Consider the following 55,667-nt stretch of genomic DNA (forward strand, 5'->3'; position numbering starts at 1 on the left):
CTTGCCGGCACATAGGAGGACCCAATGAGCAGCGGCCACACCGGGGACCTGGCGACCCAGGACATCCAGGAGAAGGTCGAGAAGATCTGGAACGACGTGCTCGCGGTGCGCGTCGGCGAGGAGAACGCGACGTTCTTCGAGCTGAACGGCGAGTCGATCGCGGCCACCCGCATCGCCTCGCGCGTCGGCGACGAGATCGGCGTCGAGATCGAGGTCGCCGACATCTTCGAGGACGACCCCACCCTCGCCCAGTTCACCCGCACGATCCTGGCGAAGGCGAGCACCGTCTCCCGCGCCTGAACCACCCCACGGCGTCGTGACCATCCCGGCGCCACACCACCGAAGCCCCTGGCGCGGGACCACTCCCGCCCAGGGGCTTCGTCATGCCTGTGGCCGTGTGGCGCGTCGCGCCGCCGGGACGGCCATGAGGGGCCGGCTAGGCGATGGAGCCGGTCCAGTAGGCCTCGGCCTTGCGGTAGACCGCGTAGGTGTCGCTGTTGAAGTAAGGGGAGACGCCGGTGTCGAACCGGTCGTCGCCGTCGGTGTCGGAGACGCTCATCGTGATGCCGTTGAGATAGCCGGTACGGGTGTCGCTCGCGTAGTCGGTCAGCCACGAGGAACCGAGGGAACCGTCGCCGGTGAACGGGGAGTCCACGCCGACGGGCCGGTCCGCGAGCGGGTTCGTGACGTTCATCGTGAACGTCGGTCCGGTCGAGCGTTCGAGGGTGTCGCCCGTGTAGGGCAGGCTGCCGTCGGGGTTCGGGCCGGCCGGATAGCCGAAGACGTCGACCGCGGGCGCGAGCGGCCGGTTGAACGCGAGCCCCTGGCCGCCGGTGTTGTCGGCCAGCCGTCCGGCATTGGTCAGCGTGTCCGGGGAGGAGAAGACGACACCGCTGTACACGTTGACGAAGGCGTAGTCGCGGTCGTGGTCGCGGACGTCGTCGAAATCATAGTGAGTGACGCCCTGCTTCCCGACGTACAGGCCGAACGGGGTCGTGCCGTCGGTGTAGCCGGGGACGAAGACCCACTTGGTGAGCGGGCCGGCCGGGGCTTCGATGTCCAGCAGGCAGTGACCCGCCGTCGCGACGACGTTCCGGTAGCGCCCCTGCACGGCGGTGCCGGTGCACCAGTGCGGCTGGAGGTCACTGCCGATGAAGAACACCTTGCCCGAGGTGGTGGGAACCGACCCCTCCGGCGAGGACGGCCCCTCCACCGGCGGGACGGAAACCGGGGGGCCGTCCGGAACGATGTCCGTGGACAGGCGCTCCCCGTCGGCCGCCGTCCGCACGGTGTACGGCGTGGCGTTCCTCAGATTGGCGGCTCCGTCGGCGAGCCAGAACCTCGCGACCTCCTGGGCCGCCGCCGTCGTGCGGGACAACGGGACCACCAGTACGGCCGCGGCCTCCGCCGGCGCGGCGACGATGGCGGAACTCAACACGCTCAAGCCGGTGCCTAACGCGATCAGTGCACGCCTCAAAGTCGATCTCCCGTCCGGTTCTGGGTGCCTTCGCGCCCGGTCAGCGTGGAGAGCCGGCCGATCAACGGAAACGGCCGGCGAGCAGGGAGATCGTAACCGCGCCCGGGGCCCTCGTCCTAGATGTTTTTAGATCACGTGTTCGATACAAGTCCCCGTGGAGCGCCGACAGCCACCCGGGGGTGCCTGGTGGCTGTCGGGGGAAGGAGGGTCAGGCGGTGAAGGGGGAGGCGCCGCCGATGTGGCGGAGGTGGTCGAAGGAGGAGAGGTCGGGGACGGTCCAGCCGTCCAGGTCGTACTCGTCGAGGCACTGCTGGACGAAGTCCTTGTAGCCGTCGATCTGGCCGTTGCCGAGCTGGTGGTTCAGCAGTTCCACGCGGGTGTTCTCGTGGTTGCCGGCGTAGTTGCGCTCGTACAGCTCGTGGCGCCCGCCGAACTCGGTGCCGACCGCGTCCCAGAGGAGCTTCATCACCTTGATGCGCTCGACGGCGTCGCTGCCGTCCGAGCCGCGGATGTACTTGTCCAGGTACGGCCGGATGTCGGGGTTCTTGAAGTCCTCGGCGCTGGAGTTGATGTAGATCAGGCCGCTGGCGATGTCCTGCTGGATGATCTCCTTGACCCGCGGGTAGCCGACCTGCAGGAACCACCGGTACGCCAGCCCGTAGGCCGGGTTCGGCAGCAGGGCGCCGTCCTTCCACTCCACCGGGTTGCGCGCGGCGGCGTCGGAGAAGGCCCAGAACAGGTTGCGCCAGGCCAGGACCTCGCCGATGCGGGTCTGGACGCCGCGGAAGTCCTTGGTGCCGGTCATCTCGGTGGCCCGGATGAGCAGGCCGGCGATGAACTCCAGCTTCACGGCCAGGCGCGTGCAGCCGTGGAAGGTGAACCGCTCGACGAAGCCGGAGCGGCCGGTGAAGAGCATGGCCTTGCCGAGGTGCCCGTAGACGAAGACGTTCTCCCAGGGGATGAGCACCTTGTCCAGCACGAGGATGGTGTCGTTCTCGTCCAGCCGTGAGGACAGCGGGTAGTCGAACGGGCTGCCCATCACGGTCGCGTTGGCCGTGTACGACGGGCGGCAGATCAGCTTCATGCCGGGCGCGCCCATGGGCACGGTGGCGACGAGCGCGAACTTCTTGTCCTTGATCGGCAGGCCGTAGTGGGCGATGAAGTTGTAGTGCGTGAGCGCCGAGCCGGTGGCGACGACCTTGGCGCCGCTGACGATCAGGCCCGCGTCGGTCTCCTTCTCGACGTGGATGAACACGTCGGCGACCTCGTCCGGCGGCCGGTTGCGGTCGACGGGCGGGTGGACGATGGCGTGGTTCCAGAACAGCACCTTCTCCTGCGCCTCGCGGTACCAGCGGCGCGCGTTGTCGGAGAACGGGTCGTAGAACTCGGCGTTCGCGCCCAGCGTGCCGAGGAAGGACGCCTTGTAGTCGGGGCTGCGGCCCATCCAGCCGTAGCTCATCCGCGCCCACGCGGCGATGGCCTGCTGGTCGGCGACCAGGTCCTCCACGCTGTGCGGCGTGGTGAAGAAGCGGTGGGTGTAGCCGTCGCTTCCGGTGTCGGTCGGCTTGGTCAGCACGTCGCGGGTACGCGGGTCGTGCAGGGCGTCGTACAGCCGCGCCGTCATCCGGATGGGGTTGTGGAACGCGGGATGCGTGGTGACGTCGCGCACCCGCTCGCCGTACAGGTAGATCTCGCGGTCGTCGCGGAGGCTTTCGATGTACTCGTCACCCGTGAACGGGCGAGTCTTCGGCCGCGTGGCGGCCGCCGGGTCGCCGTTCCCCGGGCTGGTTTCCTCTACTAGCACCTCAGCTCCTCGGTGGTTCAGTGGCCGTCGAGCGTCGCCGTCCGCGGATCTCCATGCTCACCCGGGCCGTGAAATAGGGCATCTCTCACATTGCGCTTCCCGGCGCTCCGGGGCCCTCGCGCACCGCAATCCAGAAGATGCGTCTCCCGGGGGCGAATGCGACCGTTCAGTGGTGAGCATCGGCGGACGGCCATTCGGCTGCGATTGTTTTACGGCTCTGCGGCGCAATTCGCCGGCTCCCCGATGGTCCGTCGGAATTCTTTTTTCCAGGAGGAAGAGAAAATGGTGCTGACGACCGATGTTCCGACGCGGGAACAGATTCTCGCCCGGGTTCAGGAGACGCTCCCAACCCTGCGCAAGAACGCGGACTGGAACGAGGAGAACCGCCGCGTCCATGAGGAGTCCATCGAGGCCCTGGCCGAGGCCGGCGTCTTCAAGCTGAGGACGCCCATCCGCTACGGCGGCTACGAGTCCGACACCCGCACCCTCGTCGACGTCGCCAGCGCGATCGGCACGGCCGACGGCTCCACCTCGTGGGTGGCGTCGGTCTTCTGGATCCCGACCTGGATGGCCTGCCTGTTCCCCGACCACGTCCAGGACGAGGTCTTCTCGACCCCCGACGTCCGCATCTGCGGCACGCTCAGCCCGACCGCCATGGCGGTCCCGGTCGACGGCGGCATCGTCGTCAACGGCAAGTGGGGCTTCATCAGCGGCGCCCACCACAGCCAGTGGCAGGTCATCGTCACGGTCCTGGTCGCCCCCGAGGGCGAGCCGCAGCCGATGATGGCGCTGGTCCCGATGTCGGACCTTCAGGTCATCGACGACTGGCACACCTCCGGCCTCAAGGCCACCGGCAGCGTCAGCACGGCCGCCCAGGACCTGTTCATCCCCGCGGACCGCGTGCTGCACATCGGCCAGGTCCTGACGGGCCTGGGCGTCTCGGCGGCCAACGCCACCAGCGCGATCTACAACGCCCCGCTGCTCCCGGTCGCCTCGGCCTCCTCGGTCGGCGCGCTGCTGGGCATGGCCAGGGGCGCGCGGGCCGCGTTCTTCGAGCGCCTGCCCGAGCGCAAGATCACCTACACTGGCTACACCAGCCAGGCCGAGGCCCCGCTGACCCACCTGCAGGTCGCGGACGCCGAGATGAAGATCGACGAGGCGGAGTTCCACGCGCACCGCCTCGCCTCCCTGGTGGACGCCAAGGCCGCCGAGGCCGCGCAGTGGACGATGGAGCAGCGGGTCAAGGCCCGCGCCGACATGGGCGCGGTCGTCCGGCTGGCCAAGGAGGCCGTGGAGATCTACGCCTCCGCCAGCGGTGGCTCCTCCATCTACAGCCACCAGCCGATCCAGCGGTTCGCCCGCGACGTGCAGGCCGTGAACCTGCACGCGCTGATGCACCCGAACACCAACGCCGAGCTGTACGGCCGCCTGCTGTGCGGGCTCCAGCCCAACACTCTCTACGTCTGACCGCCGGCCGGGAACGGCGGCCACGCCCGCCGTCCCCGGCTTTCCCGGCATCTCCGTTCAGGGAATCCACCGAAAGGGCTTGAGTCATGGCCACACCCACCGCCGAACTGGAGAAGGCGGCCGTCGCCGCCGTCCCGTTCCGTATCGTCACCGCCTGGGCCCGTCAGGACGCCAAGGCGTTCGCCAACGTCTTCACGCCGGACGGGACCATGATCCTTCCCGGCTCCTACAACAAGGGCACGGCGGAGATCGAGGCGTTCATGGCGGACGCGTTCAAGAACAAGTACAAGGGCACCACGGTCACCGGCACGCCCCTTGACCTGCGGTTCCTCACGCCCGACACCGCGGTGATCACTACCGGGGGCGGCGTGCTGTCGCCGGGGGAGACCGTCGTCTCGGACAAGGAGGCCATCCGGGCGACCTGGGTGATCACCCGGTACGAGGGTGACTGGAAGCTCGCCGCCTACCAGAACTGCTCCCGCGACGAGGTCTGATCCGCCGCGGGCGCCCGACGGACATCGGCCCGGCGCCGCCGCCCGTGACCGGGGAGACCCGGCCGCGGGCGCGCGCCGGGCCGGTGGTACGTCCCCCGCGCGCCGGGCACGGCGCGGCGCGCTTTTCATTTCCCTGTGCGGCGGGCGCGCCGTACGAGATCGATCACACCGCGGCCACGGGGACTCCCGCGCGGGAGAAATGCCCGGCCACGGGATTTCTTCCATGTTGCTGGATGGGTCCTTACTTGTTGACGTGCGCTTTCGCGGGCGTGGAGCATTGGTGGTGTGCCAGTGCCTTGCGTGGTCCGCGGCACGTGCCGGGTGCTGGACGCCGGGCGAATCGGTCGCGCGGTCCGGTCGGCGGCACGAACCTTCCGGCGGCGGCAGGGGGCCGCGAGCCGAAGGGCCCGCCGCCGGGCCCTTCCCATGTCCGGACCGTCGCGAGGAGTGACTGATGGCGCCCATTCCCGACAGCCCGCGATCGGCGATCTCGGCGTCGCGGCCGCCGGTCCACTCGGGCGACGTGCACGCCGCGCGCGGCAGGGACGTCAGGGACGACACCGAGGTCACGACAAGCGCGGATCGCGCAGAGCGCACAGAGCACACGGAGGGCACGGAGGGCACGGAGGGCACCGCCGAGGTGCTCGGCGGTGAGGTGCACCTGGCGTACGCGCGGCGCGCCGCCTCGGGCCTCGTGACCGTGGCCGCCGGCTTCACCCCGCGCGCCGCCCGCGCCCGCGCCGAGAGGCGGGCCACCGCCCTGGACGCGCTGCACGCCATCCCCGGCTCCCGGCCCGACCCGGACGACGACGTCAGGGAACTGAGCCTGGCCGACTTCATGCCCGAGCCGCCGGCCGACATCGAGGCGCGGGTCGCCGGCATCGGCCTGCTGAGCGGCGACCGCTACGCGCTGCCCGCCGAGATCGTGTGGCTGGGCGACAGGGACGGCCGCGTCGAGCCGACCGCGGTCGGCGTGCCGGACGACGGCGAGGACGGCGCGATCGCCGACCTGCTCGCGCACGACATGGTGACCCGCTGGTGGACGAGCCCGCGCGCGCCGCTGCTGCGCGTCTCGGAGCACCTGGCGCGCCTGATCCCGGAGGGCGCCGCCGCGGCGGCGTCGTTGCTGGGACTGCGGGTCTCGGTGTTCCTGCTGCCAGGACCGGACTTCCAGATCGCGGTGGCGGGGGTGAGCGGCGACGGCGCCACGATCGCCGCCGCGGCGGCGCGCACGGCGCGCGCCGCGGTGGAGGAGGCGTTCCTGCGCGCGATCGCCGCGCGGGCGCAGCCGTGGAGCACCTTGCCCGTGGCGGACTCGCTGCGCAGGCTCACGGTGTGGCACCGCGAGAACGACTACCTGGCGTATCTGGAATGGTCGGCGCTGGAGGCCGACCCGGCGGCGGTCGAGGCGATGGGCGTGGGCGTCGCGTCGCCGAGCTGGGCGGAGATCGCCACGCGCCGGTTCGGGCACGAGCCGGTCCTGGTGACGGCGTTCGGCCACGCCGTGAAGGTGGTCTGCCCGGGAGCGGCCTGCTACCGCACCGCCCCGCCGGGCACCCCGCTGCCCTGTCCGGTGCCGTAGGAGCCGCCCGGCCCGGTGCCGTGGGACGCCGAGCCCGCAGGCGGGAGGCGGCGGGAAGAGGCGGGGTCAGAGCCCGGGCGAGAGGCGGGTCAGGGCTGGGCGGGCCGGTCGCGGTCGTGGACCAGGCGCCACAGCAGGGTGTTGAGCCGGGCGCGCTCGTCGGCGTCCAGCGGCGCCAGGAAACCGTCCAGGGCGTTCAGCATGACCGGGGCCAGCTCGTCGTGCAGCAGGGCCTGGCCTTCGCCGGTGAGTCCGATCGCGTACTTGCGCCGGTCGTCGGGGTTGCGGGCGCGTTGCACCAGGCCGAGCCTTTCCAGGCCGTCCACGACGCTGACCATTGTGGTCCTGTCGATTCCGTGAATGCGGGCCAGTTGCTGCTGGGACTGCGGGCCCATTGAATCGATGGCCGCGAGCACGATGAAATCCTTGGCGCGCAGGCCGAAGGGCTCGACCGCCGTTTCCAGGATGTCGCTGAAAAGATCGTCGGCCTTGCTCAGCAGAACGCTCGTGGAACTGGACAGGAAGGCCGGGAGGAGGACATCGGCATGCGGGGAATCAGCGCTCACGTGAATGCCTTCCGTGGGGAACTGTCCGGAAATGCGTGGCATGCCGTTATTGCTACGCCGCCATATGGCAAGAGTGTCACATGTGCTCATGTGCGACGCAACAGCGGGAGACAAACCGTCAGGATCACTGATTGACAAGTTTGCTGATGATCTGCCAAGCTACCTATTGGCGAGGGTCGAAGCGCCTTGCCCGGTGTTCACCGCCGTGTGGCGAGGAGGGTTCCCATGTCCGAAGACGGGCGCGGCGGCCCCGACGCCGGCACCACCTGGGACGAGCTGAGCGCCATCTGGGAAGAGGTGCGCGACATCGTGTCGGCGTGGGAGCAGTCCCAGCCGTCCGCGAGCGCGTGGGCCAAGCCGCCCCTGGGTCCCGAGGTCCTGTGAAGGAGGGGAAGGCATGGGCGGAACCCGGCGCGAGCCCGCGCCGGCCGCGCCGTTGCTCGCCGAGTCCACGGCCTGGCTGCTGAACGGCGCCGCGCGCGAGGTCACGCTGAGGTTCGAACGGGCGCTGCGCGGCGACGAGCTGCGCTGGCGCGACTACGGCGTGCTCGGCGTTCTGGAGGCCGCGGGCTCGCTGTCCCAGCAGGAGATCGGACGGCGCCTCGGCGTCGACCGCTCCACCATGGTGCACATCATCGACGTCCTGGAAGGGCGCGGGCTGGTGGCGCGCGGGCGCGACCGCGCCGACCGCAGGGCCTACGCCATCGAGCTCACCGAGGCCGGGCGCGCGTTCCTGCGCGACACGCTGCATCCCCTGACCGCCGAGGTCCACGAGGAGCTGATCGGCGGGCTCTCGGCCGAGGACCGCGCGCACCTGGACCGCATCCTCGCGCTGCTCGCCTCGCCCGGCGCGGGCGAGGAGCGCACGATGTGATGGTATACGAACCATCTGATGTCTGATAATTTGTGATTACACATATCCTGGGGAGGCGGGGCGGGAACCCCGGCGTCCACCCCGGGTGAGGTACATGGCCAGGAGGCGCGCCATGGACGTTTCCGTGATCGGGCTCACCGATGAGGCGGTGGAGGTCTATCGCTACTTCCTGCGAAACCCGGGCGCCGGCGTCGGCTCGATCCGGCAGGGCCTCGACCTCGACCCCGACAGCGTCGAGGCCGCCATCGACACGCTGGCCAACCTGCAGTTGATCGACCTCGCCGACCGCCACCGGGTGGTCGCCACCGAGCCCCGCATCGGCATCGAGCGACTCATCGAGGAACGCCTCAACGAGCTGAACACCGCGATCCGCCGCGTGCTCGCGGCCCGCGACGCCATCGCCGCCTTCGTCGAGGACCAGCGGCACGGCGAGAACGCCACCTCCATGCTCGACATCGAGCGCGTGGAGGGCCTGGACCGGGTCCGCCAGCGGCTGGACGACCTGGGCTTCTTCTCCTACCGGGAGACCCTGTGCCTGCACCCGGGCGGGCCGCTGTCGCCCGGGGCCATCGAGACCGCGCTGCCCCTGGACACCCGGTCCCTGCGGCGCGGCCTCGCGGTCAAGGCGGTGTACCACCCCAAGGCCCTGGACGACCCGCTGATGTCCGCGTACCTGCGTGACGTCGTGGGCCTCGGCGGCCAGATCCGCATCACCGAGGACCCCATGGACCGTATGGTGATCTTCGACCGCAGCGTCGCGGTCGTGCCGATCCACCCCAAGGAGAGCGCCAGGGGAGCCCTGCTGGTCCGCGAGGCCGGCCTGGTCTCCCAGCTCGTCACCTACTTCGACGGCGTCTGGGACGCCGCCGTCGACTTCCGCGAGTTCACCGAGCCCACCACCGACGGGCCGCTCCTCTCCGACCTCGAACGCCGGGTGCTCGCCGTGATGGCGACGGCGGACAAGGACGAGATCGCGGCCCGCGAGATCGACGTCTCGGTGCGCACCTACCGGCGCTACGTCGCCGACCTGATGGCCAGGCTCGGCGCCGTCAACCGTTTCCAGGCCGCGCTGCGCGCCAAAGAGGAGAACTGGATCTGAGCCCCCGGCTCACACCTGTGGAGACAAGGTCCGGCACGCCGCCACCTCCCACTCGCCGACCTCCGGATTGGTGAGCACGGCGGCCACTTCCTCGCGAATTCGCGCCGCCGGGAGCACGTCGGCGTACACGCGAAGCGCCATTCCCTCGCCCGTCTGCTGCAGGTCCTTGCGCCAGTTCCGCGGCAGCAGCGAGAGAATTCTGATTCCCGCGACCAGGGAATTGGGCGCGGCGTTTCCGTCCCTGCGGCGAATCGCCAGCTCGACCAGGATCGGCGCGTGCCCGGCGCCGTCGTCCTCCGCGGGGGAGGGCATGGAGTCCCAGGTCGTGCCGGGTACGGTGGCGGTCCGTGCGCTGCCCTCACCGGTGCCGGAGGGCGCGCTGACGGTTGGCGGAATTTTCGTGGGCGTCATTTCCCGATCCGTTTTCTGCGTGTGCGATGCCGGTTCTCATACGACAACTTTGGGGGGTCGGGGACCGCCCGGCCACCCGCTGCACGGGCAGCAAGTTGCCTGCCCCATAGCAGCTTGCTGCCATGGAGGACCACTTGCGCCGTGGTTTCGAAAGGCGGTCGCGCCGCGTCCCGGGCGATCAGCACACTCGGAGATGCGAGCCGGGAGCGCCAGGCATTTCACTGGTCTGGATCAGAGGAGATGATCTGATGCTGGTAAGCGTGACCGGCGGCACCGGATTCGTCGGCGCACATTCGGTCGCGGCCTTCGTCCGTGACGGCCACCGCGTCCGCATGCTCGTGCGCGACCCCGCGAAGGCCGCCCGCGTCCTCGCGCCGCTCGGCGTCGACGCCGGCGACGTCGAGCTGGTCCCGGGCGACGTCACCGACGAGCCGAGCGTGGCGCGGGCGACGCGCGGCGCCGAGGCCGTGCTGCACGCCGCCTCGGTGTACTCCTTCGACAGCAGGCGGCACGCCGAGATGCGCCGCACCAACGAGCGCGGCACCGGCGTCGTGCTCGGCGCCGCCCGCCGCGCCGGCGTCCGGCGGATCCTGCACGTCTCCAGCGTCGCCGCCCTGTTCCCCGGAACCCCCGGCCCCGGCGGGCGGGTGATCGACGCGGACTCGCCGGTCGGCCGGCCCCGCGAGACGTACATGGCGAGCAAGGCGGCCGCCGAGGCCGTCGCCCGCGCCCACCAGGAGGACGGGGCGCCCGTCGTCATCACCTATCCGCCCGCGCTGCTCGGCCCGCACGACCCGAACCTCGGCGACCAGACCTCGCGGGTGCGCGCCGTGCTGCGCGGCCTCACGCCGATGTGGCCGGGCGGCGGCTTCCCGGTCGGCGACGTGCGCGACACCGCCGAACTGCACGCCCGGTTGCTCACCGCGCCGGACGGCGTGCCCGGCAGGCACTTCGGCCCCGGCCGCTACCTCACCACCCGCGCGTACGTGGACGTGCTGCGCGAGGTCACCGGCCGCGCCCTGCCCGCGGTGTTCCTCCCGGCCGCGGCGATGCTCCCGGCGGGGGCGCTCACCGGCCTGCTGCAGCGCGTGTGGCCGTGGCACATCCCCGCCGAGTACGGCGCCATCTACACCTGCGCCTGCGCCACCCGGGTGGCCGGGCACGCCAGCACCTACGGGATCACCCCCCGGCCCGTCGCCGAGACCGCCGCCGACACGGTGCGCTGGCTGCATGAGACCGGCTGCCTGACCGCCGGTCAGGCCGGGGCGGCGGCCCGGCGGCCGGGCCTTGTGTCTGGAGGAGCGCGATGAGGGGAGAAGCCGCCATGGGCGAGCGGACCGCGACCGGCCCGGGCCTCGACCCCGCCGACGTGCCGATCGAGCCGCTGACCCCGCTCGGCCCGGTGAGCCCGCTCGACTTCGTCCCGGTCCCCGTGCCCCGCCACGAGCAGGACGGCCCCGCCAGGCCCGCCGAGACCTCCGCTCCGGCGAGCATGGCGGCGCTGCGCGAGCGGCGCGACGGCCTGCGCGACCGCATCGTCGCCGGCCGTCCCGACGGCGTCGCCCGCCAGCACGCGCTCGGCAAGCTCACCGCGCGCGAGCGCATCGACGCCCTCCTCGACGAGGACTCGTTCATCGAGCTGGACATGTACCGCCGCCACCAGGCGCACGGCCTGCGCATCGAGGAGAACCGCCCGCACACCGACGGCGTGGTCACCGGCTCGGGCACCATCCACGGCCGCCGCGTGTTCGTCTACGCCCAGGACTTCACCGTCTTCGGCGGCTCGCTCGGCGCGGCGCACGCGGCGAAGATCCACAAGGTGATGGACCTGGCCATCTCCACCGGCGCGCCGCTGATCGGCCTGCTCGACAGCGGCGGCGCCCGCATCCAGGAGGGCGTGGTCGCGCTCAGCGGATACGGCGGCATCTTCCAGCGCAGCGTGCAGGCCTCCGGCGTGATCCCGCAGATCAGCGTCGTGCTCGGCCCGTGCGCCGGGGGAGCGGCCTACACCGTCGCGCTCGCCGACTTCGCCTTCATGGTGCGCGACATCGCCCAGATGTACCTGACCGGGCCCGACGTCGTGGCGGCCGTCAGCGGCCAGCGGGTCAGCCACGCCGAGCTGGGCGGCGCCGACGTGCACGGCGGGCGGTCCGGCCTCGCGACGTTCGTGTACGACGACGAGCGGAGCTGCCTGGCCGAGGTCAGGTACCTGGTGTCGCTGCTGCCCGCCAACAACATGGAGTTCCCCCCGGCCGAGCCGCCCCGCGACGCCACCGCCGACGTGCGCCCCCGGCTGGCCGGCATCGTCCCCGTCGAGCCGAACAAGCCCTACGACATGCGGCTCGTCATGGCCGAGATCCTCGACGACGGGGACTTCATGGAGGTGCACCAGGACTGGGCGCAGAACGTCGTCTGCGCGCTCGGCCGCCTCGACGGCGAGGTGGTCGGCGTGGTCGGCAACCAGCCCATGGTGCTCGCGGGCGTGCTGGACGTCACCGCCTCCCAGAAGGCCGCGCGCTTCGTCCGGTTCTGCGATGCCTTCAACATCCCCCTGGTCACGCTCATCGACGTGCCCGGCTTCCTGCCCGGCGTCGACCAGGAGCACGCGGGCATCATCCGGCACGGCGCCAAGCTGCTGTACGCCTACTGCGAGGCCACCGTGCCGCGCGTCCACGTCATCGTCCGCAAGGCCTACGGCGGCGCGTACATCGTCATGGACTCCCGCACGATCGGCACCGACCTCTCTCTGGCGTGGCCCACCAACGAGATCGCGGTCATGGGCGCCGAGGGCGCCGTCAACGTCATCTTCCGCAAGGAACTGGCCGCCTCGATGGACCCGGCCCGGCTGCGCGCCGAGCTGGTCGCCGAGTACACCGAGCAGCTCATGCACCCGCACTACGCCGCCGAGCGCGGCCTGGTGGACGACGTCATCGACCCCGTGCAGACCCGCGCGGCGGTCGCGCGCGGGCTGGCGATGCTGCGCAACAAGCGCAGGCCCGCGCCGCAGCGCAAGCACGGCAACGTGCCGCTGTGACGCGTGGGGCGTTTATGGGGCCGCCCGCATCGGCTTTCCGCACCGCGCCATTTCCCGGCGGAAGGGAAACCCTTCCACATACCCCGTCCGGGAAAGTGAGCATATGAGAAGAAGACCCGGCGGGTCGTCCCGCCGACAATTGACGTGATTTCCCGCGCCGCACGAGAAACGCGCGGCCGGGATCCCCCGGCGCGCGATCACCCGTACGCCGGTGTACGGCCATGAACGTGGAAATCGAGGTTCGCCCCATGGCTACAGAGACCGCCCGGCTCGGTTCCGTCGATTCCGGATCGGCGCTGAACGGCCGCCATCACAAGGCCGCCCTGTACGTCTTCTCGTTCGTCGTGCTCGCCCACTGGGCCGAGCACATCGCCCAGGCGATACAGATCTACGCCCTCGGCTGGCCGCTGCCCGAGGCCCGCGGCGTGCTCGGGCTGCCCTTCCCGTGGCTCGTGAAGTCGGAGTGGATGCACTACGGCTACGCGCTGCTCATGCTCGTCGGACTGATCATGCTGCGCAAGGGCTTCACCGGCAGGTCGCGCACCTGGTGGAACATCTCGCTCGGCATCCAGGTCTGGCACCACTTCGAGCACCTGCTGTTGCTCCTGCAGGCGATCACCGGCAACAACCTGGCCGGCAAGCCCGTCCCGACGAGCATCATCCAGCTCCTGGTCCCGCGCGTGGAGCTGCACCTGTTCTACAACACCGTCGTCTTCATCCCCATGGTCGTGGCCATGGTGCTCCACCTGCGCCCGAACGCGGCCGAGCGCGCCGAGGCGAGGTGCAGCTGCGCCCTGCCCGTGCCGGCGCGGGCATGACGTCCGGGAGGCGGAGGCGTTCTCCGTTCCTCACCATCGTCCTGACCTTCATCGGCGCGCTGCTGCTGTACCTGGCCGTGCCGAGCATCGGCCCGACCCTGCGGGCCGCGCGGGCGGAGGGGACGCCGGGCGAGTTCACCGCCCGGCAGCTCTACTGCATCCAGCACCCCGGGCACGAGAGCTGCACCTGGCTCGGGGACTTCCGCACGAAGTCCGGGGAGATCCGCACCGACATCGCCCTGTACGGCAGTGATCGCACTACGCTCCGCGCCGGGGAGAGCACCAGGGCCATCGACGTGGGGCGGCCCAACCAGGTGTACGGCCCCGGCGGATCCAACGAGTGGATCTTCACGGGCCTGCTGCTCCTGGCCGGCCTGGCGATCCTGGTGTTCCTGTACCTCCCGCGGTCGCGCGGACCGGCACGCGGGCGCCCCGCCGAGGAGGCGGCGGCCGGAGTCTGACGGAGGCACGCCATCCCGGGGACCGACACCACGATCATGATCGTGGGAGACTCGATCAGTCAGGGCCGGGAGGGCGACCACACCTGGCGCTACCGGCTGTCCCGGAGCCTGACCCGCCACGGCGTCCCGGCGCGCTTCGCCGGGCCGTGGCGGGGCACGTGGGTGCCCTCGGCGGCGCAGCCGCCCGGCGGACGTCCCGCGCCGCCCGGCCACCCCGCCTACGCGGGACCGTACCGGGAGGGGCTGCGCTTTCCCGACAGCCGGCACTACGCGTGCTGGGGGCGGCGGCTCGACGAGGCCAAGGACAACATCGCGGACGCGGTCGCCGAGCACCGCCCCGACTGGCTGATGGTCGCGCTCGGCTTCAACGACCTGGCCTGGGGCGTCTGCGGCCCCGACCGCCTGCTCGCCGCCATGGCCGCCTTCGTCCGCCGGGCCAGGCGGGCCGCCCCCTCGATCGGCCTGCTGGTGGCCGACGTCGTGCACCGCACGCCGCTGGAGGAGCACCCCCACCTGGAACGCGACGTCGCCGCCTACAACCGGCGGCTGCCCGCGCTGCTGGAGGGCCTGTCGACCGCCCGCTCGCCGGTGGCGCCGGTGGGCCTCGGCGTCGTCTACGACGCGCGGACCGACAGCTACGACGGTCTGCATCCGAACGAGCTCGGCGAGATCAAGATCGCGCGGGCGTTCGCCGAGGCGTACCAGGCCGCGGTGCGCAGGCCGGCGCCCGTCCCGGGCTGACCGGCTCGGCGAGCGGGCCGGTCAGCGGGACTCGGATGCCAGCGAGGCGCCGGAGGCGATGGAGCTGAGCAGGGTGACGAGCTGGTCGGGGGCCGAGACCATCGGCCAGTGGCCGGTGTTGAGGGTGTGGAACGACCAGTTGGGCCGGCCGCGCATCGCGGCGACGTCCGGGGAGATCTTGCCGCCGAAGTGGTCCTTGGCGCAGACGACGTAGGTCGCGTGCTGCTGCTCCAGCGGGCGGGTGAGCACCGCGGGCTCCGACAGGGTGTGCCCGGGGTGGCCGACGAAGCGATCCACCAGCCAGTTGGCCTGCTGGATCGACAGATCCTGCCCGTCGGCGACGATCGTGACGTCGGGGGTGGGCCAGCGCCCGCGGTTCTCGGCGATCAGGCGCAGCTCGCCGGCGCGCTGGCGTTCAGGGAAGGCGTGCAGCATCGACTTGCCGTGGTGGGGCAGGAAGCCCTCCACGAACACGGTGTGGGCGACGCGGCCCGGCGCGCGGTCGGCGACCTGACCGGCCACGATGCCCGAGTAGCTGTGCCCGACGAGGATGACGTCCCGCAGGTCGTCCTGCTCCAGCAGGGTGAGGACGTCCTCGACGTGGGTGGCGAGGCCGACGGCGGACACGTCGGCCTCGGCGTTGGCCAGCCCGGAGAGAGTGACCGGACTGACGGGATGCCCCCGGGCGCGCAGCCCGCGGGTCACCGGCTCCCAGACCCATGCGCCCATCCAGGGGCCGGGGACCAGGACGAAATGATTTCTCACGGAGCGGGCTTCCTCTCCTTTTCACCTGGACTGCCACTCGATAAGCGCGAAATCGGCCTGGCGGCGCGTTTTATGTATCGGGCCCAGAGGGCCGTGCCGGCGGTGAATTACCGTGGTTATTCATTCAACAGTCTTGTGCCGGATCGCGTCAACGGTCATGCGGCCAGAGGCGCGGCGGCGGGGAAGTCGGCGGGCGCCAGCTCCGCCGCGTTCCTTTCGACCACCGTGATCGGCAGATGGTCGGTGATGATCGCGACGGTGCCCGTGTACCCGTCGCCGGGGAAAAGGGTGCGCAGTTGCAGCGCGGCCGGAGGGATCTCAAGCGGCCAGGCGATCAGTTCCGGGTGCTCGGTGGCTTCGCTGACCTCCACTTTGTTCGGGGCGATCCGCAGACCGTGACCCGTGGCCTTCAAAACGGCCTCTTTGCGGGTCCACAGCCGGGCGAAGCCGGCGTGCCGCTCGCCCTCCGGCAGGGTCTCCAGCGCGGCGGACTCGGCCGGGCTCAGCGCGCAGCGCACCAGTTCGCGCAGCGGGGCGTCCGGCACCACCTCCACGTCGACCCCCACCGGGCCGGTGGCCGTCAGCGCCACGGCCACCCGCTCTCCCGAGTGGGACACCGAGACGTGCAACGGGTCCGGGCTCAGGATCCGCGGGCGGCCGTGCGGCTTGCCGCAGCCGTCACAGCCGCGCTCGACGGGCACCTCTTCCGGCGCCACGCCGAGCTGCGCGCCCGCCGCCGTGCGCAGCAGCCAGCACGCCGTGACGAACCGGAGCCGGTCCTCGTCGCGGCGGTACGTCGGCACACGTGTCAGCTCGACGGCGTCGAGCACGCCGATCAGGCTCTCGATCCGGCGGTCCTGCGGGCGTGCCCACCAGACGTGGCACTCGCCGGCCTTGAGGGAGGGGGCGTTCACGGATTCTCGTCCTTCGCGTCGGGGTCTCAAACGGTCACGGGCTCGCAGGCCAGCACTGCCCAGTCGCTCACCTCCGGGTTGGTCAAAATCTCTGTCACCTGGTCACGGATCTGCGTGGCGGTCACGTGGTCGTCGGTCTGCACCCTGATGGCGATCTCGTCGGTCACGTGCCTGAGGTCCTTGCGCCACCGCGGGGGCAGCAGCGCGAGGATCCGGATCCCGTCCACCGGCGAGTTCGGCGACGGTTCTCCGGCGACCCTGCGGAGCGTCAGTTCGACCAGCATGGCGACCCCACTCAGTCCCACGTCGTTCCGGGCGTGGCGGTGGCGGGCTGCCGGGCGGCGCCCGGGATGCCGGCGGCGGTCGCGGCCGGGGGGATTCTGGAGGGAGTCATGGTCGATCCGTGTCTTCGTCGGTTGTCTGTGTCGGTTGCCGGTCGGTCGTCCTTGGTGTCGCACTTCCCACTGTGCGGGCTCACCAGGGCCCGGACCAGGCGAAACGGAGGCAGCAAGTTGCACGGCCGCAGCAGCTTCCTGCCACGCCGCACAAGTGGCCCGCCGCGGCGGGAGGCCCGGCGTCGGAGGGGCAGAGGGGGGAAGGTACAACGGAGAGGGATCAAGGCCGGTGGACGGCCTCAGGAGGTGGACGGTGCGGCAGCTCAGCGCGCTCGACGCGCAGTTCCTCAACTTCGAGAGCGAGACGAACGTCGCGAACGTCGCCGGGCTGTCGATCCTCGACGGCGAGGTGTCCCGCGACGACCTGCTGAAGCTCGTCGAGGAGCGCTCGGCCCTGGTGCCGCAGCTACGGCAGCGGCTCGTGCCGGTGCCGCTCGGCCTCGACCATCCCTACTGGGCGCAGGACGAGGCCCTCGACCTGGACTACCACGTGCGCGAGATCGCCCTGCCCGCGCCCGGCAGCGACCGTCAGCTCGCCGCGCAGGTCGCGCGGCTGCACGCCCGGCTCCTCGACCGCCACCGTCCGCTGTGGGAGATGTACCTCATCCACGGCCTGACCGGCGGCCGTACGGCGCTCTACACCAAGATGCACCACGCGGCGATCGACGGCATGGGCGGCGCCGACGTGCTGGCCGCGTTCATGGACATCGAACCGGACCCGCCGCGCCGCGAGCCCGAGCACCCCGTGGAGCCCGACCGCGCCCCCGAGGCGGCCGAGATGGTCGTCAGGACCGCCGCCCGGCTGGCCGCCAACCCCGCCTACCTGCTCCGGTTCCTGGTCGAGGCCGTCCCGCACCTCGACGAGATCCCGATCGTCTCCCGGCTGCCCGGCGCCGTCCCCGTCTCCCGCGCGATCCGCGGGCTGAGCGCGTGGCTGCGCGGCGCCGAGGAGGAGGTGCCCGAGCTGCCCCGGCTCGCGGTGCCGCGCACGCCCTTCAACGGGCCGGTGTCCGCGCACCGCCGCTTCGCCTTCACCCAGCTCCCGCTGGACGAGATCAAGCAGGTCAAGAACGCCTTCGGGTACACCGTCAACGACGTGGTGATGACGCTGGTCGCGACCGCCGTGCGCCGCTGGCTGGCCGACCACGACGCGCTGCCGGACGAGCCGCTGGTGGCGGGGGTGCCGTTCTCCCTGCGCGAGGACCCCCGGGCGCCGGGCAACCAGGTCACCCTCATGATCACCTCGCTGGACACCCAGGTCGCCGACCCGCGTGAGCGGCTGCGCGCCGTCCACGAGGCGATGGGACGGATCAAGGACCGCTTCAACCTGGCTCCCGCCCGCTGGCTGCGCACGCTGAGCGAGAGCATGCCCGCCGCGCTCACCGGCCTCGCCCACCGGGCGGCGTTCGGCCTGGCCGCGCAGACGACCCCGGCCGTCAACCTGATGGTCTCCAACGTGCCGGGCCCGCAGATCCCGCTGTACGTGTGCGGCCGGCGGCTGCTCGCCCAGTACCCCGTCTCCGTGATCTCCGACGCGAGCGGCGGCGTCAACATCACCGCCTTCTCCTACGACGGGCGCGTGGACGTCGGCGTCATCGCCTGCCGGGCCATGGTGCCCGACGTCTGGTCGCTCGCCGCCTACCTGCACGAGGCGCTGGAGGAGCTGAAGGCCCTGAGCTGACCGGCGGGCCCCAGGGGGACCGGCTCAGTGGGCCAGGCCGAGCAGCAGCTCGGTCCACAGGTGGTCGGCCTCGCGGTACCGCATGCGCGCGGTCTCGTGGTTCTGCCCGGTCTGCTTGTCCGAGCGCCGGACGTACGCGAGGCCGCCGCCCACCACCAGGTAGTACACGCGCGTCCGGCACTCGCACGTCCACCGCAGGATGCGCCGCCGGCTCTCGGCGTTCATGGGCGCGTGCCAGGCGACGCGCCGGCAGTCCTCACGGGGCTTCGGGACGTGCGGGCCGTGGTCGGCGTGCCCCGAGGACGAGGTCAGCGCCGTCAACGCGAGCCCTCCATGCGCGCGGCGATGAGGGCGGAGAGCCCCTCGGCCGTGGGGGCGTGGACCAGCCGGGCCTCCAGCCAGGGGCCGCACGCGTACCAGGTGGGGCCCGAGACCCACACGCGCCACCCCGGGTGGGCCCGGCGCAGCGCCCCGACCTCGCCCTCGACGTCCCGCCGCGCGGGCCCCGCCGGCGCCGCGCCGTGGACCACGCGCGTGACGTGCTCCCGAGGGGCGGGCGGATCGGAGGGGAGGGGAGGCTCCTCGCGGCGCGGGCGCGGGCGGCCGTGTGCGAGACGGGCACGGCAGGCGGCGTAGTAGGCGAGGGCCCCGGCCATCCAACCCCCTTGGCGTCTGCGGCAATCGGTTGACATATACGACAATGGCGAGACGATAAGGTGCGTGTCAACTAGATGACACCACCTGGAACCCCCGGCAGATGGGACACCCGCACGTGTCTGGGCACGCCTACGAGCACATCGCGGCGGAACTGCGCGATGCGATCCTCGCCGGCGGACTCACCCCCGGCGCCCGCCTTCCCCGCCACGCCGACCTGGCCCGCCAGTACGGTGTCTCCGAGATCGTCGTGCGGCAGGCGATCGACGACCTGAAGAACGCGGGCCTCGTCGAGACGCGCGGGCGGGGCGGCACCTGGGTGCGTGAACGGCCGCCGGTGCGCCGCATCTCCTCCGAGCGGTACCTGGCCGACCTCGGCCCGCAGACCGTGCCGCAGACCTCCTTCACCCGCGACCAGGGGATCACCTGGGAGCAGTACCGCCTGGACACCGCCTACCGGTGGATCGGCGCCGACGAGCGCCTCGCCGGGCTGTTCGGCGTCGAGACCGGCGCGCGGGTGCTCGAACGCCACTTCGTCTTCTACGCCGCCGGCGTGCCCGCGCAGGTGTCGCGGGCCTGCCTGCTGGCCGCCGACGTGGAGCGCACGCCCGTGGCCGACTCGCGCAACGAGCCCTGGCCCGGCGGCACGATCAACCAGCTCCGCACGCTCGGCATCGAGGTCGACGACATCAGGGAGTCGGTGACGACGCGCATGCCCACCCCGCAGGAGGCGCAGACGCTGCGCGTCGCGCAGGGCGTCCCGGTGTTCGCGATCACCCGCCTGATGCTCGCGGCCGGGCGCGTGGTGGAGGTCGCCGACCCGATCGTCATCCCGGGCGACCGCGCGATCCTCGACTACAGCATCCCGCTACGGCGCTGAGGTCCGCCGCCCGCGACGGCGGGGACGCCCCCGCGGCCCGATCCTGGGGATGGGGTGAGAAAGAGGTCGGGCGCGCTGTCGTGACGGGGGGCGCGTCGTAGAGTTCGGCCATGGAGTACACGCGGTTCGCCGGGTTAGGCATGGTTTGTACCATCGACCACCTGGCCACGACGGCCGGGGTGACCATGCTCGGCCGCGGCGGCTCCGCGGCCGACGCCGCCATCGCCGCCAACGCGGTGCTCGCCGTGACCGCTCCCCACGCCTGCGGCCTGGGCGGAGACCTGTTCGCGCTCGTCCACGACGGCGCGGGCCCGCCGCGCACCCTCAACGCGTCCGGCCGCGCCGGGTCCGGGGCCGACCCCGACCGGCTGCGCGCCGAGGGGCACGAGCGCATGCCGTTCAAGAAGGACATCAGGTCGGTGCCCGTGCCCGGCTGCGCCGACGGGTGGGTCGCCCTGCACGGCCGCTACGGCCGTCTCCCGCTGGAGGAGATCCTCGCCCCGGCCGTGCGCTACGCCGAGTCCGGGTTCCCCGCCTCGCCGCTGCTCGCCCCGGCGGCGGCCGCGCTGCCGGGCGTGGACGGCCCCGTGGCGCCGGGCGCGCCGCTGCGGCGGCCCGGTGTCGGCCGCGCCCTCGCCGCCCTCGGCGCCGACGGCCGCGACGGCTTCTACCTCGGCGAGTTCGGCGCGGGCCTGCTGGCGCTCGGCCGCGACCCCGAGGCCGGCGGCACCGCCGCGGGGGAGTACTCCGAGGCCGACCTCGCCCGCGTGAACGCCGACTGGGTGGAGCCGGTCGGCGTCCACGCCTTCGGGCACGACGTGTGGACGGTGCCGCCGAACTCGCAGGGATACCTGCTGCCGCTCGCGCTGGCCATCGCCGAGGGCCTCGGGCTGCCCGCCGCGCCCGGCGACCCGCTGTGGGCGCACCTGCTGGCCGAGTCCGCGCGGGCCGCCGGGCACGACCGGCTCGACGTGCTCTTCGAGGGCGCCCCGGTGGACGGCGTGCTGGCCACGGCGAACGAGCGCCGCGCGGGTATCGACCCCGCGCGCAGGTCGCGGCTGCGCCACCTGGTCGCGCCGGGCGACACGACGTACCTGTGCGCCGTGGACGCCGAGGGCATGGGCGTGTCGCTCATCCAGTCCAACGCGGCCGGGTTCGGCAGCATGCTCTTCGAACCGGCGACCGGGATCAACCTGCACAACCGGGGCCTGGGGTTCTGCCTGACCCCCGGCCATCCCGCCGAGTACGGCCCCGGCCGCCGTCCCCCGCACACGCTGGCCCCCGCGCTGGTGACCCGGCCGGACGGGTCGCTGCGCGCGGTGCTCGGCACCATGGGCGGCGACTCCCAGCCCCAGATCCTGCTCCAGGTGCTCGCGCGCCTGCTGGTCTCCGGGCAGACGCCCGGCGAGGCGATCGCCGCCCCCCGCTGGCGGCTCGGCCCGGGGGAGAGCGGTTTCGACGCCTGGGCCGACCCGGACGAGGCGACGCTCGACATCGAGGAGGGCGCCCCATGGGCGGAGGGGCTGCGCGAGCGCGGCCACGACGTCCGGCGCCTGCCCTACGGCGGCGCCTTCGGACATGCCCACCTCATCGACATACGCCCCGACGGCACCCTCGCGGGCGCCGCCGACCCCAGAGCGCTCATCTCCAGCGCCGGCGGCCTCTGACCCCCGGCGGCGTGCCGCTGCCCCCCGCGCACTCCGGCCGTGCGGGAGAGCGTGGTACAGCGCCGGGGCCGTGAGGCGGGGTGGGCTCAGGGCTTCGGGGGCGTGGCCGGAAAAAATACGGCGGGGCGGGAACATCTGCCGCGAGGGCGTGGTTACATTACTCGTGGCTGATGTGTCTGGTGTCCCCGGGCCTCAACTATCGCCTTCGCGGACTACCGTTCGGCTGGAGCCGCGTTGAGCTTTTCGCCGAGAGGCGACCCGCACATCGGCCCACTACGTGGGGGCCCCGCCCGGGATTCTTTCCCGGGCGGGGCCTTCGCGTGTCACCGGCGCACTCGGGCGGTTTCCGCGCACCCGGTTGAGGGTGTTGAGGTGATTCTCGGTATGTATAGGTAGTTGCCACCGTGTTCAGGCGTGTTTCAGTACCTTTCAGCGGTTCTTAGGCTGTTCGTGCTGATTTCAGTGCAACCGGGTGGTTTCCTGGGTGTCCAGGTGGTTCTTGGCCTGTTCAGGCGAGGGAGACCAGGCGGGCGCCGCCGTCGGTCTCCAGAACGGTGCCGGTCACGTTGGGGTTGGTCGCCGCGAGGACGACCGCCTCGGCGACGTCGTCGGCGGTGGCGATGCGGCGGGTGGGCAGCAGCCCGGCCGCGTGCGCGAAGTACGCCCGCCGCGCGTCCTCGGGCATCCCGTCCCACCAGGGCGTGTCCACCAGGCCGGGGGAGACGGCGTTCACCCGGATCGGGGCCAGCTCGACGGCCAGCGGCCTGACGAGCGACTCCACCGCGCCGTTCAGCGCCGCGAGCCCCGCCGTCCCGGGCATGGCCATGCGGGCGCTGCTCGCACTGATCAAGGTGATCGAGCCATCGGGCGCCAGGCGCGGCAGGGCGGCCTTGAGGGTGGTGAGCTGTGCCCAGAACTTGGCGTCGAAGCCCCGGCGCAGGGCGTCCAGGTCGAGCTCGGCGATCGGGCCCATCCCCTCCCCGCCGGACAGGCTCAGGATCAGCCAGTCCACCGTGCCCAGCTCGCCGAGCAGCTCCGTCACCTGGGCGGCGTCCCCGCCGTCCGCCTGATGCACGGCGATCTTGGGGTCGCTCGCCGCGACGGCGTCGAGCCGGTCCCGGCTCCGGCCCGCGACGTGGACCTGCGCGCCCAGCGCGTGCAGCCGCCGTGCCGTGGCCAGCCCGATCCCGGACGTCCCGCCCACGATCAGCGCGGTCTTCTCGGTCATCCTCACGCTCCAAATCGAACCGTATCGTCTCGAATTACGCTAGCATGGGCGGCGATGAACGACCACAGTGTTTTCGGCGTGCCCGGGCCACCGGTTCCGCCCGGCGATCCCGGCCGGGACGCCGCCGCATTGCGTGCGGTCGGGGCCGGTGCGGGCGCGCCGGAGGGGCGGCCCGGCCGTCCGGGGCGCAGGCGCAGCGACGACAGCCGGCGGGCGATCCTCGCCGCCGCGTTCGAGATCGTGAGCGAGGTCGGGTACGCCCGCCTCACCGTCGAGGGCATCGCCGCCCGTGCCGGGTGCGGCAAACAGACGATCTACCGGTGGTGGCCGGCCAAGGCCGACGTGCTGCTCGACGCGCTCGCGGAACAGGCCGACCTGCACGTTCCCCTGACCGACACCGGAAGCTACGCGGGCGACCTGCGCGCCTTCCTCGCCGCCTCCTTCGCGCTCGGCGGTTCCCGCGAGGTCGCCGGCGTGCTGCGGGCTCTCATGGCCGAGGCCCAGATCGACCAGGACTTCGGCGCGCGCTTCCGTGCCGCCTTCCTTCGGCGCCGCCGCGAGGCGCTCGGCGTCATCCTGGACCGGGCCCGCACGCGGGGCGACCTGCCCGCCGCTCCGCCGCCCGGCACCGTCGCCGACATCGTCTTCGGCACGCTGTGGTACCGGCTGCTCGCCACCCGCGAACCCCTGGACGAGGCCCTGATCGGGGACCTCGTGGGTGTCCTGACGGCGGCGTGAGGAAGCCCTCGCCGAGCACCGTGCCACCCGGCGAGGGCCTTGGTCTCACGGACGCGCCCGGCGCGCCGATCACGGCCGGGCGCGGTCCCTTTCTCGCGCGGGGTCAGGCTCCCGCGTACACCCGGTGGATGAACTCCGCGAGCTGCTCGTCCGGAAGCTCCTTGGCCAGGTCCGCCTCGCTGATCATGCCGACCAGGCGGTGGTTCTCCACGACCGGCACCCGCTTGATCTGGTGCTCGGTCATCGTCACCAGCGTCTCCTCGATGCTGGCCTCGCCGTCGATCCAGACCAGGCCCGCGGCCATCTCGCCCACGGTCGTCTGGTCCAGATCCTTGCCTTCGGCGTCGCACTTCACGACGATGTCGCGGTCGGTGATGATCCCCTTGAGCCGGTCGTTCTCCCCGCAGATCGGCAGTGCGCCGACGCTCAGGTCGCGCATCATGCGGGCCGCCGAGCGCACGCTGTCGTGCTCGCCGACGCACTGGGCCCCCGGATGCATCACGTCGTGTGCCCTTTTCTCGGCGCTGGGTGTGCTCATGGCTACCCCTTGAGTCGATGGTCCGGTCCAGAGCTACATACCCGGAATGTCGATATTTGGGGCTAATGTTCCGTTCAAACCTCTCTCACCGTACGAAGACCGGCGGCACCCGGTCCCGCCACGGCATGGCCTCCTCCAGGAGGGCGGCGACCCGGAACAGCAGGTCCTCACGGCCGTACGGGGCCACGATCTGGACGCCGACCGGCAGGCCGCCCTGGCTCTGTCCGAGCGGCAGGCTGATCGCCGGCTGCCCGGTGACGTTGAACAGCGCGGTGAAGGGGCCGTAGGCGAACATCGACTCCTGCCAGCTTCGGAAGGTGTGCCCGGGATCGTCGTAGCGCAGCGTGCCGTGCGGCGCGGGGAGTCCCGCCAGCGTGGGGGTGACCAGCAGGTCGTACCGGGTGAAGAACGCCCACACCGACCGGCTCAGCCGGTTCTGCGCGTCGAACGCGGCCGCCAGGTCGAGCGCGGTCATCCGCCCGGCCTCCTCCAGCAGGCGCCGCGTGACCGCCTCCAGCAGGGCCGGGTCCGGTCGCCGGGGGGCGTTCAGCAGCGGCGCCGCCGTGGAGATCACTCCGAACGGCACGGTGACGCCGAGCACGTCCTCCCAGTCGAGGGCGGGCGTCGCCTCGCCGATCTCGTGGCCCATGCGCGCCAGCACGCCGCACACCTCGACCGCCACCACGGCCACCTCGGGGTCCACGGGCACGCCGGACCAGGCGCGGGTCGTCACCGCCACGCGCAGCCTGCCCGGGTCCGCGCCCACCTCCTCGGCGTAGGGGCGTGCCGGGGGAGGGGCGGTGTACTTGTCGCCCACCCCCGGCCCCTGGAGGGCGTCCAGCAAGCGGGCCGAGTCGCGCACCGTCCGGGTGAGCGCGGACTCGCACGCCATGCCGAAGAACGCCTCGCCGATGTCGGGGCCGCACGGCGTGCGCCCGCGGCTCGGCTTCAGGCCCACCAGGCCGCAGCACGACGCCGGGACGCGCACCGAGCCCGCCCCGTCGTTGCCGTGCGCCACGGGGACGGCGCCCGCGGCGACCAGCGCGGCGGCGCCCCCGCTCGAACCGCCCACGCCGCGCGTCAGGTCCCACGGGTTGCGGGTGGGGCCGTACCTGACCGGCTCGGTGGAGAAGCTCAGGCCCATCTCGGGGACGGTGGTCACTCCCAGGGTCGCCAGACCGGCCGCCCGGAACCGGCCCATCACGTCGCTGTCGTGCCGGGCCGTGACGCCGCGCAGGGCACGGCTGCCCAGGGAGAACGGCACGCCCTCCGCCATCGGCGCGCTGTCCTTGATCAGAAACGGCACCCCGGCGAACGGCCCGTCCGGCGAACCGGCGAGCGCCTCGGCGAACAACGGCAGCGCCAGCCCGTTGACCTCGGAGTTCACCGACTCCAAAGCCTCCCGCGCCGCCTCTTCGACCTCTGCCCGCCCCACCTCTCCCACCCGCAACGCCCTGGCGAGCCCCGTGGCGTCGAACTCCGCGTACTCCTGCGGCTTCACACTTACCTCCTGCGATCCCGAGACGACGCGACCTCCCCCGCTCCCACGCCGGCCTCCCGCGCTCGTGACGGGTCGCGGTCTCCCACTCGCCTGTCGCGGGCCGGCGCGGCGCGGCCGGGCGTCCCCCTGTGCCCGTGGTCGCGCGAGAACCGTCCTATGCGAGCGGGCCTTCCGGGTCCACTCGATTTCCGGTGGTACGCGGACCGTTATGCGCCTGACGGATGTCCGTTTCCCGGGGGAGCGCGGGCGCGTCGTTCGGGGGGTTCGGCGGGGAGCGGGGATTGGCGGTCTCTTTTCCGCTGGAGAAGGGGGTCCGAATCGCGCCGGGGCGCCGCAGGTCAGCGGCCATAACGTCGTGCCAGGCCGCGAAGAGCGGCACCGCCGCGGGACGGCTCACGAGGGCCGCGACGTCCGAACCGGACGTCGCCCGGCCGTCGTCCGGCGGCGTGTGATGATCGAGGAAAGGCACCACCATGGATTTGCAGCTCGCCGGACGCGTCGCGGTCGTCACCGGGGCGTCCAAGGGCATAGGACTGGCCGTCACCAGCACGCTGCTGGCGGAAGGGGCCCGGGTCGTGGCGACCTCCCGCACGCGGGGCCCGGGGCTGGAGGCGCTCGCCTGCCCCGATCTCGTGCACGTGCCCGCCGACCTCATGGACCCGGCCGCGCCGGAGGAAGTGGTGGCGCGGGCGGCCGAGACCTTCGGCGGCCTGGACATCCTGGTCAACAACGCCGGAGGGCCGCCGCCGGGCGTGACGCTGCCGCGCGGCTCGTTCCTGGACGCCGGCGACGAGGAATGGCGTGCGATGTTCGAGTTCAACCTGTTCTCCGTCGTCAGGGCGGTGCGCGCGGCGATCCCGCTGATGCTGGAGCGCGGCGGCGGCGCGATCGTGAACGTGTCCTCGGGCAACGCGCGGCAGCCGTCCCCGATCAACGTGGACTACGGCGCCGCCAAGGCCGCGATGACCAACCTCGGCAAGGCCCTGTCGGTGGAGTTCGGGTCGCGGGGCATCCGGGTGAACACGGTCTCGCCCGGGCCGGTGCGCACGCCGTGGTGGACCGACCAGGGCGGCGTGGCCGACATGATCGCCGCCCAGGCCGGCGCCGGACGGGACGACGCGCTCGACAAGATCGCCCCCGAGATGATGAACCTCACCACGGGCCGCCTGGCCGACCCGCAGGAGATCGCCGACGCGGTCGCCCTGCTCGCCTCTCCCCGCTCGGCCAGCACCACCGGCGCCGACTTCGCCGTGGACTCGGGTTTCCTGAAGGAGATCTGAGCCCGGCCACGGCGGCCACGGCCTCATGCCTCGCTGTCCAGCGAGCGCATCTGGGCGAGGGCGTAGCGGTCGCCGGCGGCGGCGCCGTCGGGGACGGCCTGTTCGATGGCGGTCAGGTCGCCGGGGGTGAGCTTGATGAACTCGGCGGCCAGGGATTCGGCCAGACGGTCGCGGCGGCGGGCCCCGATCAGAGGGACGATGTCCTTCCCGCGGTCGGCGACCCAGGCGATGGCGAGCTGGGCGACGGTGACGCCCTTGGCCGCGGCCACGGCGCGCAGGCGCTCGGCCAGGTCGAGGTTGCGGCGCAGGTTGCCGTCGGAGAACCGCGGGCTGGTGGCGCGGAAGTCACGCGCGCCCAGCTCGCGCCGGGGACTCCAGTGTCCGCCGAGCAGGCCGCGTGACAGCACGCCGTAGGCGGTGACGCCGATGCCGAGCTCGCGGGTGGCGGGCAGGATCTCGCGTTCGACGCCCCGCGACAGCAGCGAGTACTCGATCTGGAGGTCGGCGATGGGATGGACGGCGGCGGCGCGCCGGATCGTCTCGGCGCCGACCTCCGACAGGCCGATGTGGCGGACGTGCCCGGCCTGGACCAGCTCGGCGATGGCGCCGATGGTGTCCTCGATGGGGACGGCCGGGTCGAGCCGGGCCGGGCGGTAGATGTCGACGTGGTCGGTGCCGAGCCGGCGCAGGCTGTAGGCGAGGAAGGTCTTCACGGCGGCGGGCCGCGCGTCGAAGCCGGCCCAGGCGCCGCCGGGATCGCGCAGGGCCCCGAACTTGACGCTGATGACGGCCTGGTCGCGGGCGCGGCCCTTCAGCGCCTCGCGCAGGAGCATCTCGTTGTGGCCCATGCCGTAGAAGTCGCCCGTGTCCAGGAGGGTGACCCCGGCGTCGAGCGCGGCGCGGACGGTGGCGATCGACTCGGCCTCGTCGGCCGGGCCGTACATGTCCGACATGCCCATGAGCCCCAGCCCGAGGGCGGACACGGTGGGGCCGGTGCTGCCGAGAGTGCGGGTGCCCATGGCTTCGTCCAATCCTCCCGGCACGCCGGGACGTCACGATCATCGCTAACGCAATGACGGTAGCACCGCTACGCCTAACGTCGCTACCTTGAATCTGTTAGCTTTGGTACATGCCCACCGAGACCCTCAGCACCAGAGACCGAGTCCTGCGCGCGGCGGCCGACCTGCTGGCGGAGGGCGGCCGGGACGCCGTCTCGACGCGCGCGGTCGGCGCCGCCGCCGGGGTGCAGGCCCCGACGCTGTACCGCCTGTTCGGCGACAAGGACGGCATGCTGGCCGCCGTGGCCGCCTACGGTTTCGAGGAGTATCTGACGAGCAAGGCCCGCATGGGCCGCTCCGAGGACCCGGTGGCCGACCTGCGCCGCGGGTGGGACCTTCACGTCGACTTCGGCCTGTCCCGCCCGGCCTTCTACGTGCTGATGTACGGCGACGCCCACCCGGGCGTCTGCTCGCCCGCCGCGCGCCGGGCCGCGTCCATGCTGGAGCAGATCATCACGCGCATCGCCGACGCCGGACGGCTGAAGACCAGCGTGGGCAGGGCGGCGGGCATGGTCCACGCCGCGGGCATCGGCGTCACCCTGAGCCTCATCGCCACGGCCCCCGAGGAGCGGGACCCGGAGATGTCCACCGTGACCCGCGAGGCCGTCCTCGGCGCGATCGTCACCGGGGACGAGGCGCCGGGCCCCGATCCGCACGCCGGCGTCGCGGGCCGCGCGATGGCGCTGCGCGCCGCGCTCTGCGGGCACGAGACCCCGCTCAGCCCCGCCGAACGCGTCCTTCTCGCCGAATGGCTGGACCGCCTGGCCCGCTGAGCCCGGTCAGGAGCCGAGGAGGTGTACCAGGGCCGTCGCGCGGTCGGTGCGTTCGACGTGGATCTCGCGGCCGGACCGTTGCCGGTGGATCAGGCCCGCCGTCTCCAGGCGGTCGCAGTGGTAGGTGACGGCGTTCGGGGCGTGCCGGGTGATCTCGGCGAGCCTGCCCATGGTCAGCGGCCGCTCCAGGCTGGTCAGGATCGCCGCCCGCGCCTCGCCCATCAGCAGCACCAGCGCGTCGCCGTCGCGCCTCTCCCTGGGGGCCCGGGACGCCAGCGTTCCCGCCAGGGGGAGGGGGTAGCCGATCCACACCACCTCGGGGCCGTCCAGGTTGCTCACCATCGAGGTCGGCCCGGTGATCATGGGCATGAGCACGAGCCTGCGCGACCCGATGTGGAAGCGCGCCGGCTCGGTGTCGGGGAAGCTGAAGGCGCCGTCCTGGAACATGCACCCCGCGTGCAGGTCGTTGAGCACCGCGTCCATGGACCCCCGGGCGGCGGCGATGGCGACCCGCTCGATCTCACGGTCCATCAGCGGCCGGGCGCGCGTCCACACGTCGCCCATGACCGACCAGACGCGCTCCAGCAGGCCGGCGTAGCCGTGCAGCCACGCCTTCGGGCGCTCGGCCGCGGCGCGCCAGTGCGGCGGGACGCGCCCGCCGGTGATCGCCGCGAGGTCGTCGAGCAGCGCCTGGCCGGGCAGGTCGCGCAGGATCTCGATCTGCGTCTCGATGGGGATGTCGCCGGTCGGCGTGCCGGGGAAGACGAGGTCGGGCACGACGCTGTAGCCGGGGGTCGCCAGCGAGCGCACGATCGGCCCGTCGCCCGGCACGGCGACCGAGCGGATCATGCGGCGCCATGACTCGGGCGCTCCGCGCAGCCGCCCGCCGAGCGCGTCGGTGATCAGCGCCAGCATCGACACGCCGGGAGCCAGAGCCACCGCCACCGGCACGCTCTGGGGCCGCTCCACGCTCAGGGTGGTACGCACGCGCTCTCCAGTCACCCAGGATCCCCTCGTCTCCCTTTGAACCTAGCCATATATCGAACACTTTCGCAGCTCCCTCCGGACCACTCAATGTCCGGAAATCTGACCCTGTCGTCAGCGTGACCGGCGTATCGCCCCCTGTCGCCGACTGTCAGCGCCGTGTGAGCGGGTTGTGAGGACGGGTCCCTAATTTCGACGTCGACCGCCCCGAAGGAGGGGCGCAGAACGAAGGGAGTCGCCATGCGCACGACACGACGGACGGCCGGCGGTACGCCCGTTCCCGCCCTCGGACGCGCGGGCGTCCGGGTCACCCGCGCGGGCGTCCGGGTCACTCGCGCCGGCGTCCGGGTCACTCGCGCCTGATCCGGCGCCCGGCGCGGGCCACAGGGGCGCCCGCGCCGGATCAGTAAGGGGGGTTCAGGCCCGGCGGGGATCGGAGGAGCGGGGGCCGGTCTTCGCCGGGCCGCCGGGCGGGCGGGCCGGGTGGTCGTCGCCGAGTTCGGCCACGATCGCCGCGGCCTCCCGCCGGCGGGCCCGCGCGCCGTCCCGGTCGCCGGAGGCCGCCAGCACGTCGCCGAGGCGGCTCAGCACGCCCGCCTCGCCCCGGCGGTCCTCGAAGTCCCGCATGATCTCCAGCGCCGCGTCGAACGCCGCGGCGGCCTCGGCCAGGCGGCCGAGCGCGGCGTGCGCCGTGCCCAGCGTGCGCAGCGCCTCGGCCCGGTGGTAGCGGTCGCCGAGCTCGGTGTAGATGGCGAGCGCCTCGAGGCTGCCGCGCGCCGCCTCCTCGTGGCGGCCGAGGCCGTTGTCGTTCTCGGCGATGTGGTTCAGCGTGCCGGCCTCCAGCCGCCGGTCGCCGCCGCCGCGCGCGATGGTCAGCGCCCGGTCGTGGCACTCCACCGCGCGGTCGTGACGCCCGAGCCGGAAGTACGCCCGGCCGAGGTGGGTGAGGGCCTCCCCTTCCAGGTCGCGGTCCCCGGTGCGCCGCGCGACCGCCAGCGCGTCGCCGTAGCGGGCGGCCGCCTCCTCCAGCCGCCCGAGCCGCGCGTAGGTCGCGGCCAGACCGGCCAGCGCCCAGCCCTCCTCGACGGCCGCGCCGCCGCGCCTGCACGCGCGCACCGCGGCCCGCCGCACGTCGAGCCACGCCGGTCCCGGCACGTGGAACTCGGCGAACGGCGCCATGGCGCGGCCGAGCCGCCAGGCGGCGTCGTGCCACTCGCGCGCCGCGGCGTGGCGGACCGCGGCGACCAGGTTGGGGAACTCCTCCTCGTACCATCCGACGGCACGCTCGGCGTCGTCGAACTCCTGCGGGACCACGCCCGCCCCCTCCGGCTCCGGGGGCAGCTCCCGCCCGCCGGGGGGCAGATGGGCCGCCGCCTCGCGCGCCGTGCGGACGTACCACTCGACGACGCGGCGCAGGGGATCCGCACCGGACTGCGGATCGGCGTCCCCGGCGAGGCGCGCCTGCTCGGCCGCGTAGTCGCGCAGCAGGTCGTGGAAGTCGTACCGGCCGGGGGAGCGGGAGCGCAGCAGGTGGTCGGCGGTGAGCCGGTCCAGGAGCCGGGTGACGGCCGCGGCGTCCTCTCCCGCCAGCGCGGCCGCCGCGCCCACGCCGACCTCCGGGCCGGGGTGCAGGCCGAGCAGCCGGAACAGGCGCGCGGAGTCCGGGTCGAGCGCCCGGTAGGTCCACGAGAACACCGTGCGCAGGTCGGTGTCGTCGCCGTCGCCGGTGTCCAGCGCGGCCAGGCGGGTGCGCTCGTCCCGCAGGTCGGCGACGAGCCGCCGCAGCGGCGTCCCGGGGAAGCGGGCGGCGCGCTCGGCGAAGATGCGCAGCGCCAGGGGCAGCCGGGCGCAGCGCTCGACGATCTCGGCCACCGCGGCGGGGTCGGCGGCGACGCGCTCGGGGCCGAGCACCCCGGCGAGCAGCTCGACGGCCTCGGCCGCGGGCATCTGGTCGAGGATGACGCGCCGCGCGCCGTACTGGACGATCAGGCCGCGGAGCTGGTTGCGGCTGGTCACGATCAGCACGCCGCCGGCGCCGGGGACGAGCGGGCGCACCTGCTCGCTGCCGCCCGCGTTGTCGAGCAGCACGAGCGTCCTGCGGCCCGCCAGCAGCGTCCGGTACAGCGCGGACCGCTCCTCCAGGCCGGCCGGGACGCGGTCGGGCGGGGTGCCGAGCGAGCGCAGCAGCGTCTCCAGCGCCGCCGCGGCCTGGACGGGCCTGCCCTGCCCGTACCCGTGCAGGTCCAGGTAGAGCTGCCCGTCGGGGAAGCGCTCGCGGGCCCGGTGCGCCCAGTGGACGGCGAGCGCGGTCTTGCCCGACCCCGCCGTACCCTGCAGCGAGACGATCGTGCCCGCCTGCGACGGGGAGGCGCCGGCGAGGACGCGGTCGAGCGCGGCCAGCTCGGCCTTGCGGCCGGCGAAGCCCGGGATGTCGGGGCGGAGCTGCCGGGGCACCTGCGCGGGGGGCTTGAGCGTCGCCCGTCCGGGCGCGGGGCCGAGGGAGGGGTCCTCGGTGAGGATCGACCGGTGCAGGTCGCGCAGGGCCGGGCCCGGGTCCACCCCGAGGTCCTCCGCCAGCACGGCGCCGACCTCCTGGTAGGCCCGCAGCGCCTCGGCCGGGCGCCCGCTGCGGTAGAGCGCCAGCATGAGCCGCTCCCAGAACGGCTCGCGCAGCGGGTGGGCGCGCGTCAGCTCGCGCAGCGGCGCGACCAGCTCGGCGTGGCCGCCGGTGCTCAGGCGGATGTCGGCCCACCGCTCCTGGGCGTGCAGCCACTCCTCGGTGAGCGGCGCCACCTCGTCGCCGTGCAGCGCGGCCGACTCGGCGTTGGAGAGCAGGGGACGCCGCCACAGTCCCATCGCCTCGGCGTAGGCGCGCGCGGCCCCCTCGAGGTCCCCGGCGGCGGCGGCCCGGCCCGCGTGGCCGGTCAGCGCGCGGAAGCGCAGCAGGTCCAGGACGCCCGGGCCGACGTCGGCGCGGTAGCCGTCGGGGACGGTGCGCACGACGTCGCGGATCTCGGGCAGCCGCCGCAGCCGGTTGACATAGGTGTGGACGGTGGCCCTGGCGCGGTCGTGGTCCTCGGGCTCCTCGTCCCACAGCCAGGCGACCAGCCGGCCCACGGGGACGGTCTCGCCGGGACGCAGCAGGAGCCCGGCCAGCGCGACGCGCAGCTTGTTGCCGGGCACCGGCACCTCGCGGGCGTCCCCTCCGGCGCCGGAGGTGACGGTCAGCGGCCCGAGCACCTGGAAACGCGCCAGGCCGTCGCCCGCGGCGTCCGCCGTCGAGTCCGCTGTGGCGTCCGCCGCCCGGTCCCGGGGGCTCCTGGCGCGCGCGGAGACGGTCATCGGCCGTCCCACGGCGGGACGATCGCGGCCTGTGCCATCGGACCCCCCGATCTCATCCGGACGTTCGGCGCGGGACCGGAACCCTCCGCGGAACCTCGCCGGCAATCGCTCATGCTAGCGATCGCGGGCAATGAGTCCGGACATATCCGTATTTCTGGGCCAGACTCCTCTCGGCCGCCCCTGTCACACCGAGAAGAGCCCGGCCCGGATCGCGCCGGTCACCGCCGTTCGGCACGGATCGGCACCGCGTGGATCGGCGCCGCGTGGATCGGCACGGATCAGCCGGGAATCCGCCCGAGATAGAACCGGACGCCCTGGTCGTCGGCGCACTCGGCGGTGATGCCGTACGGCTGCCGCTCGGGGTCGGTGCTGGTCCCGCCGGCGGCCCTCACCCGGGCGACGGCCGCGTCGATGTCGTCGACCGCGTACATCGGCACGACGGCGGCACGGTCCCGGCCGCCCCACAGGCCGGTCATCGGGCGCACCTCCGCGTCTCCGGCGCGCACCCGCCATCCGTGCTCCACGTTGCCGGGGGCGAACTTCCAGCCGAGGACGCTTCCGTAGAACGCGCGGGCGCGGTCGACGTCGCGCACCTCGATGGTCAGGTAGACGACCTCGCCCTGCGCCGTGGAACCGGTCTCGGCGCTCGCGCCGGGCAGCTCGTAGAGGCTGAACTCCAGCCCCTGGTCGTCCACGCAGGCCGACACGAGGCCGTACGGCTCCTGGACCGGCTCCTCGGCGCGCCCGCCGGCCGCGCGGACGCGCTCGGCGGCCGCCCGCACGTCGTCCACGAGGTGACAGGCCCACAGCGTGCGCGCCCCCTCCTGGCTCCATATGCCGTGCGGAAGGGTGAGCCCTTCGACCAGACGGCCGCGGGGATCGCCGCCCGGCTCGTACCGCCAGCCGAGCACGGCCTGGTAGAAGGCGGCGGCCCGGCCGGCGTCCGGCACCCGCAGCGACACGAATCCGACGTCGCCCTGCCGCAGCGCGGTGGGGGTCGCGGTGGAGGTCGAGGTGGAAGTCGAGGTGGACGGCATGATGGTCCCTCTCCTGTCGTGGGTTCTCTGGGTCCGCTCCCGGGGACGGAGCAGCTCCCGCTCCAGGCGGGCGCGCAGCCGCGCCGCGAAGGCGGGATCGGGGTCGGCGGCCGTCGCCGGCCGCAGGAGGGCCTCGAACGGGTCAGACAACGGATCAGACATCGCGGCCCTCCGATCTCTCGTAGTTCTCTCGGAACGCCTTCCTGGCCCGCACGAGCAGCGCCTCGGTCGCGTGCACGGTCCTGCCGAGCAGCCGCGCGACCTCGGGTACGGGCAGCCCGTCGAGATAGCGCAGCACCAGCGCGCCGCGGTGGTGCGGGCCGAGCCCGGCCAGCACCTCCTGCGCGATCATGGCGTCCAGCCGCTCGTCCCACGGGTCCTCGGGCTCGACGGGGAGCCCGTGGACGATCCGCAGGCCGCGCTGCTCGCGCTCGGCCCGCCTCCAGTGGTCGACGAGCTTGTGCCGCGCCACGCCGACCAGCCAGGCGACGCCGACCTCGGGGGGCGGCCGCCTGCGCACCGCCTCGACGGCGGCGAGGAACGTCTCCGCCGTCAAATCCTCTGCCAGGGCCCGCTGCCCGCAGCGGGACAGCAGGTAGCCGTAGACCTGGGGCAGCGCCGCGTCGTACAACGCGAGCAGCGCCGCCCCCGGGTCCGGTTCCACTCCCGCCGGTAGGTTCACATCCCCTTCATCGCCCGGGAGCCCTCCGCTCCGACGGGTGGAACGGAAAAATCTCCTCCCGGGGCTAGACCGAGAAGGTCCGGCGGGAGGAGGGGGTGCGGCGCGAGAGCGTCGCGCCGAGGGCGATCATGATGATGCCGAGGAAGAAGTGCAGCCAGTTGACGGCCGTGTTGACCGGGATGGCGTTGACCGGGCTGTTCTGGTCGATGACCAGCCCGTAGATCCACCAGAGCAGGGCCAGGACGCCGCCCCACACCAGGTAGGCGCGGGCTCCCGCCCAGGTCCGCGCGAGGCTGACGCCCACGATGCCGAACAGCAGATGGATGAAGTTGTGCAGGACCGAGACCTGGAACACGCCGAACAGGAAAGCGGTGGATCGGTACCCGGCCCAGCCCATGGACCCGTAGTCGGTGGTGATCCCGGGGATGAACCCGAGGATCCCCAACGCCAGGAAGACAAGCCCGATGACGAACGCGGCCATCTGCAACGGCGTCCTCGTCATCTCACGCGTGCGCGCTCCCATGATCCCTCCTCCCACGGCCGCTCCGTCGCGCCGTGGTCGTCTGTGGTCCGCGTGTCTCGTGGCCGGTCGCGAACCGCGTGCAGGGCAAGCGCCGCCCGGCCGCCGCGGAGGTCACGTGCGGGTGCGGACGGTGTGCATCCGGATCGTCGCGGGCAGCCGCTCCATCTCCAGGGACCGCCGCAGCCGTCCGACCGCCCCGCTGATCCCCTGCCGCGCGGCGGCGGGGTCGGCGCGGTCGGGGATCACGACGGCGAGCGCCAGGCGCGGGTCGTCCGCGGACCCCGACAACGACGCGCGCACCCGTTCCCCCGGAAGGCTCTCGATCAGGTCGTCCTCCAGCGCCCCGGCGGCGGCTCTCGCCGACAGGCGCGTGGCGCCGTGGGCCGGGTCGGGTTCCAGGTCGAGCGTGCGCAGCGTGCCGGTGCGCCCCTGCGCCAGCAGCCAGCGCAGCGCCGGCAGGGCGACGATGAGCGAGATCACGATGACCACGGGCCAGACCCACGGCCGGCCCGCGGGAAAGGCGGCGACCTCGGGCGGGATCAGCGGCGCGCTCGGCGGCCCGAGCAGCCCCAGCGCGCGCACGAGGCACACGACGCCGGCGCCGGCGAGCAGCAGCCCCACGAGCACCAGGCCGACGCGGTTGGCGGCGGCGGGCGGTTGTCTCACCTGGTCACCCCTCTTTCCGTGTGACGTCGACGTGGACCCGCAGGGGGCGCAGCGGCCTGAGCTCCTCGAGCCTGTCCTCGACGGCCTCGGCGACCTCGCCGGGCAGGGCGCCCGGGTCGCGCAGCGGCGTCGTGGCGTTCACCCGCACCCCGTGGCGGCCCACCCGCACGCGGGCGTGCGAGACGCCGTCGACGCCCTCGGCGACCGTGGCGAGGTGGCGGCGCAGCCCTCCCCGGGTGATGCCGGTGACCGTCATCGCGTCGTCGGGCGCGAGCGGCACGACGCGCACCCGGCCGGGGACGAACGCCAGCCCCAGCAGGAACAGCCCGAGCGCGACCGCGCCGCTCGCCGCCGCCAGGTGCCCGGGGTCGTCCACGGGACCGGCGGCGAAGTCGGTGAACCAGGACCACGGCGGCATCCGCATGTCCGTGCCCGTCGCGGCCGAGACGGCGCCGGCCAGCGTGAGGAGCGCGGCCAGGGTGAGCAGCAGGGCGGTGACGGTGGCGGAGATCCCCCGCCGGGGACGGAACGCCCGTGCCGCCGCGCGCCGGGCGACGCCGTGCCGCACGGGCGGGCGCTCCTCGGCCGGGCCTTCCGGCGGCTCGGAATACCGGTCGGGTTCGGAGGCGGTGGGCTTGCCGGGCGAGGTCTCCTGGCCGGTCCAGGAGTCTTCGGGCCGGTCGGGCGGGCTCCCGTGGCCGGGCCAGGGGGCCGTGGGGTCGCCGGGCGTGGTCACCGCACGCGCCTTTCCCCTGGCCCCGGACCGATCAGCCGGGTGACCTCGATGTCCACCTGCCTGGCCTCCAGGCCGGTCAGCTCGCGGACCCGGGCCATGACGTTGTCGCGCACCCGCCGCGCCAGGTCGCGCACCGGCGCGGGGTAGGTCGCCGACATCGCCACCTTCACGATCGCCACCTGGCCCTCCGCGTGCGCGGTGACCCGCGGCGCGACGTCGCGGGCGTCCCGGCCGAGGGGCACGCCGAGCACGCGCGGCGCGAGGCCGCCCGCGTCCTCCACCTCGGCGACCGCGTGCGCGACGACGCGCTCGAGCACGCGGTCGGCGATGTCGGTGCGTCCCCGCGACTCCGGCGCGGACAGGCCGCCGTACGGGGCCGTGGTGCTCATGTGCGCCTCCGGCCGCGCAGGCCGCTCACCTCGAGATCGCCGCTCAGCATGCGGCCGACCACGTAGCCCGCCACGCCGAGGACGAGCACGATGACGAACGCCGCCCAGCCTCCCACGATCGCGGCGAACCCCAAGGCGGTGCCGAACAGCAGGCCGATCGCCGGCCACCAGCGGGTTTCATCCATTTCCGTCACCTTCCCCCGTCGATCTCGACGGCGCGTCCTCATCCCCCGCGGCGTCCCCGGGGGTGGCGATGTCGTTCACGCGCACGTCCACCGGGACCCCCGGCACCAGCGGTCCGACGGCCGCGCGCACCTCGTCCGCGATCTCCGGTATCGGCCTGCCGTACCGCGCGACGACGGTGATCTCGACCCCGGTGTCGCGCACCGCGACCCCGGCGGGCCCGCGGCCGAGGTGGAGGCCCCCGGCCAGCGAGGCGATGCCGGGACAGCCGGTCACCGCCTGGGCGATCCGGTCCTCCAGCCGCTCAGGAGCGCCGGCCCGGCCGGTCGTGGACGTCATCGGACCCGGGCCTCCTGCGGCTCCTCGGACTCCTCGCCGGGCAGGTGCAGATCCTGGACGGCGATGTTGACCTCGGTGACCTCCAGCCCGCACAGCTTCTGGATCGCCTCGATGACGTTGCGGCGGGTTCCGGTGGCGATGTCCGGGATCGGGACCCCGTACTCGGCGATGATGTCGAGGTCGACCGCCGCCTGACGCTCGCCCACCTCGACGGTCACTCCTTGCGTGCTCCCGGGGGCGCCGGTGAGGCGCTCCCGTACGGCGCCGATGGCCCGGGTCATCCCCGCGCCCATCGCGTACACGCCGGAGATCTCTCGGGCGGCCATCGCCGCGATCTTGGCGACCACCGTCTCGGCGATCGTGGTCCTGCCGCGCTCGCTCGCCAGCTCCGCGGAGCCACGGCTCGACCCCGTGGTCGTCGTGGTGGTCTCGCTCCTTTGTGCGCTCACCTCGTCGTCCTCCGTTCCAGCAGGTCGCCCTGCGTCGGCGAATAGGAAGGCACAACCGGCGTGATGAGGAGATACCCCCGCGAAGGGTAATTTAAGGGCATTTTATGCCCCAATGTCGGTTTTCCCGGGTGGTGTGCGGCCGGTCAGGCCCCGGAGGCCACCGGGTCCTCCCACCGGCCCATCAGGTCCCGGTACAGCGGCGAGGCCGCGATCATCTCCTCGTGCGTGCCCACCTGGGCGCGGACGCCGTCCATCACCAGCACCCGCCGGGCCCGCAGCGCCGAGGTGAGCCGGTGCGCGATGACGATCAGCGTCCCCTCGCGCGCGGCGAACGCCTCCTCCGCCCGCGCCTCCGCGGCCGGATCCAGGTGGCAGGTGGCCTCGTCCAGCAGGATCAGCCGCGCCGGCGACAGGTAGGCGCGGGTCAGCGCGATGAGCTGCCGCTCGCCCGAGGACAGCTCGGAGGGGTCCACCAGCGCCTCGTACCCGCCGATCCGCGCGGCCAGCTCCGCCATGCCCACCGCGTCCACCGCCTTGTCCAGCTCCGACGGCGAACGCCCCGGCGCCAGGTACGTCAGGTTCTCGCCCAGCGTGCCGCGGAAGACGTACGCCTCCTGCGGGATCAGCACCCGCGCCGCGCTCAGGGCGGGGCCGGACAGGCTCGCCACGGGGACGCCGCCGATCAGCACCTGCCCCTCACCGGGCCGCAGCAGGCCGGCCGCCAGGGCCGCGACCGTGGACTTGCCGATGCCGCTCGGGCCCACCACCGCCAGATGATCCCCCTCGCGCACGACGAGGCTCAGGTCCGACACCACCGGCTCCGCCGCGGGGCCGTAGGCGAACGTCACCCGGCGCAGCCGCAGCAGCGCGCCCCGGGGCGGCGTGCCCGGCCCGTCCGCGGCGAGCGCCTGCCGCGGCGCGGGCCCCATGGACAGGATGCGTTCCAGCGCCACCACCAGCCGCACCCCGTTCACCCCGACGCCCTGCACCAGGCCGCCGAGCGCGGGGGTCAGCGACTGGGCCACGTACGTCAGCGTGCCGAGGATGACCCCGGCGGTCGCGCCGTCGCGCACGAGGGCCGGGGTGGCGACCAGGACCATCAGGATGGGCAGCCACCCGCCGACGGCCAGTGAGAGCATGCGCGCGGCGGTGAGCCGGGAGAGCGCCTTGGCCACCTCCGCCTGCCGCGTCACGTCCCGTCCGACCGCGGCGGCGACCCGGTCCTCCGCGCCGCAGGCCGTGACGTCGCGCAGCGCGTCCACCATCGCCGCCACCGAGGACGCGGTGCCCTCCTCGGCCAGGATCAGCCGCCGCTGCAGCCGCGCCATGGCGGGAAGCGACGCGGAGAACAACGCGAGCCCCGCGGCCAGCGGCAGCAGCACCAGCGGCAGCACCGCGTCCATCAGCGTGAGGACCCCCACCAGCACGCCCGTCACCGAGAACAGGAAGGACCTGCTCACCGCGATCACCGCGGCGAAGGAGTCGCGGGCGAGCTCGACCTGGCGGCCGAGCCGGGCCAGCGCGGCGCTGTCCGGGCGCATGCCCGAGGCGGCGGTGCGGTACAGCGTGCCCGCCACGACCCGCCGCAGCAGCGTGTCGCGGAACGGCTCGACGATCGCGGCGATGGCCAGCAGCACCTGGCGGGCGCCGAGCGCGGCGGCCAGCCACGCGACCGCCATCAGGCCCAGCCACGCCAGGCCCGTCGCCGGGCGGCCCGCCGCGAAACCGTCGTCCAGCGCGTGCGCGAGGGCCTGGCCGGAGAGGAACGCGGGCGCGGCCTCGGCGAGCGACCAGGCGAACAACCGCACCAGGACCCCGGGCCGCCGCCGCGCCGCCCGCCACAGCAACTCGCGCGCCTCGGCTCGCGTGGCCTGCCGCGCCGCCTCCGCCCGCGCGCCGCCCCGCCGTCCCGCGCGCGCGCCGTCTCGCCGTCCCGTCCAGCGGAGGGTCATCGCGGCTCCGCCACCGGGGAAGGCGTCGCGGAAGGTGCCGGCGGAGGTGCTGGGGAGGGTGCCGGTGACGCCGTCGGGGAGGAGGCCGGCGGCGTCACCGGCGGGGAATGCCGCGGTGCCACGGAGTCGTGTGGCGACCGCGGTGTGGATTCGGGCCCGTCTCCGCCACGGCCCGGGATCGCCGCCTCGTCCGCCGCCTCGTCCGCCGCCTCGTCCGTCACCTGGCCCGCCGCCTGGCCGGTCACCTGGAACACGGCGCGGTAAAGCGGGTCGCGCCACAGCATCTCGTGCGTGCCGCGCCCGCGGATCCGTCCGTCCTCCAGCCAGACCACCAGGTCCGCGCGGGCGGCCGTGGCGGCGCGGTGGGCGACGATCAGCCGGGTGCGGTCGCGCAGCTCCTCGGTCAGCGCCCGCGCGACCTGGTACTCGGTCACGGTGTCCAGGCTGGAGGTGGCGTCGTCCAGGATCAGCAGCCGCCCGTCGTGGGCGAACGCGCGGGCGAGCCCCACCCGCTGGCGCTCGCCGCCCGACATGGGCGCCTCCTCGACCGGCGTGTCGTAGGCGCGGGGGAGCCTGCGGATGAACGCGTCCGCCGCGGCGGCCTTGCCGGCGGCCCTGACCGCCTCGTCGGACCCGCCGGGCGCGATGGCCTCGCGCAGGGTGTGGCCGAACAGCACGGGGCGCTCGAACGCGTAGCCGGCCGCCCCGCGCAGCGCGGCGCGGGAGAGCCGGGGGAGCGGGACCCCGTCGAGCAGAACCTCGCCGCTGCCGGGGTCGAGCAGGCGCCCGGCGACGGCCGCCAGCGCGGACTTCCCGCTGCCCGACCTGCCCACCACCGCCAGCGCGGCCCCTCCGGGCACGGTGAGGTCGATGTCGCGCAGCACCGGCCGCCCGTCGGCGTACGCGCTGACGCCGCGCAGTTCCAGGCGCCCGCGTTCGGCCCCCGCGCCGGGCGGCTCCTCGTTCCCGTAGGTGGGGGCGGGCAGGTCGAGGACCTGGCGCACGCGCCGCGCGGCCGAGCGGGCGCGGGCGAGCCGGTTCAGATAGCCGAGCGCCGAGCCGATGCCCGCGCCGAGCACCGCGTACCGGGCCGCCGCGAACAGCTCGCCCGCGGTCAGCGCCCCGGCCGCCAGGCGCAGGCCGCCGACGCCGATCACGGCGGTCTCCAGCAGGGGCACGACGATGGCGGCCTGCACGCCCGCGCGGGCGTTCACGCGCCACACGGCCATGCCGAACGCGCGCAGGCGGGTCAGCGGCGCGAGGACGCGGCGCACCTCCTGCTCCTCGGTCCCGGCGGCGGCGATGGTGCGCGCGCCCGCCAGCGCGTCGATGAGCCGGGAGGCGATGTCGCTCTGGGCCTCCTGGTAGCCGGAGGAGACGGCGGTGGTCTCGCGCAGGAAGGCGCGCAGGACGAGCAGGATCACGGCGAGGCCCGCGGCGAACGCCACCGCGAGCCAGGGGTCGATGAGCGCCAGCGCGACCAGCGATCCGGCGGCCGGCACGAGCAGGGAGACGGCCGTGATCAGGGCCTCGGGCGCGGCGCCGACCTCCTCGGCGTTGGTCCCCGCGCGGGTGACCAGGTCGCCGGCGGGGTGACGGCGGGACATCGCGGGCCCGACGGCGAGGATGTGCCGGACCACGCGCTCGCGCAGCAGCCGCGCGGCCTGCGCGCCGCCGGATCCCGAGGCGAGCACCGCCACCGCGTCGCAGGCCACGACCGTGGCGACGAGGGAGGCGCACAGCACGAGAACGCCGGCGGGGTCGCCGGCGGGGGAGACGAGGACGTCGACGGCCCGGCCGAGCGCGCCGGGGAGCATCAGCTCGACCACGGCGCCGGCCAGCGCGGTCACGGCGTAGACGTAGGGCCAGGCGCCGCTGCGGCGCACCATCTCCAGCAGCAGCCTGTCGGCGCCGCGGTCCGGGTTCCCGGCCCCCGTCACGGGAGCCGCTTCGGTGGCGGCGGTGTGTTCCCGGGTGCCGGTCGTCCGGTGGCCCGCCGCCGGGGTCTCCGACATGGCAAAGGTTTCCCTTCCGATGGTTCCGGGAATGGACCAGCCTGGAGCGGCCGGGTCAGGGCCGCCCCAGGCGAGAGGTCACTCGCTGCAGTTACCGCGGAGTCAGTTGCCGCAGAGGATGCTGAGGCTGCTGTTCTCGTGCGGGGTGCAACCGACCAGGCTCAGGCTGCTGCCCTCGCCGCCGTGGCCGCCGCCGCCGGGAAGCTCCATGTCCTGCAGGTCGAGAAGCGCCATGGGGATCACGCCCTTTCTTTTCGCCGGATTTCGGGGTACCGCTGGGAACTTCTGAGAGATGTCAGTTGCCGCAGAGGATGCTGAGGCTGCTGTTCTCGTGCGGGGTGCAACCCAGGAGGCTCAGGCTGCTGCCGCCACCGCCGTGGCCGCCGCCGCCGGGGAGCTCCATGTCCTGAAGGTCCAGAAGCGCCATGTCGTGTCACCTCCTTTCGCTCTCGGGGGGAACCGCCGTCCCGGCGGGGGTGCCGGGCGGGGAGATGAAGGGCAGGGTCACCGGCTGGTCGTGCAGCACGGCGCCCAGCGCGAGGACCACACCGGCGGTGCCGCTGCCGAGGTCCATCGAGAGCCGGAGCAACTGGTTGCCCGGGAAGGCCAGCCCGCCGCCGTAGGGCATCGCGTGCCAGGCCAGCCGCGTCACCTGGTCGGCCACCTCGGGGGAGTGGCGGCCGACGTCCGGGCGCAGGCCCATGGCCAGCGCGGTGATCATGCCGGCGCGTCCGTTGAACAGGTTTGACTGGACGTAGTACCGGAGCGTCGCGACCGGCCCGATGTCGTGCAGGGCCTGCCGGAAGTCCGCGTTCTCGCGCCGTTCGAGGTAGTGGCGCAGGACCAGCCCGATGCCGGCCGAGCCCTCGTCCAGGTAGGGGTTGGTGCGCCAGCCCTGCTGGACCTGGAGCTGCCCGTCGTCGCGGTGGACGCACCGGCGCAGGTCCTGCCGCAGGGCCACCTCCGCGTGGTCGAGCAGCGCGGTGTCGCCCGTGGCGTCGTAGGCCCGCAGGAACAGCAGCGCCGGGCCCGCGGACCCGCGCATCAGCCCCGCGTGCGGGTGGGCGCCGCCGCTGATCTCGGGAACGCTCTCGACCGTGCCGAGCCGGTCGGCGACCAGGTCGACGATCCTGCCCGCGCCGTCCAGGATCTCGCGGTCCCCGGTGGCGCTCCCGAAGTGCAGGAGGTTCAGCCCGATTCCCGCCAGCCCCGAGTACAGGCTCTGGCCGAGCCGGTCCCACTTCTCGCGCAGGCACAGGGAGACGAGCTCCAGGGCGTCCTCGCGGCGGCCGATCGCGTCGAAGGCGTACGCGACGCCGTGCAGGCCGTCCCAGAAGCCGAGGCCGGTGCCGTGCTCGGGGGCGAAGGCCCGCTCGCGCAGCCAGCCCTCGTACTCAGGGAAGCGCCCCGCCCCGGTCACGGCCAGGGCGTACAGGACGCCGGCCGCTCCGCTGGCCAGGTTGAGCCCGCCGCCCGGCAGGAACTGCGTCGAGTCGCCGGGGAACAGGCGGTCCTGGCGCTGGGGGGTCGCGGAGGCGAGGATCGCCCGGCGCGCGGCGTCCCTGAGCGAGGTCCAGGAGGCCCGGCCCGGCAGCGGCAGCTCGCGCATCGCCCGCGTGTCGGGCCGCTGCGCGACCGTGCTCGCCGTGGTTCCCGGGGCCTCCGGTGCGCTCGCCGCGGGTGTCGCCGGCTCGGCGCTCCGCTCCGGGCCGAGGATGGTCTCGACCGCCTCGTCGATGAACGCGCGCGGCACCGGGAAGGTCTCGCGCACCAGTTCGGCGAGGTGGACCACCTTGGCCCGGTGCAAGGGGATCAGCACCGTGGACATCGTGGCGAACAGGCTCAGGCGCATGCAGGCGAGCGAGTACTTGTCGGCCTCCATGCCGAGCCGGTCGGGCGGAGGGCAGAAGCCGGGGTTGGCGAGCGTCGGCCGGGTGTTGTCCTCCACCAGGCTGGCCACCTCGAAGTCGATCAGCACGGCCCTGTCGCCGTCGACCAGGACGTTGAAGGGGTGCAGGTCGCCGAACACGACCCCGCGCTCGTGCAGGGAGGCGATGGCGCGCTCCACCTGGCCGAGCATCCGCAGCGCCCATTCGGTGAACTCGGCGGCGTCCTCGGGGGTCATGGCCGCGCGGATCAGCGGGTGGCGCCGTACCGACTCCTGGCTGAGCGTGGGCCCGTCCACGAACTCCTGGACCAGGAAGTGGTGGTCGCCGACGGTGAAGTAGTCGCGCATGGCCGGCACGGAGTCCAGCCCGTCGAGCCGGCGCAGCATGTCCGCCTCGTGCCGGAGGCGCGCCACGGCGTCGCGGCCGACCGCGTCGAGCCCGGCGTGCGGCCTGGCCTCCTTGAGCACGACCGTCTCGCCGGTGCGGGTGTCGGTCGCCTTGTAGACGCCGCCGCCGTTGGAGAAGTGCAGCACGCTCTCGATCGAGTACGGCAGGTCGGCCATGGTCACCGCGTTGCGGGCGGCGAGGTGGGGCTCGAGGAACGCGGGCAGGGTGACCCACGGCGGGGGGGAGAAGGAGGGGCCGCGGCGGTCGGGCACGAGGACGCCGTCGGGGTCCTCGATCGCCAGCACGCGGTCCAGGTTGGCGTTGAGGCAGAACCGCTCGGCGAAGCCGCCGTAGCGGACGAACAGGGGGCCCTCGCCGATGCGCAGGTCGCTCAGGATGTAGGGGCCCGTCACGCCGCGCAGGAGCTCGTCGAGTTCCTTGATCACCAGTTCGAGGTCGGCCTCGTCCACGGGGTAGATCGTGACCAGCTTGCCGCTGCTGCCCCGGTCGGCGTACTTGGAGCTCTGCATCATCGCGACCCGCGGCCCGCGCAGGAACTTGAAGCTGATGCGCCGGCCGACGCAGTAGTCCCAGACGATGTCCAGCGTCTTCTCGGCGTCGGCCAGGCAGGAGGAGATGTGGATCTTCCAGCCCTGCGACGGCAACGTCCTGTCCGCCGGCCCGTAGTGCAGCCAGGTGTCCGTGGCGCGGTGCTCCCACCCGGAAGGTACGGCCCGACCGGCAATGGGGAAATCCGGATACTTGGCCCGCTGGTTGTCAAGGGTGTCGTAAAACAACGGATCCGCTTGGCAATAGACCTCGTACCGGGTGGTCACGTCTCACGCCCCTCTCTCTGCTCGATCGCTGGGATGAGAATTACGGATAACCCCAGCCATGGCTAGTGACGGTACCCATAGGTGGCATATGCGGGTGTCACTATTGCATTAGTGATGACTGTCATAGTCAGCCGCAATGACCTGTAGTTTTACGAACTTCCGGACTCGTCGGGAAAGTTCAAGAAGATTTGTGGCTTGACCTGGTTTAAAGGTGAAAGATGACCTTGACCAGGGGAGACGTGAACCTGAACTTCTTTCGTCTTCGTCAAGTCAGGCGGCAGGTCATGGCGAACCCCGTTCGGGCTTGAGTGCCGGCTGCTCCCGGGCCTCGGCGTTAGCGGGCGGCGAACGTCTCGGCGAACCGAAGAATATTCGCACGTTTAACTGTGTTTGTGGGGGTATAGGGAGGGGTTCGGCCGCGCGGCAAAGACTCGCGCATCCCGCGCCTTGGAGGTGGAATCGGCGGTTTTCCAGGGCCTGGGCCAGGAGAGGAACCCTGCGAAAAGGGGGAGATCATGACCCAGGCAGATTTCATCCACGTTCAGAAGTACTTGTCGGGAGTGGACTATCCCGCGTCGAAGGACACCCTGCTCGAACACGCCAAGGCGCACGGCGCGGACCAGGACGCGCTGAAGGCCCTGGAGCGGCTGCCCGAGCGCGACTACGAGGGCCCGAGCGGCGTCAGCAAGGAACTCGCGAAGTAGACCCAGCGGCGGGCTCGGACGCACGGGCGGTGCGGCTCCGGCGCCCGGGCCCGCCGCATCTGACCCCCCACCGGGGCGCTATCGCCGCAGGGCGGCCCGGTAGACGTCCTTGGCGAGGGCGGTGAGGCGGGTCGCGGAGGACCGGTAGCCCGCGCCGGCCGGCTGGAGCGTGAGCACGGCGATGATCAGGCGGTCGCCCTCGCCGACGAGGCCGGTCGTGTGCAGCACGGGACGGCTGAGATTCACCGGCGGGCGCGGGCCGCCCGCCGCGGCGGCTCCCGTGCTCGCGGGCGCGAGGGCCGCCCGGTCCGCCGTCGCGGACCCGCCCGTCGTGGCGGTCCCGGCGGAGGGGCGCGTGCGCGAGCACGGCACGGCCGGGCGCGAGCCGTAGCCCGACCAGCCCTGCTTGACCGCCCACGGCCGGGGGACCGCGCCCGGGATGCCGAAGTACTGGTCGAAGTCGTCGGCCGCGCAGCGGGAGGCGTTGCGCAGGTGACCCAGGATCACGTCCCTGACCTTCGGCTTCGCCCGCTCCAGCAGGTAGCGGTAGGTGGTGACGACGTCCGCGGCGCTGAGCGCCGTGTAGCCCCAGAAGCCGGGCCTGTTCGCCGGCGGCGGGCCGGTGTCGGCCAGGCCGAGCCGGCGCGTCATCCGGCCGATGATCGCCCCTTGGCCGCCGCGCCGCCAGAACGCGGTGGCGGCGTCGTCGTCGCTGGCGCGCAGCATGCGCCGCAGCAGGTCCGCGTCCGCGCGCGGCACCGGGGTCGTGCGCGACTCCAGGTAGTCGAGCGCGATGAGGATCTTCACGACCGACGCCGACCGGAACCGCACGTGCGGCTTGTGCGCCAGCGTCGTCCTGCCCGTGACGCGGTCGAACACCACGTAGCTCGCGGCCGTCCCCGCCGGGATCCTCGGCGTCCCGGCCGCGCCCACGGCGCCGGAGGCGGGCGCGGCGGCCTGGGGGAGGAGCGGGAGGGTGAGCGTGAGGGCGAGCACCACGGCGAGGGCGCGTGACGCGCGCGGCGCCGGGGAGGTGAAGGACGACACCCGTCATCCCTACCAGATCGGTACGGCACAGGCGCGTGCGATCCGGGGAAGAGATGGTAGTTCTGCCTCGTACGTGGCAGACGACGGGGGAGAGCGGACAGGTGGGAGCGACATGAACACACTGGGAATCGACATCGGCGGGTCGGGCATCAAGGGCGCCCCGGTGGACACGGCGACCGGGACGCTGCTGGCGGAGCGGTGCAGGATACCGACGCCGAGCCCCTCCGCCCCCGGCGCCGTGGCCGAGGTGGTCCGGCGGATCGTCGAGCACTTCTCCTGGACGGGCCCGGTCGGGGTGACCTTCCCCGGCGTGGTGGTGGACGGCGTCACCAGGACCGCGGCGAACGTCGACCACGCCTGGATCGGCACGGACGCGCGGGAGCTGTTCACCGAGGCGAGCGGCCTCGGCGTCGTCGTGCTCAACGACGCCGACGCCGCGGGCGTGGCGGAGGCGACGTTCGGCGCGGGCCACGGCCACGAGGGCCTGGTCCTCATGCTGACCTTCGGCACCGGCATCGGCAGCGCCATGATCATGAACGGCGTGCTGATCCCCAACACCGAGTTCGGGCACCTGGAGATCGACGGGCACAAGGCCGAGCACCGCGCCTCCGACCACGCCCGTGAGGTCCACGATCTGACCTGGGAGAAATGGGCCCACCGCGTCCAGCGGTACCTGGAGCACGTCCAGATGCTGATGTCGCCCTCGATGATCATCATCGGCGGCGGGGTCAGCAAGAAGGCCGACAAGTTCCTGGGCTTCATCGATCTCCCGGGGACCACCGTGGTGCCCGCCACCCTGCTCAACAACGCCGGCATCATCGGCGCCGCGCTCGCCGCCGCCTCCGCCGCGGCCCCGGTCGCCGGCCGATGACGAAGGGCCCGCCGCGTGCCGCCGTGACCGGAGCATGACCGGAGAAGGTCACGGGATCGGTGCATCGGGGCGGGTCCCGGTGTTTGCCCGTGTCTGTGAGGGCACCTTTAACACGTGGAAAGGAGGAAGCGTGAAGGTGACCATCGCATTGCGCTTGCCGCGCGACGCGGCGAGCGTGTCCGTCACCCGGCAGATCCTCGGCGCCGAGCTGGAGGTGCTCGGGGTCGAACGCCATATCCGGGAGGATGTCCAGCTCATGCTCACCGAGGCGTGCTCGAACGTCATCCGGCACGCCAACGCGGGGGACGAGTACACCGTGAGCGTGGAAGTGATGGACGACAAATGCCTGATAACCGTGACCGACACCGGCACCGGCTTCGACCCTGATCAGGTCAGCCCGGGCAGGCCGCTCGCCGAGCACGGCCGGGGGCTCCAGATCATGCGCGCGCTCGCCGACGACGTCCGGTTCATGAACCGGCCGCGGCACGGCGCGATCGTCTGCCTCGAGAAGACCCTGCGGTTCGTCGCCGACGCCCCCGGCCGCCTGCTCAGCGCCCACTGATCGGCGCGGCCGCCGCCGCCGGGCGCCCCCGCCGGCCCCGGCGCGGATCGCGCGGGCGCCGGTCGCGCGCCCCCGGCGTCCCGGGTCACGCCTAAACCGTTGGCGCGGGACCCGGGAGGGTTGCTTATCCTTTCCGGTGGCGGCCATCTGACGGGACGGCCGGGAAAGCGACCATGGGATCTTCTTCGGTGACATCGCCCTTGACCGGCCTGCGCGAACGCCTGCCCGCGCTCATGCTGCGCGACGAGCTGAGGCTTCGCCGCCGCATCGACGGCGCACGCAAGGTGCGCGATCACAAGGCGCTACGGGCCATCGCCGACCAGGTGGCGGGCCAGATCGAGGCGGCCGAGGCCAGGGTCGGGGCGCGGCGGGCCCTGGTGCCCGCCCTGACCTATCCCGAGGCCCTGCCGGTCAGCATGCGCAAGGACGAGATCCTCGCGGCCGTGCGCGACCATCAGGTGGTCATCGTCGCGGGCGAGACCGGGTCCGGCAAGACCACCCAGATCCCCAAGATCTGCCTCGAACTCGGCCGGGGCGTCAAGGGCCAGATCGGGCACACCCAGCCGCGCAGGATCGCCGCCCGCACCGTCGCCGAGCGCATCGCGGAGGAGCTCGACATCCCCCTCGGCGGCGCCGTCGGCTACAAGGTGCGCTTCACCGACCACTCCGGCGACGACACCCTCGTCAAGCTGATGACCGACGGCATCCTGCTGGCCGAGATGCAGCGCGACCGCCTGCTGTCCCGCTACGACACGCTGATCATCGACGAGGCGCACGAGCGCAGCCTCAACATCGACTTCATCCTCGGCTACCTCAAACAGCTCCTGCCCCGCCGCCCCGACCTCAAGGTGATCATCACCTCGGCCACGATCGACCCCGAGCGCTTCTCGCGCCACTTCGGCGACGCCCCCGTCATCGAGGTCTCCGGCCGCACCTACCCCGTCGAGGTCCGCTACCGCCCGATCACCGAGGACCAGGAGGACCAGGCGCAGGCCATCGTCGACGCGGTGGACGAGCTCTGCGCCGAGGGTCCCGGCGACATCCTGGTGTTCCTCAGCGGCGAGCGCGAGATCCGGGACACCGCCGAGGCGCTGAAGGGCCGCGACGAAGAGGTGCTCCCGCTGTACGCGCGGCTGTCGGCGGGGGAGCAGCACCGGGTCTTCCAGGCGCACCGCGGACGCAGGATCGTCCTGTCCACCAACGTCGCCGAGACCTCCCTCACCGTCCCGGGCATCAAGTACGTCATCGACCCCGGCTTCGCCCGCGTCTCCCGCTACAGCCACCGGCTGAAGGTCCAGCGCCTGCCCATCGAGCCGATCTCGCAGGCGTCGGCGAACCAGCGCAAGGGCCGCTGCGGCCGCACCTCCGACGGCGTGTGCATCCGCCTCTACGCCGAGGAGGACTTCCTCGGCCGGCCGGAGTTCACCGACCCCGAGATCCTGCGCACCAACCTCGCCTCGGTCATCCTCCAGATGACCACGCTCGGCCTCGGCGACATCGCGGCCTTCCCGTTCGTGGAGCCGCCCGACCAGCGGCAGGTCAAGGACGGCGTCAACCTGCTGCACGAGCTCGGCGCCTTCGACGACGACCGCAAGCTGACGCCCATCGGCGGCAAGCTCGCCCAGCTCCCCGTCGACCCCCGCCTCGCCCGCATGGTGCTCGCCGCCCACGACAACGGCTGCGCCGAGGAGGTCATGGTCATCGCCGCGGCCCTGTCCATCCAGGACCCCCGCGAGCGGCCCGCCGACAAGCAGGCCCAGGCCGACCAGAAGCACGCCCGCTTCGCCGACAAGGAATCGGACTTCCTCACCTTCCTGAAGCTCTGGGACCATCTGCGCGAGCAGCAGAAGGAGCTGTCCTCCAGCCAGTTCCGGCGCATGTGCAAGGCCGACTTCCTCAACTACCTGCGCGTGCGCGAATGGCAGGACCTCTACAGCCAGGTCCGGCAGGTCGCCACCGGCATGGGCATCACGCTCAACTCCGTCCGCGCCGAGCCGTACGCCGTGCACGTCTCGCTGCTGGCGGGCATGCTCTCCCACATCGGCGTCATGGACGTCGACAAGGACGCCGACAAGAACGCGCCCGGAGGGCGCCGCCGCGCCATGCGCGAGTACCTGGGCGCCCGGGGCGCGAAGTTCGCGATCTTCCCCGGCTCCGCGCTGTTCCGCAAGCAGCCCCGCTGGGTCATGGCCGGCGAGCTCGTCGAGACCTCGCGGCTGTGGGCGCGCGTGGTCGCGAAGATCGAGCCGCAGTGGGTCGAGCCCCTCGCCGGCCACCTGGTCAAGCGCACCTACAGCGAGCCGCACTGGGAGAAGAGCCAGGGCGCCGTCATGGCGTACGAGAAGGTCACGCTGTACGGGGTGCCGATCGTCGTGGACCGCAAGGTCACCTACGGCCGGGTCGACCCCGAGCTGTCCCGCGACCTGTTCATCCGCCACGCCCTGGTCGAGGGCGACTGGGACACCCACCACCGCTTCCTGAAGGACAACCGCCGCCTGCTGTCGGAGGTCGAGGAGCTGGAGGCCCGCGCGCGGCGGCGCGACATCATGGTCGACGACGAGACGCTGTTCGACTTCTACGACAAGCGCCTCCCGGACGACATCGTCTCCGCGAGCCACTTCGACACCTGGTGGAAGCGCGAGCGGCAGTCCAGGCCCGAGCTGCTCACCTTCACCTCCGACATGCTGATCAACGCGGGCGCCGACGCCGGCGACCTGCAACAGGCCTATCCCGACGCCTGGCGGCACCTCGGCCAGCGCATGCGGCTCACCTACCAGTTCGAGCCCGGCGCCGACGCCGACGGCGTGACCGTGCACGTCCCCCTGCAGGTCCTCAACCAGTTCGAGGGCGACGGCTTCGACTGGCAGGTGCCGGGCATGCGCGAGGAGCTCGTCACCGAGATGATCCGCTCGCTGCCCAAGCCGCTGCGCCGCAACTTCGTCCCCGCGCCGAACTACGCCAAGGCCGTGCTCGAACACGTCACGCCCGGCAAGGAGCCGGTGGCCGAGGTCGTGTCCCGCGAGCTGTCCCGGCTCACCGGCGTCCAGGTGCCCGCCGACGCGTTCGACCCCGCCCGCCTGCCCGACCACCTGCGCGTCACCTACCGGGTGGTGGACGAGCGCAAGCGCACCGTGGGCGAGGACAAGGACCTGGCCGCGCTCAAGAGCCGCCTCGCCCCCAAGGTGCGCGCCACGCTCTCCCGCGCCGGGGAGGAGCTGGAGCGCACCGGCCTGCGCGCGTGGACGTTCGGCGAGCTGCCCAAGCTCTTCGAGCAGGGCCGCGTGAAGGGCTACCCCGCGCTGGTGGACGAGGGCGGCACGGTGGGGGTGCGGGTCTTCCAGACCGAGGCCGAGCAACGCGACGCCATGGGGCCGGGCATGCGCCGGCTCGTCATGCTGAACGTCACCTCGCCCGCCAAGGGCATCCTGCGCGGCCTGACCACCCAGCAGAAGCTGGCCCTCAGCCACAGCCCGCACCGCGACGCCGCCGACCTGTTCGAGGACTGCGTCACCTGCGCGGCCGACAAGCTCATCGCCGACGCGGGCGGCCCCGCCTGGAACCCCGGCGACTTCCGCCGCGTCCACGACCACGTGCGCGCCGAGCTGTACGACACCACCGCCGAGGTCGTCACCCGCGTCGAACGCATCCTGGTCATCTGGCACGGCGTGCGGAACACGCTCGCCGCGATGAAGAGCCCGGCGGACGCGCTGGAGGAGATCGACGAGCACCTCGGCGAGCTGGTCTTCCCCGGCTTCGTCACCGCGACCGGCCTCCGCCGCCTCCCCGACCTGCAACGTTATCTGCGCGCGGTGGAACGCCGCCTGGAGAAGCTCCCCGACGACCCCTACCGCGACCACGAGCGCATGCTGAAGCTGGACGAGATGCGCCTGGCGTACGACGACCTGCTCGGCCGCCTGCCCCCGGCCCGGCGCTCGGAGGACGCGGTGGTGGAGATCCGCTGGATGCTGGAGGAGCTGAGGGTCAGCTACTTCGCCCAGACCCTGGGCACGCCGTACCCGATCAGCGACAAGCGCATCACCAAGGCCATGGACCGCCTCACGGCCTGAACGGCGTCGCGTCTCCCAGGTCCACCAGGGGGAGGTCCTCGCCGGCGGACAGCAGGGCCGCCACGGCGTACTGCGGGGGCAGCCGGTCGCCGGGGTCGGCCTGGCCGCGGTGGATCCGTCCCTGCTCCAGATGGCGGCGGGCCTCGGCGAGGGCCGCCGAGGGTCCGGCCTCGGCGCCGGTGGCCAGCGTCGCGTAGAACCGCTTGGCCAGCGCGGTGGCGTAGAAGTCGGTGACCGGCGCCCGTACGGCGAGCACCCGGCCGCCGCCGTGCCGGGCCAGTGCGGCGGCCAGGGTGGCGCCGTCCTCTCCGGCGGACAGGACGACGAACGGCGAGCGGCCGTCCCCGTCGCGCAGGACCGCGGCGAGCTCGCCCGCGGGCACCGTGACCGGGTTCCCGTCCTCGTCCTCCAGCTCGACCGAGGACGACGTCCCGGGAGCGGACAGGTGCACGACGTGGTAGCCGCCGTCGCGCAGCGCCCCGGCGATCCGGCCCGGCGTGGCGGCCTCCAGGACGCGCGCCTCGCCGGCGCCGGAGGCGCCCAGGTCCGCGACCGCGTCCAGGACCACCCGCGTGGCCCGTGCGCGATTCTCGCCCGCCGCCGCCACGAGGATCTTCAGCGGTCCGGGAAGAGGCGGGGGCGGCGCCGTCCGCCGCCCGGCGCCGGGGGCGCGCCGCCGCACATGGACGCCGGGGAGGGTGGCGAGCACGGCCCCGCCCGGCAGCCGCAGCGCCTCGTACGGCGGCCACGCCGCCGCGTCGCCGTGCTCGACCACGACGTCGACGACCGTACCGAAGCGGGAGTCGTGCAGCAGCCTGGTCAGGTGGCGGGCCGTGTCGTCGGTCAGCAGGGCCTGGCAGAGCCGGTGCCCCGCCTCGATGAGCCGCTCCTCGGCGACGGGCGGGGGAGCGGCCAGGGCGCGGCTCAGGACGCCGGGTTCGAAGGGCAGGGGCGCGTCCTGCCGTCCCAGCAGCGACCCGGCGAGCGTCACCTCGCAGGAGATCCGCCCGTCGTCCACCGTGACGGCGAGCACCAGGTCGTGGCTCAGCGGCGACCGAGAGCGTCCCCCGCCCGGCGGGGAGACGAGGGCGCGCAGCAGCCCGTCCGCTCCCCGGGCGGTGAGGTCGGTCACCTGGTGGCGCGCCGCGGAGCCGAGGAACTCCGGGATCTCGGCGGCGGAGTGTCCGGGGAGCAGCACGGGCAGGTATTTCCCCGCCGCCCCGGGGTCCCGGCGGAACGCGTCGCGGATGTGCCGCGCCTCCCATTCGGCCGCGCCGGATTCATCCGCTTCGGCGGCTTCATCGCTTCGCTGGACTTCGTCAAGTTCGACGAGTCCGTCCGCCCGTTCTTTATATGTCTTCGAGGCGACGACGAGTACGAAATCCGATTCCCCGATCCGTTCCTCCGCCCAGGCGCGCCGGTCGCCGGCGTGCCCGGCCGGGGGCAGGCCGAGGCGGGCGTCCACGCCGTGTGTGCGCAGGAAGACCCACAGATCGCGCACGGTGTCCAGATGCGCGGCGGAATCGTGCGCGTACGAAATGAACACCCGCGGAGCGGTGCTTCGGTCCATCATCGCCTCCCCTGTCCGCCGAGTATCCTAATCCGCCCCAAGACGGGCCCCGGCCGTCCTTTCAATACCGAAGCCGGCGGACGTGTATACGGATAGCGGTTAATCGCCCGCGCTGTTTTCCGTATTCAGCGGGAATACGCCCGTGAACCGCCCAGGGCGGAGCGGGGGGCGGACCCGGTCCGCCGGGCGCGGGGGCGCGGCGGCGTGGGAGGTAGGGTTCGTCACGCGCGAACGAGAGGGGTGCGGGGTGGCACTGGCGGTGGTGTTCGACGTCGGCGAGACGCTCATCGACGAGACGCGGATCTGGTCGCGGTGGGCGGACCGCCTGGGGGTGCCGCGTTTCGTCCTCATGGGGGTGCTCGGCGGCATGGCGGCGCTCGACCGCTCGCACCGCGAGGCGTTCCACATCGTGCGGCCGGGCATCGACCTGGACGCCGAGATCGCGGCCTGGCGGCGTGACGACCCCGGCGGCCTGCGCGAGAACTTCGACGCCGGCGACCTGTACCCCGACGTGCGGCCCGGCCTGACGGCGCTGCGCGAGGCGGGCCACCAGGTGATCGTGGCCGGGAACCAGCCGCCGCAGGCCTACGGCGCGCTCGTGGCGATGGACCTGCCCGTGGACGGCGTCCACACCTCGGCCGGGTGGGGGGTCAGCAAGCCCGACCCGGCGTTCTTCGCCAAGGTCGCCGCGGTCGCCGGCCGCGACCCCGGCGACATCCTGTACGTGGGGGACCGGCTGGACAACGACGTGCTCCCGGCCGCGGCCGCGGGCATGCGCACGGCGCTGCTGCGCCGGGGCCCGTGGGGCTACCTGCACGCCGAGCGCCCCGAGGCCCGCCGGGCGGACCTGATCGTCGACGGCATCCCCGAACTGGCCGCGCTCCTCGCCGAAGGCCGCGTGGGCTGAGGCGAGCCGCCCGGCGAGGCCGGCACCGTGTCACCGTCCTCGCCGGGCTCGCCCGTCACCGGGCGGGTTCCGGCCGCGGTCCCCGCGGGTCGCCCGTCACGTCCACGGGCGCGTCCCGGCCGGCCGGGATGACCAGCGTGTGCGGCAGCAGCACGACGGCCGTGGTGCCGCCGTAGGGCGAGCGGCGCAGGGCCACCTTGATGTCGTGCCGGGCCGCCAGCCGGCTGACCACGAACAGGCCGAGCCGGTCGCTGTCGGCGAGGTCGAACTCCGGCGGGTCCGCGAGGCGGCGGTTGATCTCGTCGCGGTCCTCGGCCGCCATCCCGAGGCCGCGGTCCTCGATCTCGACGGCGAACCCGTGGCCGACCTGGTCGCCCCTGATGTGCACCCGGGTGCTGGGCGGCGAGAAGACGGTGGCGTTCTCCACCAGCTCGGCGAGCAGGTGGATCACGTCGGCCACGGCCGTGCCGGCCAGCGACGCGTCCGGCATGGGCAGGACGGTGACGCGCGTGTAGTCCTCGACCTCGGCCACCGAGCCGCGCACCACGTCGTGCACCGGCACCGGCTTGCGCCAGGCGCGCCCGGCCGGGGCGCCGGACAGGATGATCAGGCCCTCGGCCTGGCGGCGCA

The 55,667-nt window shown here is 73.1% G+C and carries 55 protein-coding genes (1 of these 55 cut by a window edge); 23 read left to right on the top strand and 32 right to left on the bottom strand.

The window, feature by feature from the left end; genetic code table 11:
- Nucleotides 1-24 precede the first annotated feature (24 nt).
- Nucleotides 25-300, top strand: coding sequence for a phosphopantetheine-binding protein (locus BJ981_RS29755; RefSeq protein ID WP_184616742.1), 276 nt, complete (start codon nt 25-27; stop codon nt 298-300).
- A gap of 136 nt (nt 301-436) precedes the next feature.
- Here the strand turns inward: BJ981_RS29755 and BJ981_RS29760 are convergent, their stop codons facing one another.
- Complete coding sequence (locus BJ981_RS29760) at nt 437-1,438, bottom strand: trypsin-like serine peptidase (RefSeq protein ID WP_239139301.1); 1,002 nt, start codon at nt 1,436-1,438, stop codon at nt 437-439.
- Between the two features lie 247 nt (nt 1,439-1,685).
- Nucleotides 1,686-3,281 (bottom strand): 4-hydroxyphenylacetate 3-hydroxylase family protein, encoded by a 1,596-nt coding sequence (locus BJ981_RS29765; protein ID WP_184616744.1) that lies wholly within the window; start codon nt 3,279-3,281, stop codon nt 1,686-1,688.
- 282 nt (nt 3,282-3,563) lie between these two features.
- Between BJ981_RS29765 and BJ981_RS29770 the strand changes: the two genes are divergently transcribed.
- From BJ981_RS29770 to BJ981_RS29780, 3 genes are all read left to right on the top strand, one after another.
- Nucleotides 3,564-4,748 (top strand): acyl-CoA dehydrogenase family protein, encoded by a 1,185-nt coding sequence (locus BJ981_RS29770; protein ID WP_184616745.1) that lies wholly within the window; start codon nt 3,564-3,566, stop codon nt 4,746-4,748.
- Between the two features lie 86 nt (nt 4,749-4,834).
- Nucleotides 4,835-5,242 (top strand): SgcJ/EcaC family oxidoreductase, encoded by a 408-nt coding sequence (locus BJ981_RS29775; protein WP_184616746.1) that lies wholly within the window; start codon nt 4,835-4,837, stop codon nt 5,240-5,242.
- Between the two features lie 454 nt (nt 5,243-5,696).
- Nucleotides 5,697-6,824, top strand: a complete 1,128-nt coding sequence (locus tag BJ981_RS29780; RefSeq protein WP_184616747.1) for a hypothetical protein — start codon at nt 5,697-5,699, stop codon at nt 6,822-6,824.
- An 89-nt stretch (nt 6,825-6,913) separates the two neighbouring features.
- On the opposite strand, the gene BJ981_RS29785 is transcribed toward BJ981_RS29780, so the two are convergent.
- On the bottom strand, nt 6,914-7,390 hold the full coding sequence (locus BJ981_RS29785) for a MarR family winged helix-turn-helix transcriptional regulator (protein WP_184616748.1): 477 nt from the start codon (nt 7,388-7,390) through the stop codon (nt 6,914-6,916).
- Between the two features lie 225 nt (nt 7,391-7,615).
- On the opposite strand from BJ981_RS29785, the gene BJ981_RS29790 reads away from it, so the two are divergent.
- The 3 genes from BJ981_RS29790 to BJ981_RS29800 all read left to right on the top strand — a co-directional run bounded on the left by BJ981_RS29790 (nt 7,616) and on the right by BJ981_RS29800 (nt 9,363).
- Nucleotides 7,616-7,774 carry a hypothetical protein gene (locus BJ981_RS29790; protein WP_184616749.1) on the top strand — a complete coding sequence of 53 codons (159 nt, stop codon included), beginning with the start codon at nt 7,616-7,618 and terminating at the stop codon, nt 7,772-7,774.
- A 13-nt stretch (nt 7,775-7,787) separates the two neighbouring features.
- Complete coding sequence (locus BJ981_RS29795; protein ID WP_184616750.1) at nt 7,788-8,264, top strand: MarR family winged helix-turn-helix transcriptional regulator; 477 nt, start codon at nt 7,788-7,790, stop codon at nt 8,262-8,264.
- 112 nt (nt 8,265-8,376) lie between these two features.
- Nucleotides 8,377-9,363 (top strand): helix-turn-helix domain-containing protein, encoded by a 987-nt coding sequence (locus BJ981_RS29800; RefSeq protein ID WP_184616751.1) that lies wholly within the window; start codon nt 8,377-8,379, stop codon nt 9,361-9,363.
- 9 nt (nt 9,364-9,372) lie between these two features.
- On the opposite strand, the gene BJ981_RS29805 is transcribed toward BJ981_RS29800, so the two are convergent.
- A complete protein-coding gene (locus tag BJ981_RS29805) occupies nt 9,373-9,774 on the bottom strand; it encodes a hypothetical protein (protein WP_184616752.1) in 402 nt (133 codons plus the stop codon).
- A gap of 248 nt (nt 9,775-10,022) precedes the next feature.
- Here BJ981_RS29805 and BJ981_RS29810 point away from each other — a divergent pair, with 248 nt between their 5' ends.
- The 5 genes from BJ981_RS29810 (at nt 10,023) to BJ981_RS29830 (ending at nt 14,828) form a co-directional block, all read left to right on the top strand.
- Nucleotides 10,023-11,084: an NAD-dependent epimerase/dehydratase family protein gene (locus BJ981_RS29810; protein WP_184616753.1), complete on the top strand. Its 1,062-nt coding sequence runs from the start codon at nt 10,023-10,025 to the stop codon at nt 11,082-11,084.
- Between the two features lie 182 nt (nt 11,085-11,266).
- Nucleotides 11,267-12,808: an acyl-CoA carboxylase subunit beta gene (locus BJ981_RS29815; protein WP_184617653.1), complete on the top strand. Its 1,542-nt coding sequence runs from the start codon at nt 11,267-11,269 to the stop codon at nt 12,806-12,808.
- 248 nt (nt 12,809-13,056) lie between these two features.
- On the top strand, nt 13,057-13,626 hold the full coding sequence (locus tag BJ981_RS29820; RefSeq protein WP_184616754.1) for a hypothetical protein: 570 nt from the start codon (nt 13,057-13,059) through the stop codon (nt 13,624-13,626).
- Nucleotides 13,623-14,087 (top strand): hypothetical protein, encoded by a 465-nt coding sequence (locus tag BJ981_RS29825; RefSeq protein ID WP_184616755.1) that lies wholly within the window; start codon nt 13,623-13,625, stop codon nt 14,085-14,087. The genes BJ981_RS29820 and BJ981_RS29825 overlap by 4 nt, the downstream gene beginning before the upstream one ends.
- Nucleotides 14,088-14,129: 42 nt before the next feature.
- Entirely contained in the window at nt 14,130-14,828 is a 699-nt protein-coding gene (locus tag BJ981_RS29830; RefSeq protein ID WP_184616756.1) for a GDSL-type esterase/lipase family protein, read from the top strand.
- A gap of 21 nt (nt 14,829-14,849) precedes the next feature.
- Here BJ981_RS29830 and BJ981_RS29835 read toward each other — a convergent pair whose 3' ends face one another.
- The 3 genes from BJ981_RS29835 to BJ981_RS29845 all read right to left on the bottom strand — a co-directional run bounded on the left by BJ981_RS29835 (nt 14,850) and on the right by BJ981_RS29845 (nt 16,791).
- Complete coding sequence (locus BJ981_RS29835) at nt 14,850-15,593, bottom strand: alpha/beta fold hydrolase (RefSeq protein WP_184616757.1); 744 nt, start codon at nt 15,591-15,593, stop codon at nt 14,850-14,852.
- Nucleotides 15,594-15,748: 155 nt separating this feature from the next.
- A complete protein-coding gene (locus BJ981_RS39490) occupies nt 15,749-16,507 on the bottom strand; it encodes a 4'-phosphopantetheinyl transferase family protein (RefSeq protein ID WP_184616758.1) in 759 nt (252 codons plus the stop codon).
- Between the two features lie 26 nt (nt 16,508-16,533).
- On the bottom strand, nt 16,534-16,791 hold the full coding sequence (locus tag BJ981_RS29845; RefSeq protein WP_184616759.1) for a hypothetical protein: 258 nt from the start codon (nt 16,789-16,791) through the stop codon (nt 16,534-16,536).
- A 364-nt stretch (nt 16,792-17,155) separates the two neighbouring features.
- Here BJ981_RS29845 and BJ981_RS29850 point away from each other — a divergent pair, with 364 nt between their 5' ends.
- Entirely contained in the window at nt 17,156-18,583 is a 1,428-nt protein-coding gene (locus tag BJ981_RS29850) for a WS/DGAT/MGAT family O-acyltransferase (protein ID WP_184616760.1), read from the top strand.
- A 24-nt stretch (nt 18,584-18,607) separates the two neighbouring features.
- Here the strand turns inward: BJ981_RS29850 and BJ981_RS29855 are convergent, their stop codons facing one another.
- Both BJ981_RS29855 and BJ981_RS29860 read right to left on the bottom strand, forming a co-directional pair.
- Nucleotides 18,608-18,904, bottom strand: a complete 297-nt coding sequence (locus BJ981_RS29855; RefSeq protein ID WP_184616761.1) for a hypothetical protein — start codon at nt 18,902-18,904, stop codon at nt 18,608-18,610.
- Nucleotides 18,901-19,239, bottom strand: coding sequence for a hypothetical protein (locus BJ981_RS29860; RefSeq protein ID WP_184616762.1), 339 nt, complete (start codon nt 19,237-19,239; stop codon nt 18,901-18,903). The genes BJ981_RS29855 and BJ981_RS29860 overlap by 4 nt, the downstream gene beginning before the upstream one ends.
- Before the next feature lie 116 nt (nt 19,240-19,355).
- Here BJ981_RS29860 and BJ981_RS29865 point away from each other — a divergent pair, with 116 nt between their 5' ends.
- Together BJ981_RS29865 and BJ981_RS29870 are read left to right on the top strand one after the other, a co-directional pair.
- A complete protein-coding gene (locus BJ981_RS29865; RefSeq protein ID WP_239139299.1) occupies nt 19,356-20,117 on the top strand; it encodes a GntR family transcriptional regulator in 762 nt (253 codons plus the stop codon).
- A 140-nt stretch (nt 20,118-20,257) separates the two neighbouring features.
- Entirely contained in the window at nt 20,258-21,784 is a 1,527-nt protein-coding gene (locus BJ981_RS29870) for a gamma-glutamyltransferase family protein (protein WP_239139298.1), read from the top strand.
- Nucleotides 21,785-22,292: 508 nt separating this feature from the next.
- Here BJ981_RS29870 and BJ981_RS29875 read toward each other — a convergent pair.
- A complete protein-coding gene (locus BJ981_RS29875; RefSeq protein WP_184616765.1) occupies nt 22,293-23,012 on the bottom strand; it encodes an SDR family oxidoreductase in 720 nt (239 codons plus the stop codon).
- A gap of 54 nt (nt 23,013-23,066) precedes the next feature.
- Between BJ981_RS29875 and BJ981_RS29880 the strand changes: the two genes are divergently transcribed.
- Complete coding sequence (locus BJ981_RS29880) at nt 23,067-23,750, top strand: TetR/AcrR family transcriptional regulator (RefSeq protein WP_184616766.1); 684 nt, start codon at nt 23,067-23,069, stop codon at nt 23,748-23,750.
- Between the two features lie 103 nt (nt 23,751-23,853).
- Here the strand turns inward: BJ981_RS29880 and BJ981_RS29885 are convergent, their stop codons facing one another.
- Both BJ981_RS29885 and BJ981_RS29890 read right to left on the bottom strand, forming a co-directional pair.
- Nucleotides 23,854-24,288, bottom strand: coding sequence for a CBS domain-containing protein (locus BJ981_RS29885; RefSeq protein ID WP_184616767.1), 435 nt, complete (start codon nt 24,286-24,288; stop codon nt 23,854-23,856).
- 85 nt (nt 24,289-24,373) lie between these two features.
- Nucleotides 24,374-25,789: an amidase gene (locus BJ981_RS29890; RefSeq protein WP_184616768.1), complete on the bottom strand. Its 1,416-nt coding sequence runs from the start codon at nt 25,787-25,789 to the stop codon at nt 24,374-24,376.
- Nucleotides 25,790-26,262: 473 nt separating this feature from the next.
- Here BJ981_RS29890 and BJ981_RS29895 point away from each other — a divergent pair, with 473 nt between their 5' ends.
- The gene (locus BJ981_RS29895) at nt 26,263-27,069 is read left to right on the top strand and encodes an SDR family NAD(P)-dependent oxidoreductase (RefSeq protein WP_184616769.1); all 807 of its coding nucleotides are present in this window, start codon (nt 26,263-26,265) and stop codon (nt 27,067-27,069) included.
- A 23-nt stretch (nt 27,070-27,092) separates the two neighbouring features.
- On the opposite strand, the gene BJ981_RS29900 is transcribed toward BJ981_RS29895, so the two are convergent.
- On the bottom strand, nt 27,093-28,088 hold the full coding sequence (locus BJ981_RS29900) for an aldo/keto reductase (protein ID WP_184616770.1): 996 nt from the start codon (nt 28,086-28,088) through the stop codon (nt 27,093-27,095).
- 110 nt (nt 28,089-28,198) lie between these two features.
- Here BJ981_RS29900 and BJ981_RS29905 point away from each other — a divergent pair, with 110 nt between their 5' ends.
- A complete protein-coding gene (locus BJ981_RS29905; RefSeq protein ID WP_184616771.1) occupies nt 28,199-28,900 on the top strand; it encodes a TetR/AcrR family transcriptional regulator in 702 nt (233 codons plus the stop codon).
- Between the two features lie 6 nt (nt 28,901-28,906).
- Here BJ981_RS29905 and BJ981_RS29910 read toward each other — a convergent pair whose 3' ends face one another.
- From BJ981_RS29910 to lanKC, 16 genes are all read right to left on the bottom strand, one after another.
- Nucleotides 28,907-29,887, bottom strand: a complete 981-nt coding sequence (locus tag BJ981_RS29910; protein WP_184616772.1) for a winged helix-turn-helix domain-containing protein — start codon at nt 29,885-29,887, stop codon at nt 28,907-28,909.
- Nucleotides 29,888-30,301: 414 nt separating this feature from the next.
- A complete protein-coding gene (locus BJ981_RS39495; protein ID WP_184616773.1) occupies nt 30,302-33,226 on the bottom strand; it encodes an AfsR/SARP family transcriptional regulator in 2,925 nt (974 codons plus the stop codon).
- A 278-nt stretch (nt 33,227-33,504) separates the two neighbouring features.
- Nucleotides 33,505-34,425: a VOC family protein gene (locus BJ981_RS29920; RefSeq protein WP_184616774.1), complete on the bottom strand. Its 921-nt coding sequence runs from the start codon at nt 34,423-34,425 to the stop codon at nt 33,505-33,507.
- Nucleotides 34,418-34,945 (bottom strand): RNA polymerase sigma factor, encoded by a 528-nt coding sequence (locus BJ981_RS29925; protein WP_184616775.1) that lies wholly within the window; start codon nt 34,943-34,945, stop codon nt 34,418-34,420. The genes BJ981_RS29920 and BJ981_RS29925 overlap by 8 nt, the downstream gene beginning before the upstream one ends.
- Nucleotides 34,946-35,009: 64 nt before the next feature.
- On the bottom strand, nt 35,010-35,468 hold the full coding sequence (locus BJ981_RS29930; RefSeq protein WP_204070306.1) for a DUF4383 domain-containing protein: 459 nt from the start codon (nt 35,466-35,468) through the stop codon (nt 35,010-35,012).
- 111 nt (nt 35,469-35,579) lie between these two features.
- Nucleotides 35,580-36,134: an alkaline shock response membrane anchor protein AmaP gene (locus BJ981_RS29935; RefSeq protein ID WP_184616776.1), complete on the bottom strand. Its 555-nt coding sequence runs from the start codon at nt 36,132-36,134 to the stop codon at nt 35,580-35,582.
- Between the two features lie 4 nt (nt 36,135-36,138).
- A complete protein-coding gene (locus BJ981_RS39500; RefSeq protein WP_184616777.1) occupies nt 36,139-36,870 on the bottom strand; it encodes a DUF6286 domain-containing protein in 732 nt (243 codons plus the stop codon).
- Entirely contained in the window at nt 36,867-37,259 is a 393-nt protein-coding gene (locus tag BJ981_RS29945) for an Asp23/Gls24 family envelope stress response protein (protein ID WP_184616778.1), read from the bottom strand. Before BJ981_RS29945 ends, BJ981_RS39500 begins: the two co-directional genes overlap by 4 nt.
- Entirely contained in the window at nt 37,256-37,444 is a 189-nt protein-coding gene (locus BJ981_RS29950; protein ID WP_184616779.1) for a hypothetical protein, read from the bottom strand. Before BJ981_RS29950 ends, BJ981_RS29945 begins: the two co-directional genes overlap by 4 nt.
- A complete protein-coding gene (locus BJ981_RS29955) occupies nt 37,437-37,781 on the bottom strand; it encodes an Asp23/Gls24 family envelope stress response protein (protein WP_184616780.1) in 345 nt (114 codons plus the stop codon). The genes BJ981_RS29950 and BJ981_RS29955 overlap by 8 nt, the downstream gene beginning before the upstream one ends.
- Entirely contained in the window at nt 37,778-38,230 is a 453-nt protein-coding gene (locus BJ981_RS29960) for an Asp23/Gls24 family envelope stress response protein (RefSeq protein WP_184616781.1), read from the bottom strand. Before BJ981_RS29960 ends, BJ981_RS29955 begins: the two co-directional genes overlap by 4 nt.
- A 143-nt stretch (nt 38,231-38,373) precedes the next feature.
- On the bottom strand, nt 38,374-40,182 hold the full coding sequence (locus tag BJ981_RS29965) for an ATP-binding cassette domain-containing protein (protein WP_184616782.1): 1,809 nt from the start codon (nt 40,180-40,182) through the stop codon (nt 38,374-38,376).
- Nucleotides 40,179-42,197, bottom strand: a complete 2,019-nt coding sequence (locus tag BJ981_RS29970) for an ABC transporter ATP-binding protein (RefSeq protein ID WP_239139292.1) — start codon at nt 42,195-42,197, stop codon at nt 40,179-40,181. The genes BJ981_RS29965 and BJ981_RS29970 overlap by 4 nt, the downstream gene beginning before the upstream one ends.
- A 102-nt stretch (nt 42,198-42,299) precedes the next feature.
- Nucleotides 42,300-42,431 (bottom strand): SapB/AmfS family lanthipeptide, encoded by a 132-nt coding sequence (locus BJ981_RS29975; protein ID WP_184616783.1) that lies wholly within the window; start codon nt 42,429-42,431, stop codon nt 42,300-42,302.
- Nucleotides 42,432-42,492: 61 nt separating this feature from the next.
- Nucleotides 42,493-42,624: a SapB/AmfS family lanthipeptide gene (locus tag BJ981_RS29980; protein WP_184616784.1), complete on the bottom strand. Its 132-nt coding sequence runs from the start codon at nt 42,622-42,624 to the stop codon at nt 42,493-42,495.
- Between the two features lie 6 nt (nt 42,625-42,630).
- Nucleotides 42,631-45,309, bottom strand: coding sequence for a class III lanthionine synthetase LanKC (gene lanKC, locus BJ981_RS29985; protein WP_184616785.1), 2,679 nt, complete (start codon nt 45,307-45,309; stop codon nt 42,631-42,633).
- Nucleotides 45,310-45,824: 515 nt separating this feature from the next.
- On the opposite strand from lanKC, the gene BJ981_RS29990 reads away from it, so the two are divergent.
- A complete protein-coding gene (locus tag BJ981_RS29990; RefSeq protein ID WP_184616786.1) occupies nt 45,825-46,013 on the top strand; it encodes a DUF2795 domain-containing protein in 189 nt (62 codons plus the stop codon).
- Nucleotides 46,014-46,091: 78 nt separating this feature from the next.
- Here the strand turns inward: BJ981_RS29990 and BJ981_RS29995 are convergent, their stop codons facing one another.
- A complete protein-coding gene (locus BJ981_RS29995) occupies nt 46,092-47,060 on the bottom strand; it encodes a D-alanyl-D-alanine carboxypeptidase family protein (RefSeq protein WP_221315410.1) in 969 nt (322 codons plus the stop codon).
- Nucleotides 47,061-47,172: 112 nt separating this feature from the next.
- Here BJ981_RS29995 and ppgK point away from each other — a divergent pair, with 112 nt between their 5' ends.
- The 3 genes from ppgK (at nt 47,173) to hrpA (ending at nt 52,560) form a co-directional block, all read left to right on the top strand.
- On the top strand, nt 47,173-47,931 hold the full coding sequence (gene ppgK / locus BJ981_RS30000) for a polyphosphate--glucose phosphotransferase (RefSeq protein ID WP_184616787.1): 759 nt from the start codon (nt 47,173-47,175) through the stop codon (nt 47,929-47,931).
- Nucleotides 47,932-48,061: 130 nt separating this feature from the next.
- Complete coding sequence (locus BJ981_RS30005; RefSeq protein ID WP_184616788.1) at nt 48,062-48,493, top strand: ATP-binding protein; 432 nt, start codon at nt 48,062-48,064, stop codon at nt 48,491-48,493.
- Between the two features lie 173 nt (nt 48,494-48,666).
- Nucleotides 48,667-52,560 carry an ATP-dependent RNA helicase HrpA gene (gene hrpA / locus BJ981_RS30010; protein ID WP_184616789.1) on the top strand — a complete coding sequence of 1,298 codons (3,894 nt, stop codon included), beginning with the start codon at nt 48,667-48,669 and terminating at the stop codon, nt 52,558-52,560.
- Here the strand turns inward: hrpA and BJ981_RS30015 are convergent.
- Nucleotides 52,550-54,130 (bottom strand): CHAT domain-containing protein, encoded by a 1,581-nt coding sequence (locus tag BJ981_RS30015; RefSeq protein WP_184616790.1) that lies wholly within the window; start codon nt 54,128-54,130, stop codon nt 52,550-52,552. The two genes, hrpA and BJ981_RS30015, sit on opposite strands and share 11 nt — an antisense overlap.
- A gap of 247 nt (nt 54,131-54,377) precedes the next feature.
- Between BJ981_RS30015 and BJ981_RS30020 the strand changes: the two genes are divergently transcribed.
- On the top strand, nt 54,378-55,037 hold the full coding sequence (locus BJ981_RS30020) for an HAD family hydrolase (protein ID WP_239139291.1): 660 nt from the start codon (nt 54,378-54,380) through the stop codon (nt 55,035-55,037).
- A 55-nt stretch (nt 55,038-55,092) separates the two neighbouring features.
- On the opposite strand, the gene BJ981_RS30025 is transcribed toward BJ981_RS30020, so the two are convergent.
- Nucleotides 55,093-55,667, bottom strand: the 3' end of a protein-coding gene (locus BJ981_RS30025) for a sensor histidine kinase (protein WP_184616791.1). It continues 1,456 nt past the right edge of the window; 575 of the gene's 2,031 nt are visible here — the last part of the coding sequence; the start codon falls outside the window, past its right edge; the stop codon is at nt 55,093-55,095.

The organism is Sphaerisporangium krabiense, from assembly GCF_014200435.1.
In the GTDB taxonomy this organism is placed as follows: Bacteria; Actinomycetota; Actinomycetes; order Streptosporangiales; family Streptosporangiaceae; genus Sphaerisporangium; species Sphaerisporangium krabiense.

Excerpts from the sequence above, each read along its gene's own strand:
- BJ981_RS29770 (WP_184616745.1), top strand. The coding sequence starts at position 3,564 with ATGGTGCTGACGACCGATGTTCCGACGCGGGAACAGATTCTCGCCCGG.
- BJ981_RS29965 (WP_184616782.1), bottom strand. The coding sequence starts at position 40,182 with ATGACCCTCCGCTGGACGGGACGGCGAGACGGCGCGCGCGCGGGACGG.
- BJ981_RS29905 (WP_184616771.1), top strand. The coding sequence starts at position 28,199 with ATGCCCACCGAGACCCTCAGCACCAGAGACCGAGTCCTGCGCGCGGCG.
- BJ981_RS29820 (WP_184616754.1), top strand. The coding sequence starts at position 13,057 with ATGGCTACAGAGACCGCCCGGCTCGGTTCCGTCGATTCCGGATCGGCG.
- BJ981_RS29920 (WP_184616774.1), bottom strand. The coding sequence starts at position 34,425 with ATGTCTGATCCGTTGTCTGACCCGTTCGAGGCCCTCCTGCGGCCGGCG.
- BJ981_RS29900 (WP_184616770.1), bottom strand. The coding sequence starts at position 28,088 with ATGGGCACCCGCACTCTCGGCAGCACCGGCCCCACCGTGTCCGCCCTC.
- BJ981_RS29755 (WP_184616742.1), top strand. The coding sequence starts at position 25 with ATGAGCAGCGGCCACACCGGGGACCTGGCGACCCAGGACATCCAGGAG.
- BJ981_RS29980 (WP_184616784.1), bottom strand. The coding sequence starts at position 42,624 with ATGGCGCTTCTGGACCTTCAGGACATGGAGCTCCCCGGCGGCGGCGGC.
- BJ981_RS29800 (WP_184616751.1), top strand. The coding sequence starts at position 8,377 with ATGGACGTTTCCGTGATCGGGCTCACCGATGAGGCGGTGGAGGTCTAT.
- ppgK (WP_184616787.1), top strand. The coding sequence starts at position 47,173 with ATGAACACACTGGGAATCGACATCGGCGGGTCGGGCATCAAGGGCGCC.
- BJ981_RS29875 (WP_184616765.1), bottom strand. The coding sequence starts at position 23,012 with ATGACCGAGAAGACCGCGCTGATCGTGGGCGGGACGTCCGGGATCGGG.
- BJ981_RS29780 (WP_184616747.1), top strand. The coding sequence starts at position 5,697 with ATGGCGCCCATTCCCGACAGCCCGCGATCGGCGATCTCGGCGTCGCGG.
- BJ981_RS29845 (WP_184616759.1), bottom strand. The coding sequence starts at position 16,791 with ATGCTGGTCGAACTGACGCTCCGCAGGGTCGCCGGAGAACCGTCGCCG.
- BJ981_RS29880 (WP_184616766.1), top strand. The coding sequence starts at position 23,067 with ATGAACGACCACAGTGTTTTCGGCGTGCCCGGGCCACCGGTTCCGCCC.
- BJ981_RS29945 (WP_184616778.1), bottom strand. The coding sequence starts at position 37,259 with ATGAGCACCACGGCCCCGTACGGCGGCCTGTCCGCGCCGGAGTCGCGG.
- BJ981_RS29815 (WP_184617653.1), top strand. The coding sequence starts at position 11,267 with ATGGCGGCGCTGCGCGAGCGGCGCGACGGCCTGCGCGACCGCATCGTC.
- BJ981_RS29775 (WP_184616746.1), top strand. The coding sequence starts at position 4,835 with ATGGCCACACCCACCGCCGAACTGGAGAAGGCGGCCGTCGCCGCCGTC.
- BJ981_RS29955 (WP_184616780.1), bottom strand. The coding sequence starts at position 37,781 with ATGACGTCCACGACCGGCCGGGCCGGCGCTCCTGAGCGGCTGGAGGAC.
- BJ981_RS39495 (WP_184616773.1), bottom strand. The coding sequence starts at position 33,226 with ATGACCGTCTCCGCGCGCGCCAGGAGCCCCCGGGACCGGGCGGCGGAC.
- BJ981_RS29885 (WP_184616767.1), bottom strand. The coding sequence starts at position 24,288 with ATGAGCACACCCAGCGCCGAGAAAAGGGCACACGACGTGATGCATCCG.
- hrpA (WP_184616789.1), top strand. The coding sequence starts at position 48,667 with ATGGGATCTTCTTCGGTGACATCGCCCTTGACCGGCCTGCGCGAACGC.
- BJ981_RS29870 (WP_239139298.1), top strand. The coding sequence starts at position 20,258 with ATGGTTTGTACCATCGACCACCTGGCCACGACGGCCGGGGTGACCATG.
- BJ981_RS30015 (WP_184616790.1), bottom strand. The coding sequence starts at position 54,130 with ATGGACCGAAGCACCGCTCCGCGGGTGTTCATTTCGTACGCGCACGAT.
- BJ981_RS29895 (WP_184616769.1), top strand. The coding sequence starts at position 26,263 with ATGGATTTGCAGCTCGCCGGACGCGTCGCGGTCGTCACCGGGGCGTCC.
- BJ981_RS29810 (WP_184616753.1), top strand. The coding sequence starts at position 10,023 with ATGCTGGTAAGCGTGACCGGCGGCACCGGATTCGTCGGCGCACATTCG.
- BJ981_RS29860 (WP_184616762.1), bottom strand. The coding sequence starts at position 19,239 with ATGGCCGGGGCCCTCGCCTACTACGCCGCCTGCCGTGCCCGTCTCGCA.
- BJ981_RS29950 (WP_184616779.1), bottom strand. The coding sequence starts at position 37,444 with ATGGATGAAACCCGCTGGTGGCCGGCGATCGGCCTGCTGTTCGGCACC.
- BJ981_RS29790 (WP_184616749.1), top strand. The coding sequence starts at position 7,616 with ATGTCCGAAGACGGGCGCGGCGGCCCCGACGCCGGCACCACCTGGGAC.
- BJ981_RS29930 (WP_204070306.1), bottom strand. The coding sequence starts at position 35,468 with ATGGGAGCGCGCACGCGTGAGATGACGAGGACGCCGTTGCAGATGGCC.
- BJ981_RS29825 (WP_184616755.1), top strand. The coding sequence starts at position 13,623 with ATGACGTCCGGGAGGCGGAGGCGTTCTCCGTTCCTCACCATCGTCCTG.
- BJ981_RS29805 (WP_184616752.1), bottom strand. The coding sequence starts at position 9,774 with ATGACGCCCACGAAAATTCCGCCAACCGTCAGCGCGCCCTCCGGCACC.
- BJ981_RS29795 (WP_184616750.1), top strand. The coding sequence starts at position 7,788 with ATGGGCGGAACCCGGCGCGAGCCCGCGCCGGCCGCGCCGTTGCTCGCC.
- BJ981_RS29970 (WP_239139292.1), bottom strand. The coding sequence starts at position 42,197 with ATGTCGGAGACCCCGGCGGCGGGCCACCGGACGACCGGCACCCGGGAA.
- BJ981_RS29975 (WP_184616783.1), bottom strand. The coding sequence starts at position 42,431 with ATGGCGCTTCTCGACCTGCAGGACATGGAGCTTCCCGGCGGCGGCGGC.
- BJ981_RS29990 (WP_184616786.1), top strand. The coding sequence starts at position 45,825 with ATGACCCAGGCAGATTTCATCCACGTTCAGAAGTACTTGTCGGGAGTG.